Source organism: Paraburkholderia sp. J67, assembly GCF_905220265.1.
In the GTDB taxonomy this organism is placed as follows: domain Bacteria; phylum Pseudomonadota; class Gammaproteobacteria; order Burkholderiales; family Burkholderiaceae; genus Paraburkholderia.
This window is the reverse complement of the sequence record NZ_CAJMZK010000002.1, coordinates 115,344-171,781: the sequence shown is the minus strand read 5'-3', so window position 1 is coordinate 171,781 and position 56,438 is coordinate 115,344. Positions and strand designations below refer to the sequence as shown.

49 protein-coding genes and 1 pseudogene (2 of these 50 cut by a window edge) are annotated in these 56,438 nt (G+C 65.5%); 30 read left to right on the top strand and 20 right to left on the bottom strand.

The features are described 5' to 3' along the window. The 3 genes from xerD to queG all read right to left on the bottom strand — a co-directional run. Window positions 1-973, bottom strand: the 5' portion of a protein-coding gene (xerD, locus tag U5782_RS04775) for a site-specific tyrosine recombinase XerD (protein ID WP_415914259.1). The gene continues 17 nt to the left of window position 1, outside the view; the window shows 973 of its 990 coding nt (coding positions 1-973); it begins with the start codon at window positions 971-973; its stop codon lies off the left edge, out of view. An 88-nt stretch (window positions 974-1,061) separates the two neighbouring features. Next, a complete protein-coding gene (locus tag U5782_RS04770) occupies window positions 1,062-1,535 on the bottom strand; it encodes a methylated-DNA--[protein]-cysteine S-methyltransferase (protein WP_322043070.1) in 474 nt (157 codons plus the stop codon). A 185-nt stretch (window positions 1,536-1,720) separates the two neighbouring features. Beyond that, complete coding sequence (gene queG / locus U5782_RS04765) at window positions 1,721-2,947, bottom strand: tRNA epoxyqueuosine(34) reductase QueG (RefSeq protein ID WP_322043069.1); 1,227 nt, start codon at window positions 2,945-2,947, stop codon at window positions 1,721-1,723. Window positions 2,948-3,057: 110 nt separating this feature from the next. Here queG and tsaE point away from each other — a divergent pair, with 110 nt between their 5' ends. Both tsaE and U5782_RS04755 read left to right on the top strand, forming a co-directional pair. Beyond that, a complete protein-coding gene (gene tsaE / locus U5782_RS04760) occupies window positions 3,058-3,666 on the top strand; it encodes a tRNA (adenosine(37)-N6)-threonylcarbamoyltransferase complex ATPase subunit type 1 TsaE (RefSeq protein ID WP_322042678.1) in 609 nt (202 codons plus the stop codon). Further along, window positions 3,648-5,201: an N-acetylmuramoyl-L-alanine amidase gene (locus U5782_RS04755; RefSeq protein ID WP_322042677.1), complete on the top strand. Its 1,554-nt coding sequence runs from the start codon at window positions 3,648-3,650 to the stop codon at window positions 5,199-5,201. The genes tsaE and U5782_RS04755 overlap by 19 nt, the downstream gene beginning before the upstream one ends. 90 nt (window positions 5,202-5,291) lie before the next feature. On the opposite strand, the gene U5782_RS04750 is transcribed toward U5782_RS04755, so the two are convergent. Further along, window positions 5,292-6,197 (bottom strand): EamA family transporter, encoded by a 906-nt coding sequence (locus U5782_RS04750; RefSeq protein WP_322042676.1) that lies wholly within the window; start codon window positions 6,195-6,197, stop codon window positions 5,292-5,294. A gap of 197 nt (window positions 6,198-6,394) precedes the next feature. Here U5782_RS04750 and U5782_RS04745 point away from each other — a divergent pair, with 197 nt between their 5' ends. Beyond that, window positions 6,395-7,279, top strand: coding sequence for a pirin family protein (locus U5782_RS04745; RefSeq protein WP_322042675.1), 885 nt, complete (start codon window positions 6,395-6,397; stop codon window positions 7,277-7,279). A gap of 80 nt (window positions 7,280-7,359) precedes the next feature. After that, a complete protein-coding gene (trxA, locus tag U5782_RS04740) occupies window positions 7,360-8,208 on the top strand; it encodes a thioredoxin (protein ID WP_322042674.1) in 849 nt (282 codons plus the stop codon). A 146-nt stretch (window positions 8,209-8,354) separates the two neighbouring features. On the opposite strand, the gene U5782_RS04735 is transcribed toward trxA, so the two are convergent. After that, window positions 8,355-8,504 (bottom strand): hypothetical protein, encoded by a 150-nt coding sequence (locus U5782_RS04735; RefSeq protein WP_322042673.1) that lies wholly within the window; start codon window positions 8,502-8,504, stop codon window positions 8,355-8,357. Window positions 8,505-8,619: 115 nt separating this feature from the next. After that, window positions 8,620-9,846, bottom strand: a complete 1,227-nt coding sequence (locus tag U5782_RS04730; protein ID WP_322042672.1) for a transposase — start codon at window positions 9,844-9,846, stop codon at window positions 8,620-8,622. 79 nt (window positions 9,847-9,925) lie between these two features. On the opposite strand from U5782_RS04730, the gene U5782_RS04725 reads away from it, so the two are divergent. Next, window positions 9,926-10,093 (top strand): hypothetical protein, encoded by a 168-nt coding sequence (locus U5782_RS04725; protein ID WP_322042671.1) that lies wholly within the window; start codon window positions 9,926-9,928, stop codon window positions 10,091-10,093. 123 nt (window positions 10,094-10,216) lie between these two features. Here the strand turns inward: U5782_RS04725 and tcdA are convergent, their stop codons facing one another. Next, window positions 10,217-11,110, bottom strand: a complete 894-nt coding sequence (gene tcdA / locus U5782_RS04720) for a tRNA cyclic N6-threonylcarbamoyladenosine(37) synthase TcdA (RefSeq protein ID WP_322042670.1) — start codon at window positions 11,108-11,110, stop codon at window positions 10,217-10,219. Between the two features lie 198 nt (window positions 11,111-11,308). On the opposite strand from tcdA, the gene pdxH reads away from it, so the two are divergent. From pdxH to U5782_RS04705, 3 genes are all read left to right on the top strand, one after another. After that, a complete protein-coding gene (gene pdxH, locus U5782_RS04715; protein WP_322042669.1) occupies window positions 11,309-11,956 on the top strand; it encodes a pyridoxamine 5'-phosphate oxidase in 648 nt (215 codons plus the stop codon). 223 nt (window positions 11,957-12,179) lie between these two features. Continuing rightward, window positions 12,180-13,394, top strand: a complete 1,215-nt coding sequence (locus U5782_RS04710; RefSeq protein ID WP_322042668.1) for a cyclopropane-fatty-acyl-phospholipid synthase family protein — start codon at window positions 12,180-12,182, stop codon at window positions 13,392-13,394. Window positions 13,395-13,467: 73 nt separating this feature from the next. Further along, window positions 13,468-14,748, top strand: a complete 1,281-nt coding sequence (locus tag U5782_RS04705; protein WP_322042667.1) for a DUF72 domain-containing protein — start codon at window positions 13,468-13,470, stop codon at window positions 14,746-14,748. Between the two features lie 115 nt (window positions 14,749-14,863). Here the strand turns inward: U5782_RS04705 and msrA are convergent, their stop codons facing one another. Beyond that, entirely contained in the window at window positions 14,864-15,412 is a 549-nt protein-coding gene (gene msrA, locus U5782_RS04700) for a peptide-methionine (S)-S-oxide reductase MsrA (RefSeq protein ID WP_322042666.1), read from the bottom strand. Between the two features lie 183 nt (window positions 15,413-15,595). Here msrA and U5782_RS04695 point away from each other — a divergent pair, with 183 nt between their 5' ends. Beyond that, the gene (locus U5782_RS04695; protein WP_322042665.1) at window positions 15,596-16,108 is read left to right on the top strand and encodes a flavin reductase family protein; all 513 of its coding nucleotides are present in this window, start codon (window positions 15,596-15,598) and stop codon (window positions 16,106-16,108) included. A gap of 75 nt (window positions 16,109-16,183) precedes the next feature. Here the strand turns inward: U5782_RS04695 and U5782_RS04690 are convergent, their stop codons facing one another. Further along, window positions 16,184-16,687, bottom strand: a complete 504-nt coding sequence (locus U5782_RS04690; protein ID WP_322042664.1) for an Lrp/AsnC family transcriptional regulator — start codon at window positions 16,685-16,687, stop codon at window positions 16,184-16,186. A 132-nt stretch (window positions 16,688-16,819) separates the two neighbouring features. On the opposite strand from U5782_RS04690, the gene kynB reads away from it, so the two are divergent. From kynB to U5782_RS04670, 4 genes are all read left to right on the top strand, one after another. After that, a complete protein-coding gene (gene kynB / locus U5782_RS04685; protein WP_322042663.1) occupies window positions 16,820-17,452 on the top strand; it encodes an arylformamidase in 633 nt (210 codons plus the stop codon). 69 nt (window positions 17,453-17,521) lie between these two features. Beyond that, on the top strand, window positions 17,522-18,772 hold the full coding sequence (kynU, locus tag U5782_RS04680; protein ID WP_322042662.1) for a kynureninase: 1,251 nt from the start codon (window positions 17,522-17,524) through the stop codon (window positions 18,770-18,772). Window positions 18,773-18,784: 12 nt separating this feature from the next. Beyond that, window positions 18,785-19,759, top strand: coding sequence for a tryptophan 2,3-dioxygenase (gene kynA, locus U5782_RS04675; protein ID WP_322042661.1), 975 nt, complete (start codon window positions 18,785-18,787; stop codon window positions 19,757-19,759). Window positions 19,760-20,043: 284 nt separating this feature from the next. Then, complete coding sequence (locus U5782_RS04670) at window positions 20,044-20,874, top strand: GSU2403 family nucleotidyltransferase fold protein (RefSeq protein WP_322042660.1); 831 nt, start codon at window positions 20,044-20,046, stop codon at window positions 20,872-20,874. A 138-nt stretch (window positions 20,875-21,012) separates the two neighbouring features. Here the strand turns inward: U5782_RS04670 and purM are convergent, their stop codons facing one another. After that, a complete protein-coding gene (gene purM, locus U5782_RS04665; RefSeq protein ID WP_322042659.1) occupies window positions 21,013-22,074 on the bottom strand; it encodes a phosphoribosylformylglycinamidine cyclo-ligase in 1,062 nt (353 codons plus the stop codon). 181 nt (window positions 22,075-22,255) lie between these two features. Between purM and U5782_RS04660 the strand changes: the two genes are divergently transcribed. From U5782_RS04660 to panB, 7 genes and pseudogenes are all read left to right on the top strand, one after another. Next, a complete protein-coding gene (locus tag U5782_RS04660; protein ID WP_322042658.1) occupies window positions 22,256-23,335 on the top strand; it encodes an AI-2E family transporter in 1,080 nt (359 codons plus the stop codon). 60 nt (window positions 23,336-23,395) lie between these two features. Then, window positions 23,396-24,088: pseudogene (gene hda / locus U5782_RS04655) on the top strand (DnaA regulatory inactivator Hda); the annotation flags it as partial. Window positions 24,089-24,738: 650 nt separating this feature from the next. Continuing rightward, a complete protein-coding gene (locus U5782_RS04650) occupies window positions 24,739-25,425 on the top strand; it encodes an HAD family hydrolase (protein WP_322042657.1) in 687 nt (228 codons plus the stop codon). After that, window positions 25,422-27,047, top strand: coding sequence for a polynucleotide adenylyltransferase PcnB (gene pcnB, locus U5782_RS04645; protein WP_322042656.1), 1,626 nt, complete (start codon window positions 25,422-25,424; stop codon window positions 27,045-27,047). The genes U5782_RS04650 and pcnB overlap by 4 nt, the downstream gene beginning before the upstream one ends. 70 nt (window positions 27,048-27,117) lie before the next feature. Beyond that, window positions 27,118-27,714: a 2-amino-4-hydroxy-6-hydroxymethyldihydropteridine diphosphokinase gene (gene folK, locus U5782_RS04640; protein ID WP_322042655.1), complete on the top strand. Its 597-nt coding sequence runs from the start codon at window positions 27,118-27,120 to the stop codon at window positions 27,712-27,714. Then, a complete protein-coding gene (locus tag U5782_RS04635; protein WP_322042654.1) occupies window positions 27,711-28,391 on the top strand; it encodes a deoxynucleoside kinase in 681 nt (226 codons plus the stop codon). The genes folK and U5782_RS04635 overlap by 4 nt, the downstream gene beginning before the upstream one ends. 75 nt (window positions 28,392-28,466) lie before the next feature. Continuing rightward, the gene (panB, locus tag U5782_RS04630; RefSeq protein WP_322042653.1) at window positions 28,467-29,282 is read left to right on the top strand and encodes a 3-methyl-2-oxobutanoate hydroxymethyltransferase; all 816 of its coding nucleotides are present in this window, start codon (window positions 28,467-28,469) and stop codon (window positions 29,280-29,282) included. A 99-nt stretch (window positions 29,283-29,381) separates the two neighbouring features. Here panB and pabB read toward each other — a convergent pair whose 3' ends face one another. The 4 genes from pabB to grpE form a co-directional block, all read right to left on the bottom strand. Further along, complete coding sequence (gene pabB / locus U5782_RS04625) at window positions 29,382-31,268, bottom strand: aminodeoxychorismate synthase component I (RefSeq protein ID WP_322042652.1); 1,887 nt, start codon at window positions 31,266-31,268, stop codon at window positions 29,382-29,384. A 60-nt stretch (window positions 31,269-31,328) separates the two neighbouring features. Continuing rightward, window positions 31,329-32,465 (bottom strand): molecular chaperone DnaJ, encoded by a 1,137-nt coding sequence (gene dnaJ, locus U5782_RS04620; protein ID WP_322042651.1) that lies wholly within the window; start codon window positions 32,463-32,465, stop codon window positions 31,329-31,331. Window positions 32,466-32,736: 271 nt separating this feature from the next. Further along, entirely contained in the window at window positions 32,737-34,686 is a 1,950-nt protein-coding gene (gene dnaK / locus U5782_RS04615; protein WP_322042650.1) for a molecular chaperone DnaK, read from the bottom strand. Between the two features lie 299 nt (window positions 34,687-34,985). Further along, entirely contained in the window at window positions 34,986-35,546 is a 561-nt protein-coding gene (gene grpE / locus U5782_RS04610) for a nucleotide exchange factor GrpE (RefSeq protein ID WP_322042649.1), read from the bottom strand. 371 nt (window positions 35,547-35,917) lie between these two features. Between grpE and U5782_RS04605 the strand changes: the two genes are divergently transcribed. After that, window positions 35,918-36,079: a hypothetical protein gene (locus U5782_RS04605; RefSeq protein ID WP_165841772.1), complete on the top strand. Its 162-nt coding sequence runs from the start codon at window positions 35,918-35,920 to the stop codon at window positions 36,077-36,079. Here U5782_RS04605 and U5782_RS04600 read toward each other — a convergent pair. From U5782_RS04600 to hrcA, 3 genes are all read right to left on the bottom strand, one after another. After that, entirely contained in the window at window positions 36,051-36,458 is a 408-nt protein-coding gene (locus tag U5782_RS04600) for an RNA-binding S4 domain-containing protein (protein ID WP_322042648.1), read from the bottom strand. The genes U5782_RS04605 and U5782_RS04600 overlap by 29 nt on opposite strands. A gap of 34 nt (window positions 36,459-36,492) precedes the next feature. Further along, on the bottom strand, window positions 36,493-37,563 hold the full coding sequence (hemH, locus tag U5782_RS04595; RefSeq protein ID WP_322042647.1) for a ferrochelatase: 1,071 nt from the start codon (window positions 37,561-37,563) through the stop codon (window positions 36,493-36,495). A gap of 202 nt (window positions 37,564-37,765) precedes the next feature. Further along, window positions 37,766-38,785 carry a heat-inducible transcriptional repressor HrcA gene (hrcA, locus tag U5782_RS04590; RefSeq protein WP_322042646.1) on the bottom strand — a complete coding sequence of 340 codons (1,020 nt, stop codon included), beginning with the start codon at window positions 38,783-38,785 and terminating at the stop codon, window positions 37,766-37,768. A 266-nt stretch (window positions 38,786-39,051) separates the two neighbouring features. Between hrcA and U5782_RS04585 the strand changes: the two genes are divergently transcribed. The 4 genes from U5782_RS04585 (at window position 39,052) to U5782_RS04570 (ending at window position 42,487) form a co-directional block, all read left to right on the top strand. Further along, complete coding sequence (locus U5782_RS04585; RefSeq protein WP_322042645.1) at window positions 39,052-39,972, top strand: NAD kinase; 921 nt, start codon at window positions 39,052-39,054, stop codon at window positions 39,970-39,972. A 135-nt stretch (window positions 39,973-40,107) separates the two neighbouring features. Further along, window positions 40,108-41,790, top strand: coding sequence for a DNA repair protein RecN (gene recN / locus U5782_RS04580; protein WP_322042644.1), 1,683 nt, complete (start codon window positions 40,108-40,110; stop codon window positions 41,788-41,790). A gap of 98 nt (window positions 41,791-41,888) precedes the next feature. Next, window positions 41,889-42,227, top strand: coding sequence for a type II toxin-antitoxin system Phd/YefM family antitoxin (locus U5782_RS04575; protein ID WP_322042643.1), 339 nt, complete (start codon window positions 41,889-41,891; stop codon window positions 42,225-42,227). Continuing rightward, entirely contained in the window at window positions 42,212-42,487 is a 276-nt protein-coding gene (locus tag U5782_RS04570; RefSeq protein WP_322043068.1) for a type II toxin-antitoxin system RelE/ParE family toxin, read from the top strand. The genes U5782_RS04575 and U5782_RS04570 overlap by 16 nt, the downstream gene beginning before the upstream one ends. 10 nt (window positions 42,488-42,497) lie before the next feature. On the opposite strand, the gene glnE is transcribed toward U5782_RS04570, so the two are convergent. After that, window positions 42,498-45,320 carry a bifunctional [glutamate--ammonia ligase]-adenylyl-L-tyrosine phosphorylase/[glutamate--ammonia-ligase] adenylyltransferase gene (gene glnE, locus U5782_RS04565; protein ID WP_322042642.1) on the bottom strand — a complete coding sequence of 941 codons (2,823 nt, stop codon included), beginning with the start codon at window positions 45,318-45,320 and terminating at the stop codon, window positions 42,498-42,500. 268 nt (window positions 45,321-45,588) lie between these two features. On the opposite strand from glnE, the gene U5782_RS04560 reads away from it, so the two are divergent. The 4 genes from U5782_RS04560 (at window position 45,589) to aroG (ending at window position 54,029) form a co-directional block, all read left to right on the top strand. Beyond that, the gene (locus U5782_RS04560; protein ID WP_322042641.1) at window positions 45,589-49,986 is read left to right on the top strand and encodes a YhdP family protein; all 4,398 of its coding nucleotides are present in this window, start codon (window positions 45,589-45,591) and stop codon (window positions 49,984-49,986) included. Between the two features lie 96 nt (window positions 49,987-50,082). Next, window positions 50,083-50,943 (top strand): carbon-nitrogen hydrolase family protein, encoded by an 861-nt coding sequence (locus U5782_RS04555; RefSeq protein WP_322042640.1) that lies wholly within the window; start codon window positions 50,083-50,085, stop codon window positions 50,941-50,943. 94 nt (window positions 50,944-51,037) lie between these two features. Further along, complete coding sequence (gene tldD, locus U5782_RS04550; RefSeq protein WP_322042639.1) at window positions 51,038-52,504, top strand: metalloprotease TldD; 1,467 nt, start codon at window positions 51,038-51,040, stop codon at window positions 52,502-52,504. A gap of 451 nt (window positions 52,505-52,955) precedes the next feature. Next, window positions 52,956-54,029: a 3-deoxy-7-phosphoheptulonate synthase AroG gene (gene aroG, locus U5782_RS04545; RefSeq protein ID WP_322042638.1), complete on the top strand. Its 1,074-nt coding sequence runs from the start codon at window positions 52,956-52,958 to the stop codon at window positions 54,027-54,029. An 81-nt stretch (window positions 54,030-54,110) separates the two neighbouring features. On the opposite strand, the gene hmpA is transcribed toward aroG, so the two are convergent. Together hmpA and U5782_RS04535 are read right to left on the bottom strand one after the other, a co-directional pair. After that, window positions 54,111-55,316, bottom strand: coding sequence for an NO-inducible flavohemoprotein (gene hmpA / locus U5782_RS04540; protein WP_322042637.1), 1,206 nt, complete (start codon window positions 55,314-55,316; stop codon window positions 54,111-54,113). 146 nt (window positions 55,317-55,462) lie between these two features. Further along, window positions 55,463-56,050 (bottom strand): cob(I)yrinic acid a,c-diamide adenosyltransferase, encoded by a 588-nt coding sequence (locus U5782_RS04535; protein WP_322042636.1) that lies wholly within the window; start codon window positions 56,048-56,050, stop codon window positions 55,463-55,465. A 182-nt stretch (window positions 56,051-56,232) separates the two neighbouring features. Between U5782_RS04535 and U5782_RS04530 the strand changes: the two genes are divergently transcribed. After that, window positions 56,233-56,438 carry the start of an FAD-binding oxidoreductase gene (locus U5782_RS04530; protein ID WP_322042635.1) on the top strand. The gene runs 1,219 nt beyond the window's last position, so only the first 206 of its 1,425 coding nucleotides appear in the window; the start codon lies at window positions 56,233-56,235; the stop codon falls past the right edge of the window.

The following is a 56,438-nucleotide window of genomic DNA, read 5'->3' as shown; positions in this document are numbered from 1 at the left end:
GCTGCGCGTGCAGCAGACGCAGGCGTTCGCGCGCGACGTGCGTGTAGATCTGCGTCGTCGAAATGTCGCTGTGGCCGAGCAGCAATTGCACCACGCGCAGGTCCGCGCCGTGATTGAGCAGGTGCGTGGCGAACGCGTGACGCAGCGTGTGCGGCGAGAGCGGCGCATGCACGCCTGCCTGCAACGCGTGACGCTTGATGAGGTGCCAGAACTGCTGGCGCGTCATGCCTTCGGCGCGTGCGGTGACGAACAACGCGTCGCTCGCGCGCGGGCCAAGCAGCGCGGGCCGCGACTCGCTCAGATAGCGCGTGATCCACGCCGACGCTTCTTCGCCGAACGGAATCAGGCGCTCCTTCGAGCCCTTGCCGAGCACGCGCACGACGCCCTCGTTCAGCCCCACCTCGACCGTCTTGAGCGTGACGAGTTCGGTCACGCGCAGGCCGCTCGCGTACATCAATTCGAGCATCGTGCGGTCGCGCAGACCGAGTGGCGTAGTCACGTCGGGCGCGCCGAGCAGCGCCTCGACCTGTGCTTCGGTGAGCGTCGTGGGAAAGCGCGGCGCCTGTTTGGCCGAACGGATGCGCACGGTCGGGTCGGCGCTCACGCGTTGCTCACGCAACGCCCAGCCGTAGTAGCGACGGAACACCGAAAGACGGCGGTTCGCCGAGGTCGATTTATCGTCCTTGCGACGTGCGCTGTAGTCGTTCAGGTCCTTCTCGCTGACCACGTCGAGGCCGTGTTCACGCGCACGCGCAAGCCATTCGGCGAACAGGCGCAGATCGCGCCGATAGGCATCCAGCGTATTGCGCGACAGACCGTGTTCGAGCCACATGGCGTCGCAGAACGTGTCGATGGCGAGCTGGCTCGCGGCCAGCGCCTGAGTGGCGGCAGGCGTGAGCGCGGCATCATCGGCTTCCTGGTCGGCCCCGGTATCGAAACCGTCGTCGTGTTCGTCCGCGAATGCGTCGTCCATCGCCTCGTCTTCCGCGTTTTCTTCGTGCATCTCGTGCTGATCGTTCATGTCGTTCAAGTCTTGCGCCGCTGCTTGCGTGCCCGCGTGCTCATCGGATCGTGACGCCTTCGTGCGCGAGCAGCCAGCGCTTCACGTCGCGGAAAAAGCCGTCGCCGCCATGATGCGCGAAGCCGCCGATGCCGCTCGCCGAAACGACGCGATGGCACGGAACCACGATCGGAAAGTAATTCGAGCCGCACGCCTGCCCCACCGCGCGCGCGTTGATGCTGCCGATGCGCTTCGCCAGTTCGCCGTAGGTGAGCACGCCGCCCACCCCGATCGCACAGATGCCGTCCCACACGCGGCGCTGAAAGTCCGTGCCGATCGGCGCGAGCGGCAGGTCGAACGGCGCGGCCGCATCGCCCAGATAGCGCTCGATCTGCGCGGCGGCACGCTCGGCCAGTTCAGAATTGGGCGCGAAGCCCGGCGTCGAGCCCGGCAGATAGACGATATCGCGCACGCCGTCCTCAGCCGTGACGATGCCGACCTTGCCGAACGGCGCATCGATCACCGCATTGAACACGCGCGGCGCGATCTTGCGCACCGCTTGCCGGCTCAGCGCGCGCTCGGGCGGTTTGGCAGGCAGATGCGCGGCTTCGCGCATCGCTGCGTCTTCCGCGTCGTCCCACAGTGAATACGATGCCGACTCGCCCATCATCGCCGCTCTCCTTGAATTGCTGCCTTGCCTTGCGGCCAGCAGTGCTGGAATCAGGCCGCTTCCAGCGCCCATTGCACATGTTCCCGCACGATCGCCGACTCGTCGAGCGCACGCGCGCGCAGCGCCGCCACGATGGCTTCGCGCTGGCCGGAGCCATCGTCGGCGCCCGTTGCGCGCAGCGCATTGCCCATCGCCACGGCGATATTGCGCGACCAGCTCTCGTAACCGATGCGCCGGATCGCGCTGCCCTGCATACGCTCGTCGAACTGCGCCGCGCTCCAGCCGAACAGGTCGACCAGACTAGCGCGATCGAGCCCATGACGCACGTCGAAATCGGCCACAGGCGCAGCCTGCGCAAACTTGTTCCACGGACACACCAGTTGGCAGTCGTCGCAGCCATAAACGCGATTGCCGATCGGTTCGCGCATTTCCAGCGGAATGCTGCCTTTGAGCTCGATCGTCAGATACGAAATGCAGCGCCGCGCATCGACGCGATACGGCCCGGTGATCGCGCCCGTCGGGCAGGCGTCGATGCAGCGCGTGCAACTGCCGCAATGTGCGCCGGGCGTCTCGGGCGCGACTGGATTAGCTGAGGCGGGATCGTCCGCATCGGTCGGCAGCGGGATATCGACGTAGATTTCGCCGAGGAAAAAGAGCGAGCCCGCATCGCGCTGCAACAGCAGCGTATGCTTGCCGCGCCAGCCGATGCCGGCCTTCTGCGCGAGTTCCACTTCGAGCACGGGCGCGGAGTCGGTGAAGACGCGAAAACCGAAGGCGCCGATTTCCGCTTCGATGCGCTCGGCAAGCTGCTGCAGGCGCGCGCGCATGACCTTGTGATAGTCGCGTCCGCGCGCATAGATCGACACGACGCCCGCGTAAGGGTCGGCGAGGCGCGCGTGCTCGCGGCGACGCCAGTCTTGCGAAGCACTTTCGGCGTGCTTTCCCGGTGCATTCGCGCTCGCCTCGCCTGCGAGCGTGGCGGCCGGCAGATAGGCCATGCGGGCGGTAATCACACGTCGCGTACCGGCCACAAGCTCGGCGGGCCGCGCGCGTTTCATCCCATGTTTGGCCATATAATCCATCTCGCCGTGGCAGCCCGCTTCGAGCCATGCGGCGAGTCCCGCCTCGGCATGGGACAGGTCGGTGTCGCTGATACCGATCGCACCGAACCCCAGCTCCCGCCCCCATGCGCGGATGCGCGTCGCGAGCGCGGCCAGCGCCGCTTCGTCGAGCGCAGCAACCGGCTCCTGCGTGGCCGCACCAGCGTGCGACGCCATGTCTGGCGCTTCGTTCGCCACGTTCGATGGATTCGATACGATCGCCGCGTTCGACGTGCGCGCCTCGTTCGAGGGGGAAAGCAAGGGTTTCATCACGCCATTTTACGAGAATGCCCGACACGTCCGATCCACTCGATTCGCCCGGCCACGATCACGCGAGCTTGCCCGCTGCTCCCGTTCTGCTCGAACGCCGCTTCGAGCTCGCGGACGAGGCCGCCACCGATGCGTTCGGCGCACGCTTTGCGCACGCGCTCGACGCGCTGCGCACGCAAGACGCCAGCGCGCCTGCGTTCGCCGGCCTGCATGTGCAGTTGCTCGGCGACCTGGGCGCGGGCAAGACCTCGCTCGTGCGCGCCGCGCTGCGCGCGCTCGGCCACACGGGCCGTGTGCGCAGCCCCACCTATACGCTCGTCGAGCCTTACACGGTCGCGCGCCCGACGCCGAACCCGACAGGCACGGGCGATGCGGATGGGGAACTCCAGCTTTATCACTTCGATCTGTATCGTTTCAGCGACCCGGCCGAATGGGCCGACGCCGGCTTTCGCGAATATTTCGCGCAAGGGGCGGTCTGTCTCGTCGAATGGCCGCAACGCGCGGGCGGCCTGCTCGGCGTGCCGGACCTCGTGTTCCAGATCGAACCCGGTGAGCATGGCGAAGGCCGCGTGCTCACCGCGTACGCCTACAGCGCATCAGGAAAGGCATGTCTAGAAAGATGTTAATCAAACCGTTCCGCTCGATCGAGTCGGCCGCCACCGCCACGCACAACTGGCGGCGCCGGCAGATCCTGAAGGCGGGCGCGTCCTCGCTGGTGCTCGGTCTCGCCGCGGCGGCGCCGCGCCTCGCGTGGGCGAGTTCGGTGATGGGCGTGCGGGTCTGGCCGGCGCGCGATTACACGCGCGTCACCATCGAATCCGATCAGCCGCTCACGACCACGCAGACGCTGCTGCAAAACCCCGATCGCCTCGTCGTCGATCTGAGCGGGATCGACCTCGACGACGCGCTGAAGAACCTCGTCTCCAAGATCACGCCGAACGATCCGCAGATTCAGGCCGTGCGCGTCGGTCAATATCAGCCACATGTCGTGCGCATGGTGTTCGACCTCAAGGGGACGGTCAAACCGCAGGTGTTTACGCTGCAGCCGGTCGGCTCGTACAAGTACCGGCTCGTGTTCGACCTCTACCCCGCCGTCGCGCCCGATCCGCTCATGGACCTGCTCGCGCAGACCGAGCGCAAGCAGCAACAGCTCGACGCGCATCAGGCCATGCGTGACAGCGCGCCGCCGACGCCCTCCACGCTCGCCGGCCCCAACACGCCGCCGGCGCACGACAACAGCGAAGCCTTTTTCAATCGCTACGCGCAGAACGACGGCGCGCCCTCGCCTGCTTTGAGGCCCACGCCGTCGGTGCCGCCAGTGCCGCCCGTCATCGCGCGACCGAAGCCTGCGCCCAAGCCGCCTGTCGTCGCCCAGAACAACGACGACGATGGCGGCAAGGACGACGACAACTACGGCTTCACCGCGCCGAAGTCGGGCAAGGGCGGCACCACGCGTCTCTTGACCGTGGCGATCGACCCGGGCCATGGCGGCGAGGACCCGGGCGCGATCGGCAGCGGCGGCACGTATGAGAAGCACGTTGCGCTCGACATCGCCAAGAAGCTGCGCGCGAAGATCGACGCGCAGCCCAACATGCGCGCGATGATGACGCGCGACGCCGACTTCTTCGTGCCGCTCAACGTGCGCGTGCAGAAGGCGCGCCGCGTGGGCGCGGACCTGTTCGTGTCGATTCACGCCGACGCCTTCACGACGCCCGCCGCGCGCGGCTCGTCGGTGTTCGCTTTGTCGGAACACGGCGCATCGAGCGCGGCCGCGCGCTGGATGGCGAACAAGGAAAATTCGTCGGACCAGATCGGCGGCATCAGCGTGCAGACCGCCGACGCCGCCGTGAACCGCGCGCTCTTCGACATGTCCACCACGGCACAGATTCGCGATTCGCTGCGCTATGGCGGCTTCGTGCTCAACGAAGTCGGCGAGATCAACAAGCTGCATAAGGGCTCGGTCGAACAGGCGGGCTTCGCGGTGCTCAAGGCGCCCGACATTCCGTCGATCCTCGTGGAGACCGCTTTCATCAGCAATCCCGAGGAAGAGTCGAAGCTCAACGACGACGCCTATCGCGACAAGATGGCCAACGCCATCCTCAAGGGCATCAAGCGCTATTTCGCGGCCAATCCGCCGCTGGCGAAGAACCGTATGACGTAAGCGCGCGCCAGTCGCCTACGCAAAAAAACGCCGCGCATCCTCACGGATGCGCGGCGTTTTTCATGGTGGCATGCGTGACAGGCGTCAGCGTTAAGTGCGCGCCGCCGCGAGCCGTTGCGTCACCCAGCCGCCGAACACGTTCACGACAAGGCCCGCCATCACGAGCGCGGCGCCGCCCACCTGCGCGGCAGTGAGACGCTCGCCGAGCAGCAGCGCCGCCGAGGCCAGACCGACGATCGGCACGAGCAGCGAAAACGGCGCCACCTGGCTAGCCGGATACTTCGAAAGCAGGCGGCTCCAGAGGCTGTAGCCGAGAATCGTCGCGATGAACGCGAGATAGACGATGGCGCCGATCGACGGCATGCCAATGCCCGTGAGCGCGGTTTCGATGCGCTGCGGCCCTTCAATCACGTACGAGAGCGCGAAGAACGGCAGAGGCGGAATCACGCTCGCCCACACCACGAGGCCGACCAGATCGATCTTGCCCACTTTCTTCGTGACGATATTGCCGAGCGCCCACATGCAGGCCGCGCAGAGCGTGAGCACGAAACCCGCGATGGTCATGACCTGCGCGCTCGCCCCACCCACGCCCGTCGATTGCAGGCCGATCAGCGCGAGACCGCCCGCCGCGATCAGGAGGCCGATCACGTTCTGCGCGCGAAAACGCTCGCCAAGGAACACCGCCGCGAACACCAGCGTGAAAAACGCCTGCGCCTGCAGCACGACCGAGGCGAGACCCGCGGGCATGCCCACGTACATGGCCGTGAAAAGAAACGCGAACTGGCCGAACGAAATGGTCGCGCTGTAAGCGAGCAGCCAGCGCCACGGCAGCTTGGGGCGCTTGACGAACAGCACGGCGGGAAACGCCGCCAGCGTGAAACGCAGCGCGCCGAGCAGCAACGGCGGCACGCCGTGCAGGCCCACCTTGATCACGACGAAATTCACACCCCACGCGAGCACCACGACCAGCGCGAGCAACAGGTCCTTCGGCGACATTCCGGCTCCGGTTATTGTTCTGTCGAATCTGTAAGTTTAGCGGTTGCGCCGCTGCCGCGCCGGGCGCGACCCTTGCCGGCGCTTATCTGCCCTCATCTGCGCTTAGCCGCAATCTGACAGAGCGAGCGTTAGAATGAGCGCCTGTCCGCGCGCCAGCGCCCCACTTTCGTACCGTCCGGTTCATCAAGGAAGCGTCCATGTCCTCATCGATCAAAGCGGTCCTCAAGCCTCATCAGCGCGATATCGGCAATCTCTACGTGCGCCGCGTGCTGCCGGCGATGGCCGCGCGCCTCGTCGGCCCGTTCATCTTCTTCGATCACATGGGCCCGGCCACGCTTGCGCCCGGCGCGGGCGTGGACGTGCGCCCGCATCCGCATATCGGCCTTGCGACCGTGACCTATCTGTTCGACGGCGCGCTGATGCATCGCGACTCGCTCGGCTCGGAGCAAAAGATCCTGCCCGGCGACGTCAACTGGATGACGGCAGGACGCGGCATCGTCCATTCCGAGCGCACGCCTGACGAAAACCGCGCCACCGGCCTGACGATGCACGGCATCCAGACCTGGATCGCGCTGCCGCTCGAACACGAGGACACCGATCCCTCGTTCTTCCACCACGAAGCCGCCACGCTGCCGAAGGTCGAGCGCAACGGCGTCTCGCTGTGCGTGATCGCGGGCACGGCGTTCGGTGCGACGGCGCCCGTCAAGACCTTCTCCGGCACGCTCTATGTGGCCGCCGATTTCGCGCCCGGCAGTGCCTTTGCGCTCGACTCGGAGCATGAGGAACGCGGCGTCTATCTCGTCGAGGGCGACCTCGCGATCGACGGCACGCCGCTCGAACAGCACACGATGGCCGTGCTGGTGCCCAGCGAAACCGTCACGCTTTCGAGCACGAACGGCGCCCGTGTGATGCTGCTCGGCGGCGAAAAGCTCGAAGGCGAGCGCTTCATCGAATGGAACTTCGTGGCCAGCTCCCGCGAGAAGATCGAAGCCGCAAAGGGCGCGTGGACGCGCCAGGAAATGGGGCACGTCCCGGGCGAGACGGAATGGATTCCGTTGCCCGAGAAAAAGCCAGCGCACTGAGTCGCGCGCCGAGCCAGCATTGAAGCCCGGCGCTTCGCCCCCAACTTCTCGCAACACGGAATTTCCCCAAAGAGGACGCAATGGATACCACTCTGGCCACATTTGAAAAGGACGTGATCGAGGCGTCGGCGCTCGCGCCCGTGCTGGTCGACTTCTGGGCGCCGTGGTGCGGCCCGTGCAAGACGCTCGGCCCGATGCTCGAAAAGCTCGAAGCCGAATACGCGGGCAAATGGAAGCTCGTGAAAGTGAACGTTGATGAGAATCAAGAGCTGGCCGCACACTTCCAGGTGCGCAGCATTCCGCACGTCGTCGCCTTCGCGGATCGCCAGGCCGTGGACCAGTTCATCGGCGTGCTGCCCGAGAGCCAACTGCGCGAGTTTCTCGACCGCCTGATTCCTGATTCGGCTCAGGCCGCGCGCCAGGCCGCCCAGGAAGCGCTCGCCGAAGGTCGCCGCGAGGACGCCTACGAAGCTCTGCAAGCCGCGCTCGCTTACGACCCCGGTTTCGACGACGCGCGTATGGACCTGATCGAGCTACTGCTCGCCGACAACCGCGCCGACGAGGCGCAAAAGGAAGTCGAGCTGCTCTCGCCCAAGACCACGCAGGGTATCGACGCGCGCTTCAATGCGCTCAAGACGCGTCTGGATGCGCTGGACGCCGCCGCCGACCTGCCGCCGACCGACGCGCTGGAAGCCCAGGTCGCCGCCCATCCCGACGATCTCGAAGCGCGCTTCGATCTGGCGAGCGCGCTGATCGCGCGGCGCAAGTACGCGGGGGCGCTTGAACACCTGCTGGAAATCGTGAAGCGCGACCGCACGTTCCGCGACGATATCGGCCGTAAGACCATGCTGTCGGTGTTCGATCTGGCCGCGCATCAGCCGCCACTGGTGAGCGAATGGCGGCGCAAGCTGAGTGCGGTGTTGAACTGAACCTGGCTGAGTTGCTAAAAAGCCCGCGATTTTCGCGGGCTTTTTTTCTGGACGTACCGGAAGGTGCCAGCGATCGGGTCTAGCCGAGGCGGGTCTTGCGGCTGTGCCTCAGACTGCCGGCATAAGCGGCCGATTGCACCGCGTGATTAGCAGCGGCTGGGCGTCCCTTGAACTGCGTGCGTTGCCACATACCGCCGGAACACATGCGAGAGCGCCTGCACGATGCAAAAGGTGATGGCGGCCATGATCAGCACACCGTAGTTCTGCGGAAAGCTCTGAACAAGATTCGACATCATGTCGTCAATATGGGTTCAGCGCGGTATCTGATACTACATCGACCGCTAACGCATTCCGCTTTTCGCGCAGAAGCGCCAGGCATCAAACGCTCTACGAGTTGACATCCTCCCCGCCCTAATTGACGGGAATTCCTACGGGTGCTCGCGCACCTTCGGCAGGTTCCTGCTTCGCCGGGCGGCCCGACTGCGCCATCCCTCCACAAGCAATCACGGCATGTCCTGCCGCTAAAACATTGAGCGCGCCGACATGATCGGCGTTCGCCTCGTGTCCGCATTCGACGCACCTGAACAGCGCTTGCGTCTTGCGATTGTCCCTCGATACATTGCCGCAACATGGGCAAGTACGGCTCGTGTTGCGTGGATCAACGGCGACGAAAAAGCCGCCGCGCCATGCCGTCTTGTATTCGAGTTGGCGACGGAATTCGCCCCAACCCTGGTCGAGAATCGCCTTATTAAGTCCGGACTTCGCGTGGACATTGCGCCCAGGTACGCTTGCCGTGCCTTTCGCCGACTTCGACATGTTGCTGATTTTCAGGTCTTCGACCGCGATCATTGCGTGGCTTTTGCTGATTGCGTTCGATGCCTTGTGGAGAAAATCAGCGCGAGCGTCCGCGATACGCGCATGGATGCGCTGAATGCAGGACTTCGCTTTCTTCCAGTTGCTGCTGCCTTTGACCTTGCGGGCCATCCGGCGCTGATACTTCGCGAGTCGCTGTTCGTGCTTGCGGAACGACGCGAGCGGCGCGATGAAACTGCCGTCACTCATGGTTGCGAACCGGGCTACGCCCACGTCGATGCCAACGGCAGGACCATGCGGTACGGGTTGCTCGACCTCTCGGCGCGTGAGAATCGACACGTACCACTTGCCTGCGCGCAGTGACACGGTAGTCGAACGGACTTCGCCCAGCACGTCGCGGCTCTTACGGTAGCGCAGCCATCCCAGCTTCGGGACTTTGATGCGCCCGTTTCCGGAGTCGACCGTGATCTGATTTTTGTCGGGGAACCGGAACCTGTCACCCAAACCCTTGCGCTTGAATCGAGGGAAGTCCGCACGCATGGCGAAGAAGTTTTTGAATGCAGCGTCGAGATGCTTTAGTGCGTGCTGCTGTGTATGCACCGGGCCATCCTTCAGCCACGGAGTATCGGCGTCATTGCGCCACTCTGTCAGGCGCTTCGCCATGCCAACGTAGCTGACAAACTTCTCACCGGCAGCGTGATTCTCTTTCTGGAACGCCAGCGCCTTGTTATAGACGAAACGGCACGCGCCCGCGAACTGGCTCATCTTGCGCGCCTGCTCGCCGGTCGGCATGAGTTCGAACTTGAAGGCTTGAAGGCGTTCCATAATTGAGATATTGTGCCTCACAAACCATACTCATCACAAACAGTTTTTGTGCCTCAATTAGTGGGTATACGATCCTGGCATGGACAAGAAACCGAAACACCCTGGCGGTCGCCCGCCAAAGCCAGAGGGTGAGCGCCTTGTGTTGCGCTCGATTCGCCTGACGCCCGCTCAATGGGAAAAGATCGACCTGTACGGACGAGACTGGCTCAGAGCGCTGATAGACCGCGCCAAGCCGCCGAAGCCGTAGAAGGACGCTTTCAGCGTCCGCGCTATCATTCCTCCCCGTGAACGGGGAGGAATGACGCGCATTCCGATCAAACCTCGCGCACGGCGCGCGATCGTTAGTATCGATACGCGCGCCGCACCCGCCTCAGCGCGTATTAGCCTGATGCGCCAACGTCCGCAGCACATACGCAGCCGCGGCAAAACCAAAACTCGCGGTCACACACACGCTGGAGCCAAAGCCCGCGCAATTCAGGCCCACCGGCCCGTGATGGCCGGGCGAGGTCGTGACGTGTTCGGCTTCGCTATCGACGTCGCACACGGCGGCTTCCGGATAGATCAGCGGTTCGTCCGAATACACCGCGCTCACCTTGAAGCGCGCCTTCGGGCCGCGCGGAAAACCATGGTGCTTGCGCAGTTGCCCGCGCACCTTGGAGAGCAGCGGGTCCTGGATCGTGAGCGCGAGGTCGTCGATACGAATGCGCGTGGGGTCGAGCTGGCCGCCCGCGCCGCCCACGGTGATGAGCGGCACGCGATGCTCGACGCACCACGCGATCAGCGCAGTCTTGGTGCGCACGCTGTCGATCGCGTCCACCACGTAGTCGAAGCCGCCGCCCAGCAGCGCGTCGAAGTTCGACGGCTCGACGAAGTCCTCCACGAGCCGCACGTCGCAGGCCGGGTCGATGAGCTTGATGCGCTCGGCCATCGCTTCGACCTTGGGCTTGCCGTAGTTGCCGTCGAGCGCGTGGATCTGCCGATTGGTGTTGCTCTCGGCGACGTTGTCGAGGTCGATCAGCGTGAGCGTGCCGATCGCGCTGCGCGCGAGCGCCTCGGCGACCCACGACCCCACTCCGCCGATGCCGATCACGGCCACATGCGCGCGCTCGAACGCGTCGAGCGCGGGTGCGCCGTAAAGTCGCGCCACACCGCCGAAGCGGCGGGCCCGGTCGGCAACATCGGCCGCGCCGGGCGCGGTAAGATCGGCGGAATCGGCCGCGGGTGGGAACGAAGCGGTCGAAGCGGAAAGCGGTGTACTGGACATGGCGGTAGCGAATCGAAAGCGGACCGATCGCGTACTGTCACGGCCCAGGCAAGACCCGTATTTTGCCTGATCGCGCCCAATCGAGCTCGACCCGACCCGGCTGGCCTCTTTTCGCCTCTGGTCGCGCGCCGGGCCGCTCGCAGTATCCGGCCCCGCATTCTGGTTATACTTGTCCGCATTGAAGCGTCTGCATAAAAAATGACTTCCCTCGCCGATCTCCGCAAGAACTACTCGCTCGGCTCGCTCGACGCCGCCGATGTCGACGCCGATCCGATCCGCCAGTTCCAGACCTGGCTCGCGCAGGCGCTCGACGCGCAGCTGCCCGAGCCCAACGCCATGACCGTCGCCACCGTCGATGCCGAAGGCCGTCCGGCTGCGCGCATCCTGCTGATCAAGGGTGTGGACGAGCGCGGCTTCGTGTTCTTCACCAACTACGACAGCCGCAAAGGTCACGAACTGACGGCCAATCCGCACGCCGCGCTGCTGTTTCACTGGATCGAACTGGAGCGCCAGGTGCGTATCGAAGGTCGCGTCGAGAAGACCAGCGATGCGGAAAGCGATGCCTACTTTCAATCGCGCCCGCTCGGCTCGCGCATCGGCGCGTGGGCGTCGGAGCAAAGCGCGGTGATCGAGAGCCGCGCGCAGCTCGAAGCACGCGAGCGCGAAATCAGCGCACAGTATGGCGAGGCGCCGCCGCGGCCGCCGCATTGGGGCGGCTACCGTCTCGTGCCGAGCGCCATCGAATTCTGGCAAGGCCGTCCGTCGCGACTGCACGACCGCATCCGCTACACGCGCGACAGCGCACAGGCGGGCTCCGCGTGGCGCATCGAACGGCTCGCGCCCTGAACGGCGCGGCAGCGGCGCGTGCAGGCTAACGCGCGCCGCTGCGTTTCAGGCTTTATCCTCAGCCAGTCAGCCGTACCTGCCTTACCCGCATCACCCGATTCATGCGCGCCGCCCGCCTTTCCCGGCACGGCGGCGCCGCGCCAGTCAGTTTTGCCTCGTAGCACGCATCGCAATTCGCTTTGTCTTTCGGCGGGAGCCGTTCAATCGACACGGAGAGAAACGCATGTTCTGGGAGAAGAAACTCGCACAGTGGGTCGAAGACGTGCGCAACAAAGCCAACCTGCCCGCGCGGCTCGTGCTCTGGAGCGGCCAGCAGTACGACTTCGGCCACTTCGCCGCGCCGCAGGTCACGCTCAAGGTCAATAGCGCCTCGGCGCTGCCGCTCCTGCTCGAACCGAGCCTCGACAATCTCGGCGAGGCCTACGTGAAGGGCAAGATCGACATCGAGGGCAAGGTCGCCGACATCATCAACATCGGCTACTCGCTCGCGCGCAGCACCGTCACGAGCGCCAGCAAGCTCGCCCGCGTGCGCCGCTACTTCACGCACTCGAAAAACACCGACCGCAAAGCCATCCAGTATCACTACGACGTCTCGAACGAGTTCTACAAGCTGTGGCTCGACGAGAACATGGTCTATTCGTGTGCGTACTTCGAGAACGGCGACGAGGATCTCGCAACCGCCCAGATCAAGAAGATCGACCACATCCTCACCAAGATCCAGCTCCAGGAAGGCCAGACGCTGCTCGATATCGGCTGCGGCTGGGGGGCGCTCGTGCTGCGCGCGGCGCAGAAGTTCGGCGCGCGTTGCGTGGGCGTGACGCTCTCGCAGAACCAGTTCGATCTCGCCACGCAACGCGTGAAGGCCGCGGGGCTGGAAGACCGCATCGAGATCCGCCTGCAGGATTATCGCGACGTCCAGGGCCAGTTCGACCGCATCACGAGCGTGGGCATGTTCGAGCATGTCGGGCGCAAGAATCTGCCCGGCTACTTCAAGAAAGTCAGCGAACTGCTCGCCGATGACGGCATCGCCATGAACCACGGCATCACGTCGTCGGACGCCGATTCGGGCGAAACCGCGCTGGGCGGCGGCGAGTTCATCGACCGCTACGTGTTCCCCGACGGCGAGCTGCCGCACATCAGCCTCGCGCTGGAAGCGGCGCAGCGTGGCGGGCTGGAAGCGGTTGACGTGGAGAGCCTGCGCCGTCACTATGCGCACACGCTCGACCTCTGGGCCGATAACTTCGAGGCCCGCGCCGAGGAAGCGAAAAAGCTCGTCGATGACGAGAAGTTCCGCATCTGGCGCGTTTATCTGGCGGGCTGCGCCTACGCCTTCGAGCACGACGACGTCTCGATCTACCAGATCGTCTGCCGCAAGGCCGGGCGTAATGCGTCGACGCTGCCGTGGTCGCGCCGTTACATGTACGAGAAGCCGCTCTGACGCGCCTCTGGCGAGTGAGGCGGGCGGCTTCGTGATTCTTCCGACCGCCCTCGCCCGCCACCACGACACCTGCATGAACGAACGCGACGACGGACTATTCGGGGCACTGGACAACGACTCAAGCGCATCGGCGCCGCCAGCCAGACGCGGCGCGCCCCGCACTGCGGGGCGCCGCACTTCATCCGCCGAGCGCGCCGCTGAAGCCCAAGCGCAGACCGATCTGTTCGGCTTCGTGCCGCCGCAGCCTTCCCCCGAGCGTCCAAAGCGTGCCGCGTCTGACGACACCACCGCGCAAAGCGAGCTGGCGAAACCGCCCAAGGCAACCGACTCCCCCGCCCCGAAACGCCGCGCGCGTGGCGTGCTGCCCGCCGAACCCACACAAGACGTGCTCGACCTCGCCGCCGATCTGCCTGCGAGCGTGCGCCTCGGCACCTCATCGTGGTCGTTTCCGGGCTGGCGCGGCATCGTCTACGGCGAGGATTACAGCAATTCCAAGCTCGCCCGCGACGGCCTCACGGCCTATGGCGCGCATCCACTGCTGCGCTCGGTGAGCATCGACCGCTCGTTCTACGCGCCGCTTACCGTGACCGACTATCTGCGTTACGCGCAGCAGGTGCCGGACCACTTCCGCTTCATCGTGAAAGCGCCCGCGCTCATCACCGATGCCAGCGTGCGCGGCGATCGCGGCGAGCCGGTCTCGGCCAACCCGTGCTTCCTGAACCCCGAACTGGCCGCGCGTGATTTCGTCGAGCCGTGCCTCGCGGGCCTCGGCGCGAAAGCAGGCGCGCTCGTGTTCCAGTTTCCGCCGCTGCCGGATCAACTGCTGGCCGACCCGACGGTGTTCGTCGAGCGGCTTTCGGCCTTCCTCGCCGCGTTGCCGCCCCTGCCCGCGCCACCGCAAAATGCCGCGCCCGGCGACGCGACCTGCTACGCGGTCGAGATCCGCGACGGCATCCTGCTCACGCCGCGTTTCGTGCGCGCGCTGCGCGCGGCGGGCGTGCGCTATTGCGTCGGGCTGCACGCGCGCATGCCCGACCCGCTGCGTCAGGCGGCGGCGCTCGCGCTGATGGACGGCGAGGCGCCCGCCGGGCCGCTGATCGTGCGCTGGAGCCTGCATAGCGGCTTCAAGTACGAGCAGGCCAAGGCGCGCTACGAGCCGTTCGACAAACTCGTCGACGAAGACCCGCACACGCGCGACGCACTCGCCGAACTCGCCGCCCGCTATGCGATCGCGGGCCAGCCCGTGCTCATTACGACCAACAACAAGGCGGAAGGATCGGCGCCGCTCACCTGCCAGAAGCTCGCGCAGGCGATTGCCGAGGAAGTGTCGCGCCTGCGCTCGGAAGCGGCCTGACCCACGCCGCAAAGAAAAGCGGGCGTGGTTCGATGTGTCGAACCACGCCCGCCGTTTGCGATCAGCCGAACCGACTAGCGGCTATCGACTTTGCCGCTCAATCGGCTCAATCGACTCAATCGGCCTTGAGCCGATGTGCGAACTTCTGGCGGAATTTCGCCACCTTCGGCGCCACCACGAACGAGCAATAGCCCTGGTTCGGATGCTGGGCGAAGTAGTTCTGGTGATACGCCTCGGCGGGGAAGTAGTTGCCGTCGAGCGGCAGCACCTGCGTGACGATCTTGCCGTCGTAGACGCCTTCGGCCGCGAGTTCGCGGATCGCCTGCTCAGCGACGTCATGTTGCGCCGGCGAGTGCGTGAAGATCACCGAGCGATACTGCGTGCCGACGTCGTTGCCCTGGCGGTTCAGCTGGGTCGGATCGTGGATCGCGAAGAAAATGTCGAGGATCTCGCGATAGCTGATCTTCGCCGGATCGAAATCGACCTTCACGACCTCGGCGTGGCCCGTTTCGCCATCGCAGACCTGCTCGTAAGACGGATTGACCGTCTGGCCGCCCGCGTAACCCGATTCCACCGCTTCCACGCCTTCCACACGCAGATAGACCGCTTCGAGACACCAGAAACATCCGCCGCCCAGGGTGGCCGTTTCGATCGTCTGACTCATGCTCAACTCTCCTTTGATGAAAGCGGGCGCGCTGGTGCGCAATCCGCCGCTTATTTCACGGTAACCGCTGCGCGAGTGTGTCTAAGCCCAGCCGGGCGCCGCTTTTCGCTAAAATTGGGGCAATTCGCCGAAATTCCACATGACTTTCATTCCGACTTCCGCTTCGACCAAGGGCATGCAGCGATGACGCGCCGCGCCAGCCCGCCCAACTTCGACGTCGCCGCCTTCCGCCGCGCGCTCGGCCAATTCGCGACCGGCGTGACGGTCATCACGACGCGCGCGCCCGACGGCCAGTTGATCGGCATCACCGCGAGTTCGTTCAACTCGGTGTCGCTCGATCCGCCGCTCGTGCTCTGGAGCCTCGCAACGCGTTCGGCGTCCATGCCGGTGTTTCGCAGCAACAGCCATTATGTGGTGAATGTGCTCGCGGCGTCGCAGCTCGACCTCTGCAAGCGCTTCGCGACCGTCAAGGGCGACCGCTTCGAGGGCGTCTCGCACGCGGCCGGCGATTCGGGCATGCCGGTACTCGACGGCGCGATCGCCTGGTTCGAGTGCCACAACCGCAGCCGCTACGACGAGGGCGATCATGTGATCTTCGTCGGCGAAGTGGAGCGCTGCGGCGTGCGCGAGGATCTCGATCAGGCCTCGCCGCTCGTGTTCCACGGCGGCGGCTTTCATCGGATCGATCCGCTCTGAGCGGCGCTCCCGTTTAGTCCCTTCTTGTTCCTCACGCCCGGCGCAACCGCCGGGCGGCAGCCGCGCCCAAGTCGCTCAACTCGACTTCGGCTCGCCGCGCTGCGCGATCAGATCGACCGGCACGCCCGCTTCCGCCTTGAGCGTCGTGAGCACGATGTTCGAGCGGATATCCATCACGCCCGGCGCCTTGTACAGCTTGTTGAGCACGAAATCCGAGTAGTGCTTGAGGTTGTGCGCGAGCACGCGCAGCAGATAGTGCGTCTCGCCGGTCACCACGTACGCACCCACCACCTCCGGCCAGTCGCGCAGCGCCGTGACGAAGCGCTCGTGCCAGCTCTCCTGGTCGTTGCGCATCGAGACCTGCACGAAAGCCTCCATCTCGAAGCCGAGAATCTCCCGGTTCAGACTGGCGCGATAGCGCTCGACCACGCCCTGCTCTTCCAGCAGGCGCAGCCGTCGCAGACACGCGGACGGCGACAGCGAAATGCGTTCGGCCAGATCGAGGTTGCTGATGCGGCCCTCGTTCTGAAGTACGGCAAGAATCCGGCAATCGGTGGCATCAAGCGAGATAGCGTTCATATTTGGTCCCCTTTCCCGTTTTCTAACAAATTATGTGCCAAGAACTGTAGCTGACGGCGTTTTTTTCGCAAGCACATTTCGCGAGGGGTTGCCTATCATTCGAACAAGCACCGGCCCACCCCTGTCAATACGATGAACACCCTCTGGGACATTTCCCCACCGATCCATCCCGCCACGCCCGTCTGGCCCGGCGACACGACCGTGAACGTCGAGCGCGTCTGGCGCATGGAGGCCGGCTCCCCGGTCAATGTGGCTCGCGTGACGCTCTCGCCGCACACCGGCGCGCACACCGACGCGCCGCTGCACTACGACGCCGAAGGGGCTCCGATCGGCGCCGTGCCGCTCGATACGTATATCGGCACGTGCCGCGTGATTGATTGCGTGGGCGCGACTCCGCTCGTCTTGCCGGAACACGTCGAAGCCGCGCTCGACGGCATCCCGCCGCGCGTGCTGTTGCGCACTTACGCGCAAGCGCCGCAGGATCGCTGGGACAGCGCGTTTTGCGCTGTCGCGCCCGCAACGATCGACCTGCTGGCCGCGCATGGCGTGCGCCTGATCGGCATCGACACGCCGTCGCTCGACCCGCAGGAATCGAAGACGATGGACGCGCATCACCGTATCCGCGCACATCGCATGGCGATCCTCGAAGGCGTCGTGCTCGACGACATCGCGGCAGGCGACTACGAGTTGATCGCGCTGCCGCTGAAGTTCGCGACGCTCGACGCCAGCCCCGTGCGCGCCGTGCTGCGCGCCCTGCCGCAGTAAAAGACGCACCGAATAAATACACCGATTGCACGTCAATCGCCCGAGACACCTTCACCCATCCGCATCGACATGAACAACCGTAACGACGCCCTGGCAGCCGACCTCGCCGACCCGCTCGCGGCACTGCGCGAGCAATTCAACCTCGCGCCCGACACCATCTATCTCGACGGCAACTCGCTGGGCGTGCCGCCCAAGGCAAGCGCCACGCGCGCCCAGGCCGTGATCGGCGGCGAATGGGGCGAAGGCCTGATCCGCAGCTGGAATACGGCGGGCTGGTTCGCGCTGCCGAAGCGTCTGGGCAACAAGCTGGCCCCGCTGATCGGCGCGGGCGAGGACGAAGTGGTCGTCACCGACACCATCTCGATCAACCTCTTCAAGGCGCTCTCCGCCGCGCTGCGCGTGCAGGACGCGCGCGACCCGAAGCGCCGCGTGATCGTCTCGGAACGCTCGAACTTTCCGAGCGATCTGTACATCGCGCAAGGCCTGATCGAACAACTCGACCGCGGCTATGAACTGCGTCTCGTGGACGATCCGTCCGAGCTGCCCGCCGCGATCCGCGACGACGTGGCCGTGGCGATGATCACGCACGTGAACTACCGCACCGGCGAGATGCACGACATGCGCGCGCTCACCGAGCACATCCACGCGCAGGGCGCGCTCGCGCTCTGGGATCTCGCGCACTCGGCGGGTGCGGTGCCGGTCGACCTGAACGGCGTGAACGCCGATTACGCCGTCGGTTGTACGTACAAGTATCTGAACGGCGGCCCCGGCTCGCCGGGCTTCGTGTGGGTGCCCAGGCGCAACCAGAACACCTTCTCGCAGCCGCTCTCGGGCTGGTGGGGTCACAAGTCGCCGTTCGAGATGAACCCCGTCTATCGTCCGGACGACGGCATCGGGCGTTTCCTGTGCGGCACGCAGCCGATCGTGTCGATGGCGCTGGTCGAATGCGGCCTCGACGTGTTCCTGCAAACGGATATGCAGGCGATCCGCCGCAAATCGCTCGCGTTGACCGACCTCTTCATCGAACTGGTGGAGACGCGCTGCAAGGAATACGACCTCACGCTCGTCACGCCGCGCGAGCATGCAGTGCGCGGCTCGCACGTGAGCTTCGAGCACCCGCACGGCTATGAGGTCATGCAGGCGCTGATCGCGCGCGGCGTGATTGGCGACTACCGCGAGCCGCACGTCCTGCGCTTCGGCTTCACGCCGCTCTACGTGCGTTTCGTCGATGTCTGGGATGCGGTGGAGACGCTGCGCGACGTGCTCGCGACCGAGTACTGGCGCAAGCCCGAATTCGCCGCACGCGGCGCGGTGACCTGAGGAGCGCATGCCATGAACGACCACATGCAGATTCCAGGCGTGCCCGAGAACACGGGTGGGGCGCGCGAGGCGCATCAGGAAGCGCCGCGCGGCGGCTGTCCGTTCGGCCACGGCGCGACGGCGGCGACGGCGGCAACTGCGACGACGCCCGCCGCCGCGGAACAAGGCGAAGGCTGGCACGACGCCCAGCTCGACTTCTCGAAGTCGATGAGCTACGGCGATTACCTCGGGCTCGATTCGGTATTGAATGCGCAGCATCCGCTTTCGCCGGATCACAACGAGATGCTGTTCATCGTGCAGCATCAGACGAGCGAGTTGTGGATGAAGCTCGCGCTCTATGAATTGCGCGCGGCGCTCGCCAACGTGCATCGCGATGCACTGCCGCCCGCGTTCAAGCAACTCGCACGCGTCTCGCGGATCCTGGAGCAACTGGTGCAGGCATGGAGTGTCCTGTCGACGCTCACGCCTTCGGAATACACGGCGATGCGCCCGTATCTGGGCGCGTCGTCGGGCTTCCAGTCGTATCAGTACCGGATGATCGAGTTCCTGCTCGGCAACAAGAACGCTCAGATGCTCAAGCCGCACGAGCATCGGCCGGAAATCCACGCACAGGTGAAGGCGACGCTCGATGCGCCGTCGTTCTACGACGAAGTGATCCGCCTGCTCGCGCGGCGCGGCTTCGCAATCGCGCCGGAACGTCTCTCGCGAGACTGGTCCCATGCGACCGAGCATGACGCCACGGTCGAAGCGGCGTGGCTGGAGATTTATCGCAATCCCTCGAAGCACTGGGATCTGTACGAAATGGCCGAAGAACTCGTCGATCTGGAGGACGCGTTCCGTCAGTGGCGCTTCCGCCATGTCACGACGGTGGAGCGCATTATCGGCTTCAAGCAGGGTACGGGCGGCACCAATGGCGCGCCGTATCTGCGCAAGATGCTCGATGTCGTGCTGTTCCCCGAGCTTTGGCACGTGCGTACGGTGCTTTGACGGGCCCGCGAGCGACAAGGCAGCACCTCACGCCCCAGTCTTCGACCGGGGCGTTTTTCCATGCTCACCGACGGGGCACGGTGACGCTGATTCGTCGGCGCAACATGATATAAGTCATTGAATTATAACGATTGGCCGTTTATTATCGAAAAACACTTTTCATACGGCCAATGCTTAATTACCTACCTCTCCAGGACAACGCAGTTCGTCAGGCTATCGACTCGTCCACTGTGTTCGAGGAGTTCGGCCGAACGAAAGTCGAGGCATCGAAGTACGTCGGGGGCATGTACTGGAAGACTCAGGGCCCTTACGAATATCTGGTGAAAACGTACGCTGGTAATCGGCAAAAGCGTATCGGACCGCGCTCGCCCGAAACCGAGCAGATCTATGCAACCTTCACCTCAAAAAAGGCCGAAATCGAAGGTCGGTTGACTGACCTTAACGCCGCAGTCGTTGAAGCTGAGCGCTTGAATCGTGCGCTCAGGGTCGGCCGGGTGCCCGCTATCGTTGTGGATGTTCTGCGGGCTATCGAGAAAGCCGGACTCGCTTCGTACTTTACGGTGGTGGGTACGCACGCCCTTTACGCTTATGAGGCGGCTGCCGGCGTCCGCATCGTGCAAGGCGCATTGGCTACCCAGGATGTCGATATGCTTTGGGATGCCCAACGGCATGTTCGTTTTCTAACGGACATCGAACGGCTTGACGTTTCGATGCTGGGCATTTTGCAGCGTGTCGATAAAACCTTCCGACGCAAAGACAACCAGCTCGAGACAGCCATCAATAGCAAAGGTTTTGAGGTCGACTTCTTGCGACGACCGCCACAAGCCAATGATCCTCATCCGGTCCGATTGTCCGCTCACGAAGAAGACTTATGGCCCGTACAGGCCCGGCGTGCGCAGATATTGGCTTCGGCGCCAAAATTCGAGCAGGTCGTGGTGGCCGTAACCGGAAAAATGGCGATGATGTCGACCATTGACCCGGAAGTGTTCATCGATTTCAAGACCTGGATGGCAAAAGAAGCCCCGGATCGAGACCCGCGCAAGCGCCGACGGGACCAACTCCAGGCAGACATAGTCTGGACTTTGATGGACGAAGGCTTATTGATGTCGCGCTAGACCAAAAATCTGGATTGCTTGATATCGCTGCTCGGCGATTTCGAAGACGATTTGTCCTCAGATGTGAAAACGCCCCAGTCAAAGACTGGGGCGCTCAGACGCGGTCGGCTAGAAGCGGTCGGCCTGGACGCAGTCGTCTTAAACCACCACGGTCTGCGCTTCGCCTTCCTTGCTTTCGCGCACGTGGCCGATCTTCCAGACCTGCTCGCCAGCCGCTGCCAGCAGCGCCGCTGCCGCGTCGGCCTGATCCGCCGCCACGACCACAGCCATGCCGATGCCGCAATTGAACACGCGGTGCATTTCCGCATCGGCAACGCCGCCTTCCTTCTGCAGCCACGAGAACAGCGGAGGCAGCGGCCATGCGCTGTGATCCAGCTCAGCCGTGAGGCCTTCGCGCAGCACGCGCGGGATGTTTTCGACCAGACCGCCGCCGGTGATGTGCGCCATGCCCTTCACGGTGATGGTTTCCATCAGCTTGAGCAGCGGCTTCACATAGATGCGCGTGGGCGCCATCAGCGCGTCGCCCAGCGAGCGGCCGTCGAAGTCGGCGTTCATGTCCGGGTTCGCGCGCTCGATGATCTTGCGCACCAGCGAGAAGCCGTTCGAGTGGATGCCGCTGGAAGCCAGGCCCAGCACCACGTCGCCCGGGGTGATCGTGCTGCCGTCGATGATCTTGCTCTTTTCCACGGCGCCGACGGCGAAGCCCGCGAGGTCGTATTCGCCGTCCGGGTACATGCCCGGCATTTCCGCCGTTTCGCCGCCGATCAGCGCGCAGCCCGACAGCTCGCAGCCCAGGGCGATGCCCTGCACGACCGTGGCCGCCGTATCGACGTCCAGTTTGCCGCAGGCGAAGTAGTCGAGGAAGAACAGCGGCTCGGCGCCTTGCACGAGGATGTCGTTGACGCTCATCGCGACGAGATCCTGGCCAACCGTGTCGTGTTTGTTCAGATGAAACGCGAGGCGCAGCTTGGTGCCCACGCCGTCGGTGCCGGAGACCAGCACGGGTTCCTTGTAGCGCTTCGGCACTTCGAAGAGCGCGCCGAATCCGCCAATGCCGCCCATCACGCCTTCGCGCAGGGTCTTCTTCGCAAAGGGCTTGATGCGGTCGACGAGCGCGTCACCCGCGACCATGTCCACGCCCGCGTCGGCGTAAGAGAGGCCTTGGGGCTGATTAGCGGGGCCGGATTTCGGTTGATTCATGGGGAAGCGCCAGAAGGTCGGTAAAATGCGATTTTAACCGATTGACGGCGCCCCGCCGCCGCGCCCAGGGTGAGTATTTGGGCGCGCGCGGAGCAAAAACCGCTGAGCGGTGCGCCAGAACGGGCAGGAGACGGCCCACACAGGGGCTGGCCGGCCTGCCCAACAACCGGAAAACAACGTTTTGCCGCAGAACACCTCGATTTTCACGCCGTATCAGCGTCAGGCCTTCATCTGGGCCGCGCTTGCGCTCGCCTTCGGCATCGTGCTGTGGCTGCTGCGTCCGGTGCTCACGCCCTTTCTGCTGGGCGGCCTGCTTGCCTACGTGCTGCAACCGGGCGTGGCGTGGCTCGTGCGCCGGCGCGTGCCGCGCGGCCTCGCCGCGCTCACCATGATGCTGCTGTTCGCGCTGGTCGTGACCTTGCTGGTCGTGCTGCTGCTCGCCGTGATCCAGAAGGAAGGGCCGCAGCTCAAGCAGCAGGTGCCCGCGATGATCACGCATCTGCACGACTGGCTGCAGCCCAAGCTCGCGTTTCTCGGCGTGAGCGACGATGCGCTCGACTTCCAGAGCCTGCGCGACCTGATCACGAGCCGCATCGAAGGCAGCGCGCAGACCATCGCGCTCTACGCGTGGACGTCGATCCGCACCAGCAGCAACGTGGCGATCGAAGTCGTCTCGAACGCGGTGCTGGTGCCGCTCGTGCTGTTCTATCTGCTCTACGACTGGAACGCGATGCTCGCGCGCGTGCAGACCTTCGTGCCGCGCCGCTGGTTTGCGCGCACTATGGAACTGGCGGGCGAGATGGACCGCATGCTCGCGCAATATCTGCGCGGCCAGTTGCTGGTGATGGCGATCCTCGCGGCCTTCTACGCGATCACACTCGCCATCGCAGGCTTCGAAGTGGCGCTGCCGGTGGGCGTGTTCACGGGCCTCGCGGTACTGATTCCGTATCTGGGCTACGCAACGGGCCTCGTGCTCGCGCTGGTCGCCGCCCTGTTGCAGTTCGGCAGCTGGTATGGTTTCGGCGCGGTTGCGGTGATCTATGGCGTGGGCCAGGTGCTCGAAGGCTTCATCCTCACGCCACGGCTCGTGGGCGAACGCATCGGCCTGCATCCGCTTGCGGTGATTTTCGCCTTGCTCGCCTTCGGGCAACTGTTCGGGTTCTTCGGCGTGCTGCTCGCGCTGCCGGCCAGCGCGATCCTCTCGATTGCGCTGCGCGAGTTGCGCCGCAGCTATCTCGCCAGCGCCCTCTACCGTAACTGAGCACATCGGCCTGAACACCACGCAGACACTGAGAGACCCGGAACTTCGGCCAGACATAACGTGCAGCGACAGTTAACGCTCGATCTCGGCACCCCGCCGCCATCGACCTTCGACAACTTCCACACCGGCGCCAATGCGGAGCTGGTCGCACGCCTGCGCGAGCTCGACGCCGCGCTCGCCGCGGGCGTGGACCCGAAGGCCGACCGCACGTTCTACGTCTGGGGCGAACCGGGCAACGGGCGCTCGCATCTGCTGCACGCGCTCGCCTACGAAGCGCCGCCGGGCCACGTGCGCTATCTCGGGCCGCAGAGCGCGCTGGCCGCCTTCACGTTCGACGCGCGCGTCACGATCTACGCCGTGGACGACTGCGACTCGCTCTCCGGTGCGCAGCAGATTGCCCTCTTCAACCTCTTCAACGAGGTGCGCTCGCATCCGGCTACGGCGCTCGTCGCCACCGGCAATGCGCCGCCGATGGGCCTCGCGGTGCGCGAGGATCTGCGCACACGGCTCGGCTGGGGGCTCGTGTTCCATCTCGCGCCGCTCTCCGACGCGGGCAAGGCCGCCGTGCTCAAGCACGCGGCGCGCGAGCGCGGCATCAATCTCGCCGACGATGTACCGGCCTATCTGCTCACGCACTTCCGCCGCGACATGCCGAGCCTGATGCGCCTGCTCGACGCGCTCGACCGCTTCTCGCTGGAGCAAAAGCGCGCGGTGACGTTGCCGCTGTTGCGCACGATGCTCGCCAAGGGCGAAGGCGCATTGAGCCCCGAAGCACTGGCGGGCGGCGACGAAACCCTGTTCGCGATGCCGCCCGATGTGACGGACATCATCGAAGAAGGCACCGAGGCCGACGCGCCTGAAACTCCCGACGCAGCCCAGCCGTCCGCGCAGGCGCCAGGCGGCGTCGAACTCGAATTGTTCCCGCTCCAGGACGCGCCGGAGCACGCTTCGTCCGACCCTGACTACGAAGCGCCCAAACCCCCGGCCTTGCAGCCGCGCGAGTCGCTCGGCGAAGCGCCGTTCCAGCCACCCACTGACAATGTCGATGGCGAACTCGGGGTCAGATTCCGTCACGTCGTTCACCGCGAACTCGGCACCGACCTGCAAGGCGAAGTGGAAGCCGACGTTAGCAATGAAATGAGCGGCGAGCTGAACGGCGATCTCGATCCTCCCGCCGTGCCCGTCGATCCCAGCGATCCCAACGCCGTGACGCTGCCGCCAGCCGCTACGCAGGAGCCCGCCGACACCGCGCCCACGCAGGTGCAGTCAGATCCATCCGCCTCGCCGACCGAACCGGACGCCGCAGCGCCCGGTGACAGCGACGCCCCGAATACGCAGCCCGCCCCGCCGGCCCAAGCCGGCAGCGGCAACGGCTTCACCCGCTTCAAGTAAAATGAGCGCCCATGGCTAATCTTGCACTTTTCGATCTCGATCACACGCTGATCCCCACCGACAGCGACCACGAATGGGGCCGCTTCATGGTGAAGCTCGGCCTCGTGGACGCCGAGCGCTTCACCGAGCAGAACGACTACTTCTACGGCCAGTACAAGGCCGGCACGCTCGATATCAACGCGTACCTCGTCGCCGCCCTCACGCCGCTCGCGAAACATTCGCGCGCCCAGCTCAAGGCCTGGCACGACCAGTACATGCACGAAGTCATCAAGCCGGCCATCCTGCCGGTCGCGATCGAGCTCGTGCGCGAGCACAAGGACGCGGGCGACCTCGTCTGCATGGTCACGGCCACCAACGAGTTCGTCACGGCGCCCATCGGCGAGGCCTTCGGCGTGGACAAGCTGATCGCGTGCGAAGTCGAAACCGTGGACGGCCATCCGGCTTCGGCCTTCACCGGCCGCCCGACGGGCACGCCGAGCTTCCGCGAAGGCAAGATCACGCGGGTCGAGGCGTGGCTCGCCTCGCTCGGCAAGACCTGGTCCGATTTCGAGCACAGCTATTTTTATAGCGACTCGCACAACGACATTCCGCTGCTCGAGAAGGTCACCGACCCGATCGCGACGAACCCCGACGACACCCTGCGCGCTCACGCGCAAAAAGCGGGCTGGCGCATCCTCGATTTGTTCCAAGCCTCGTGATCAAGAAACTCATCCGCAAGCTGTTCGGCCAGGACGAAGCCGACGCCCTCGAAGGCGCTCAAGGCCCGCACGGCGACGACGCCCAGACGGCGCCCGCTGACAGCGACGCTGCCGTTGGCACCGCCACCCGTCCCCGCCGCAAGACCGTCACCGTCAAGAAGGAAGGCAAGCCCGGCGCGAAGTCGCGCGCAGGCAAAGGCGCCAACGACCCGACGACGCCCGTGATTCTTTCCGCCGACGTCCATGGCATCAACCCGGCGCTGATTTCCCGCAACGCCGTGCGCGTGACCGAAGGCCTGCAACAAGCCGGTTTTCGCGCCTTCATCGTTGGCGGCGCGGTGCGCGACCTGTTGCTCGGCGTCGCGCCCAAGGACTTCGACGTCGCCACCGACGCCACGCCCGACCAGGTGCAGAAGCTGTTCCGCCGCGCGCGCATCATCGGCCGGCGTTTCCAGATCGTGCACGTGCAGTTCGGCCAGGAAATCATCGAAGTGTCGACGTTCCGCGCCCTTGTGGACGCGCCGCCCGCTGAAGCCGCGCCGCCCAAGCGCATGCGCCGCGACGAACTCGACCGCAAGACGCACGCCGTGGACGCGAGCGGCCGCGTGCTGCGCGACAACGTTTGGGGCGAGCAGCACGAAGACGCCACGCGCCGCGACTTCACCATCAACGCGATGTACTACGATCCGGCCACGCAGACCGTGCTGGACTACCACAACGGCATGGCCGACATGCGCGCCCGTCTGCTGCGCATGATTGGCGACCCGGCCACGCGTTATCGCGAAGATCCGGTGCGCATGATGCGTGTGGTGCGTTTCGCGGCCAAGCTCGGCTTCGAGATCGAGGACAACACGCGCACGCCCATCAAGGAACTCGCGGACCTCATCAACAACGTGCCGGCGGCGCGTCTGTTCGACGAGATGCTCAAGCTGCTGCTCTCGGGCCACGCGCTCGAATGCCTGCGGTGGCTGCGCAAGGAAGGCCTGCATCACGGCCTGCTGCCGCTGCTGGACGTGGTGCTCGAACAGCCGCAGGGCGAGCGCTTTATCACGCTCGCGCTCTCCAACACCGATGCACGCGTGCGCGCGGGCAAAACGGTCTCGCCGGGCTTCCTGTTCGCCACGCTGCTCTGGCACGACGTGCAGCAACGCATGCAACAGTTCGTCGCAGAGGGCGAGTTGCCGGTGCCGGCCCTGCATCGCGCGATGGACGACGTGATCGACTTGCAGACGGAGAAGTTGGCAATCCATCGTCGCTTCTCGTCGGATATGCGCGAAATCTGGGGCTTGCAGTTGCGCCTCGAAAAGCGCGGCCGTAGCGCGATCAAGCTGCTGGAACACCCGCGATTCAGAGCGGGGTATGATTTCCTCCTGCTGCGCTGCGAGTCGGGCGAACTCGACGCCGAAGTGGGTCAATGGTGGACCGACTTCATCGGCGGCGATTCGTCCGCACGCGAAACGCTGCTCGCCTCGGGCGGCACCAAGGAGCGCTCGCCGCGCAAACGCCGCCGCCGCGGTGGCGCGAAGGGCCGGAAAACGGGCGAAGCCGCAACCGGTGCCGAAGGCGCCGATACGGATTCGGCGCACCACGACCAGGGCGACGACGGCCCTTACGAGGACTGACGCCATGCCGGCGCAGCGAAGTACGCTCGCCGGCAGCGCCTTTGCAACGATAGCCGCAGGAAGTGAAGCCATGACGGTTGCCTGGCTGGGAATTGGCGCGAATCTGGGGGATGCGCGCCAGACCCTCAAAGACGCGGTGGTGTGTCTCGCTCAACAGCACACGCTCACCGTAGTCGCCAAATCGAGTCTGTACCGCACCGCGCCAATCGACGCGGGCGGCGACGACTATTTCAACTGCGTCGTGAAGCTCGAAACGTGCCTCACGGCGCGCGATCTGCTGGGTCTGTGCCAGCGCATCGAGCATCACTTCGGCCGCGAACGCCCCTTTCGCAACGCGCCGCGCACGCTCGACATCGACATCCTGCTTTACGGCGACGCCGTGATCGACGAACCCGACCTGATCGTGCCGCATCCGCGCATGACGGGCCGCGCGTTCGCGCTCGCGCCGCTCGCCGAGATCGATGCGGCGCTCGTGATTCCCGGTCAAGGCGTGGTGAGCACGTTCCTGCCCGGCGTCGCCGATCAGCGCATCCAGAAGATGAATCCGCTGTGCCAGTGTCTGGGCGCTGCACTCGATGGCGCGAAGAATCCCGCCGATAACGCTGGAAAAAGCACTGAAAACAGCGCGGCAAGCGACTCCGGCGAAAAGGCCGGCGGCTGCCGATGAGCACACCCCTGCCGATCGTGACGGCGCGCGCCGCCCGGCCCGCGCTTGACTACATCGTGATAGAAGGGCCGATCGGCGCGGGCAAGACGGCGCTCGCCACGCGCCTCGCCGAGCGCTGGTCGATGCACACGCTGATCGAATCGCACGCCGACAACCCGTTTCTCGAACGCTTTTACCGCGACGCCTCGCGTCACGCGCTGGCCGCGCAACTGAGCGTAGCCTTGCAGCGCGAGCGTCTGTCGCACGAAGTCGCCGCACGCCGCGGCGCGGGCACGCCGCTCATCACCAACTTCCTCGCCGAGCGCAACGACGTGTTCGCGCGCCTCACGCTGCCCGAGGACGAGTTGCCGCTCTATCACGCGCTCGCGGCGCGCCTGCCTGTGCAGGCCCCGCCGCCCGATCTGGTGGTGTATCTCCAGGCGAGCCCCGAGGCGCTCTTCGCGCGCATCCAGAAACGCGCGGTGCCGGTGGAGCAAAACCTCTCCGACGTCTTCCTGCGTGGGTTGTGCGACAGCTACAACGAATTTTTCTATCATTACGACCGTGCGCCGGTTTTGACGGTCGGCGTTGAAAATCTGAATCCGCTCGACTCCGACGAGGACCTTGCGTTGATCGCCGAACGTATCGAAACGATGCGCGGCCGCAAGGAATCGTTCGTCAAGGGCACGTCGCTCTAAGTCGCGTCCAGGCGTCGACGAGGCGGCGGCCCGTCCGGCTTCTCCCTTCCTATCGGATCATCCCAGGATTTCCCCATGACTTACCTGCAGGAAACGAGCCGCAGCGCGGTCACCGTGCCCAAGCTCCAGACGATGCGCGACGCGGGCGAAAAGATCGCCATGCTGACGTGCTACGACGCCAGCTTCTCCGCGCTGTGCGACCGCGCGGGCGTCGATACCGTGCTGATCGGCGACTCGCTCGGCAACGTGCTCCAGGGCCATACGACGACGCTGCCCGTCACCATCGACGACATCGCCTATCACACGGCCTCGGTGGCGCGCGCGCAAACCAGCGCGCTGATTGTCGCCGACCTGCCCTTCGGCACCTTCGGCACGCCCGAGGACGCCTTCGCCAATTCGGTGAAGCTCATGCGCGCGGGCGCGCAGATGGTGAAGATCGAGGGCGGCGAATGGCTCGCGCCCACCGTGAAGATGCTGGTCGAGCGCGCGGTGCCGGTGTGCGCGCACATTGGCCTCACGCCCCAGTCGGTGCACGCGTTCGGCGGCTTCAAGGTGCAGGGCAAGACCGACGCGGCCGCGGCCCAGCTCGTGCGCGACGCGCTCGCGCTGCAGGATGCGGGCGCGCAACTCGTGGTGATCGAAGCGGTGCCTTCGGCGCTCGGCACGGAAGTCACGAAGCAGCTGCGCATTCCGACCATCGGCATTGGCGCGGGCGTGGATTGCTCGGGCCAGGTGCTGGTGCTGCACGACATGCTGGGCATTTTCCCCGGCAAGCGTCCGCGCTTCGTGAAGGATTTCATGGAAGGCCAGCCGAATATCGAAGCGGCCGTGCGCGCCTATGTGAAGGCAGTGAAGGACGGCACGTTCCCGGGGCCCGAGCATCGGTTCTGAGGCGCGTCGCGGCCTTGCCTGACGATGTAAAAAAAGCGCGTGCCGATCGGTGGCACGCGCTTTTTTGTTGGGCGCAGCGATGGAGTGCCGATCAGGCGCTCAGCGCATCAGCTTTGCAGGTACAGCGCCGCGCAACGCATTGGTGAGCAGCAGCGCTTCTGCTTCGAGCACGTCATTGCGGGTCAGCACGCGCTCCTGCGCGCCGAACGCTTCATCGTCGAGCAGCACGCCGCGCATCACGCCCGGCAAGACGCCACAAGCGAGCGGCGGCGTCCACCACCGCCCGCCGAGCTTCACGAACACGTTCGAGCGCCCGCCTTCGGTCAGCTCGCCGCGCTCATTGAAGAACAGCATGTCGAAGCCGCCCTGCGCTTCGGCCGCGCGCCATGCGCGGTCGAACTCGGCGCGGCGCGTGGATTTACGCAGCAGCAGCGCGTCGGCGGAGGCAACCGGCGCGTAACCGTGATCAGGCGCCAGCAGCACGCCAACCGTGTCCTGCGCGAGCGGCGCGAGCGGCGCCGAAGTCAGCGCGATCTCACCGCTTTTCGCGAGCGCGACGCGCATGCGATGCGGCGCATCGTCCTCAGGGAAGGCTGCGCAGGTTTGCGCGAGGCGCTCACGCAGCGCGTCGACGTCGCACGGAAAACCGAACCACGCCGCGCTCGATGCGAGGCGCACGAGATGGCGTTCGAGGTGCCGCACGCCTTGCGCGCGCGTGGCGTACATCGTCTCGAACAGTTCGATGCCGGGATCGGCTCCGGTCAGGAAACGGGCTTTCAAACGCATCTCCTCATATTCGTCGGCGGCCACGCTGTCGAGCACGATGCCTGCGCCCACACCCATCTCGCCACGGCGCAGCGCGCCCTTTGCCGCGTCGGCGGCACCGAGCGTCAGCGTGCGAATGACGACCGAGAGGCAGAAGTCGCCGCACGATTCGCCTGGCTTTGCAGCGTCCAGCCAGCCGATGGTGCCCGTGTACAGCCCGCGCGGACCATGTTCCAGCGCCTCGATCAGTTCCATCGTCCGGTGCTTGGGCGCACCCGTGATCGAGCCGCAGGGAAAGAGCGCGCGCATCGCATCGGCGAAAGTCGTGCCTTCGCGCAGCTTCGCTTCGACCGTCGACGTCATCTGCCACACCGACGCGTACGACTCGACGCTAAAGAGCGCCGGCACGCGCACCGTGCCCGTTCGCGCCACGCGCGAGACGTCGTTGCGCAGCAGGTCGACGATCATCACGTTTTCGGCGCGATTCTTGGGGTCGTTGGCGAGAAAGCGCGCGGCGGCGGCATCCTCGGCCGGATCGGTTGCGCGCGCCGCCGTGCCCTTCATCGGTTTCGCGCGCAACGTTTCGCCCTGCTTCTCGACGAACAACTCCGGCGAGCACGACAGCACCCAGCGGTCGTCTGGCAGCGCGATCAGCGCGCCATAGCGCACGCGCTGACGCTCGCGCAGACGGCGATAGAGCGCGACAGGCGCGCCAAACGCCTCGAAACCGAGCCGGTAGGTGTAGTTGATCTGATACGAGTCGCCAATGCGCAGGGCGTGCTGCACGGCGTCGATATCGCGCTCGAAGCGCTCGCGATCGACGCCCATCGTCACGCCCGCGATGCCCGCGGACTGCGGCGTCTCGCTGCCTTCCTGCGCGGCGAGCCACGCATCGGCTTCATCGCGCGAGAGCTTGTCGCAGCGTTCGAACAATAAAAAACGCAGCGCGGCGTGGCCGTGCTGCGTTTCAGTGACGGATGTGGCGGCGCTGTGCTTTTCCAGCACGAGCGCGCGCCCGAAGTCGTAATCGCCAAGCACGAGGACATGCAGCCCCGCGCTCTGCGCGGCGTGTGCCTGCGCGCACACCGCGTCGAGATCCGCCGCGCGCTCGCAGGCAAGCTCGCGCGCGAACCCCGTGTACAGGCGGCTCGAACGGCTCACCGCCGTCGAGTCGCCATCGTCGAGCAGCGCGAACACCGCGCCGCCTGGATTGACTGCCATTGTCTGACTACCTGTACTGCCTGCGGGCCTGGAGGCCACGAGGGCCTCGGAGGCCGCGCATCAATCGAAGAAGCTCTTCACGCGGTCGAACCAGCTCTTGCTCTGCGGGCTGTGACGCGGGCCGCCTTCCACCAGCGACTTCTCGAACTGCTGGAGCAGATCGCGTTGCTGGTCGGTGAGCTTGACCGGCGTTTCCACCTGCACGTGCACGTAGAGGTCGCCCGCAATGCTCGAACGCAGGCCCTTGATGCCCTTGCCGCGCAGACGGAACGTCTTGCCCGACTGCGTGCCTTCGGGAACCGGGAAGGTCGCGCGGCCCGCGAGCGTGGGCACTTCGATCTCGCCGCCAAGCGCCGCCGTGGTGAACGGAATCGGCATCTGGCAGTGGAGGTCGTCGCCGTCGCGCTCGAACACCGCATGCTGCTTGATGTGGATATCGACGTACAGATCGCCAGACGGGCCGCCATTGATGCCCGGCTCGCCGTTGCCGGCCGAGCGAATGCGCATGCCGTCGTCGATGCCCGCCGGAATCTTCACTTCCAGCGTCTTCGTTTCCTTTACCTTGCCCGCGCCGTGGCAGGACGTGCAGGGCTCGGGAATATAGGAACCGGTGCCGTGGCACTTCGGGCAGGTCTGCTGGATGCTGAAGAAGCCCTGCGACATGCGCACCGAACCCGAACCGTGACAGGTCGGGCAGGTTTCAGGCTTGGTACCGGGCTTCGCGCCCGAACCGTGACAGATTTCGCAGCTGCTCCAGCCCGGGACGCGAATCTGCGTCTCGTAGCCGTGCGCCGCCTGCTCCAGCGTGATTTCCATGCTGTAGCGCAGGTCCGCGCCGCGGTACACCTGCGGGCCGCCGCGCTGGCCGCCGCGGCCGCCGCCGGCCGCCTGACCGAAGATATCGCCGAAGATGTCGCCGAAAGCGTCCGCGAAACCGCCGAAGCCCTGTGCGCCCGCGCCGCCCATATTGGGATCGACGCCCGCATGGCCGTACTGGTCGTAGGCAGCGCGCTTTTGCGAGTCCGACAGCATTTCATAGGCCTCTTTGACCTCCTTGAAATGCTCTTCCGCATCCTTGTTGTCCGGATTGCGGTCGGGGTGATACTTCATCGCCAGCTTGCGATACGCCTTCTTGATTTCGTCGTCGCCCGCGTTCTTCGCGACGCCCAGAACCTCGTAGTAATCCCGTTTCGCCATATCGGTTCAACGCCGGCCGCACGCTGCGCGCACGCCGGCTCCTCTTGAATGCTGGATCTCGTGACCCGTTAGCCGTCCTTTTTGAACCCCGCGCGCGCGTCTTTCACGCCCTTGCGGCCCCTGAAAAAGAACAGCCTCCATAAAACAAATGTGCCCGGAGAGCCGTGAAGGCCCGCCAGGCGCTGCAATGCAGTGCGCATCGTAACCGATGCGGCCACTGCTGTCCCGTCCGCTGCGGCTGCAACCGGGGTTGCAGCCGTCGCGTCTGGACTTAGTCCTTCTTGACTTCCTTGAACTCGGCGTCGACCACGTCGTCGGCCTGGTTCTGCGCGCCTTGTTCGGCACCGGCTGCGCCCGCACCTGCTGCGCCCGCTGCACCGGCTTGCTGCGCCTGCATGTCGGCGTACATCTTTTCGCCGAGCTTTTGCGACGCCGTCGACAGTGCCTCGACCTTCGCTTCGATCGTCGCCTTGTCGGCCGACGAGTCCTTCAGCGTGTCTTCGAGGTCCTTCAGTGCCGCTTCGATCTTGTCCTTTTCGGACGCGTCGATCTTGTCGCCGTACTCGGCCACGGCCTTCTTCGTGCTGTGAACCAGCGCATCGCCCTGGTTACGCGCATCGGCCAGCTCGCGCAGACGGTGATCTTCTTCCGCGTTCGCTTCGGCGTCCTTCACCATCTTTTCGATTTCGGCTTCCGACAGGCCCGAGTTCGCCTTGATGGTGATGCGGTTTTCCTTGCCCGTCGCCTTGTCCTTCGCGCCGACGTGCAGAATGCCGTTCGCGTCGATGTCGAAGCTCACTTCGATCTGCGGCACGCCACGCGGTGCGGGCGGGATGCCTTCGAGGTTGAACTCGCCCAGCAGCTTGTTGCCCGCTGCCATTTCGCGCTCGCCCTGGAACACCTTGATCGTCACGGCCGACTGGCTGTCGTCCGCCGTCGAGTAGACCTGTGCGTGCTTGGTCGGGATCGTGGTGTTCTTGTTGATCATCTTCGTCATCACGCCGCCGAGCGTCTCGATACCGAGCGAGAGCGGGGTCACGTCGAGAAGCAGCACGTCCTTGCGGTCGCCCGACAGAACCTGACCTTGAATCGCGGCGCCAACAGCCACGGCTTCGTCCGGGTTCACGTCACGGCGCGGATCCTTGCCGAAGAACTCCTTCACCTTTTCCTGCACCTTCGGCATACGCGTCTGGCCGCCGACGAGGATGACGTCGTCGATTTCGCCGACCTTCACGCCTGCGTCCTTGATCGCCACGCGGCACGGTTCCATGGTGCGCTCGATCAGGTCTTCGACCAGCGCTTCCAGCTTGGCGCGCGTGATCTTCAGGTTCAAGTGCTTCGGACCCGATGCGTCCGCCGTGATGTACGGCAGGTTGATTTCGGTCTGCTGACCCGACGACAGTTCGATCTTGGCCTTTTCAGCGGCTTCCTTCAGGCGTTGCAGCGCGAGCACGTCCTTCGACAGGTCGACGCCCTGCTCCTTCTTGAACTCGCCGATGATGTAATCGATGATGCGCTGGTCGAAGTCTTCGCCGCCGAGGAACGTGTCGCCGTTGGTCGAGAGCACTTCGAATTGCATTTCGCCGTCAACGTCGGCGATTTCGATGATCGAGATGTCGAACGTGCCGCCACCCAGGTCGAACACGGCGATCTTGCGGTCGCCCTTTTCGGCCTTGTCCAGACCGAATGCCAGTGCGGCTGCGGTCGGCTCGTTGATGATGCGCTTGACTTCCAGACCGGCGATGCGGCCGGCGTCCTTGGTTGCCTGACGCTGGCTGTCGTTGAAGTACGCGGGAACCGTGATCACAGCTTCCGTGACCGGCTCGCCGAGGTAGTCTTCAGCGGTCTTCTTCATCTTGCGCAGCACTTCTGCCGAAACCTGCGACGGTGCGAGGTTCTGGCCGTGCGCAGCAACCCATGCGTCGCCGTTGTCGTGCTTGACGATCTGGTAAGGCATCAGGTTGATGTCCTTCTGCACTTCCTTCTCGTCGAAGCGGCGGCCGATCAGGCGCTTGACGGCGTACAGCGTGTTGCGCGGGTTCGTGACCGACTGACGCTTGGCCGGTGCGCCGACCAGCACTTCGTTGTCGTCCATGTAGGCGATGATCGACGGCGTCGTGCGGGCGCCTTCCGAGTTCTCGATCACTTTGACCTGATTGCCTTCCATCAGCGCCACGCACGAGTTCGTGGTGCCGAGGTCGATACCGATGATTTTGCCCATTTTTCTCAATTCTCCAATTTGATCCGCTGTGCGTCCGCCGCTCGATCGCCGGGACCGCTGGCTGGCGTGACGCTCAATAAATTCAGAACTGCTGCCCAAATAAGTGCCGAGACGGCGTTTTCAAGAGCTTTGGGCTATGCGTTCGTTAGTTTTTTTCAATTTTTTTTGAATCGGCGGCGCATTGTCGCGAGGTTCGGGAAAATGCGCCACCCTTCGCTTTCGAATGCCTTTCATGAAGGCCGTTTGAAGCGATATTCGATGCCTGGCGGTTACGGCAGTTATCGGCCGTGACGGGCCGCTTATTTAGGCGCGGACACCGTGACGAGGGCCGGGCGCAGCACGCGCTCGGCGATCACGTAACCCTTTTGCAGCACGGACACGACGGTATTGGCGTCCTGCTCGGACGGCACCATCGAGATCGCCTGGTGGCGATGCGGGTCGAATTTTTCGCCGACCGGGTTGATCGCGACGACCTTGCCCTTCTCGAGCGCGCCGGAGAGCTGCTTGAGCGTGAGCTCGACGCCTTCGTTGACCTTGGCCAGATCGTCCGAACCGTGCGCGAGCGCGGCTTCGAGGCTGTCCACCACCGGCAGCAGGTGCTCGGCGAAGCTTTCGATCGCGAACTTGTGCGCCTTGGTGACGTCTTCCTGGGCGCGGCGGCGGACGTTTTCCGTCTCGGCCTTGGCACGCATGAAGGCGTCCTGCAGCTCGGCGATCTTTGCTTGCGCTTCGGCCAGCGCGGCGTCCGCGCCTTCGGGCGCTTGCGCTGCGGCTTCAGCCTGCGGCTGGGCAGCGGCTTGCGACGCCTCGTCCGCGGGCGTGGGGTTCTGGCTCGTCGGGTTCTCTTGCGTGTTTTCCATGTCGCTGAACGTCGTTGAATAGTAAAAAGGGAACGAAGCGTGGACCCTCAAGTCCGCCATCCCGGCGCGCGTTGCGCAGCCGCGACAGATGCTTCGTACATTGCGACAGCACATGGGTGCCGGATCGCTTGTTTCAAGGGCTTTGCGGCGCTTTTTTAGACAATCGTCAAAGTGCCGAAACCGCCGGTTACAACCATTACTGCAGCGCGGAAAAAATGAAATTGAGTGCGCCGCGCGGCTGACCTACACTCAGGAACAGGTGCTGCTCACGGCGCGTTTACCCTGAGGTTTGGCACCCCACCGAACCGGCCCGCGCTGAACACCACGGGCCATGTGACTGGCCGTTTTGCAGCGATCCCCTGGGGAGTACCGTGAAACTGACCTTTGCCATCTCGGTGGTCGCTCTGGTACTCATCGCCGGAACCACCACCATCTGCATGTCGGGCGCCGTGAACGAGAACACCACGGAATATGGTGGCGTTCACGCCACGATGGAAGCGCTCTTCAACCCTCACGCGAAAGTTTGTCGATAGTGCGGCGGTCGCGCTTGGTCGGCCTGCCGTGCATCGCGGAGGCCGGCTCACGAAAGAGCTTGCGCCGCTCCTGTTCCGCCGCGCGCCGCGCGCGGCCTTCCTCGGTTTCCGCATAAAGCGACTGCGCGATGCTCGCGGGGCCGCGAACTTCGCAAATCCCCAGCACGTCGATTTCCCAGCGCACGTGATCGATCTCGATTTCGACGCGGTCGCCCACGCGCACGTCTTTCGACGCCTTCACCGCCTCGCCGCCAATGCGCACATGCCCTTTGTTGACGGCGTCCGTCGCGAGCGAACGCGTCTTGAAGAAGCGCGCCGCCCAGAGCCACTTGTCGATGCGCAGCCGCGCGCCGGGTTCTGTCGAAATCTTGTAGTTCATACGTGACGTCCTGCTGACAATCTTCCGGCGACGCTCAGGCGGCCGCCGCGCCCGCGTGGGCGGGCGGTTGCACCGGCCAGCCCTGCAAGTGCTGCGCGACGATTTCACCCAACGCCGCGATCCACGCGGGCGAGTTGTTCAGGCACGGAATACGGTGGAACTCCTTGCCGCCGCCGTGCAGAAACTCGTCGCGCACTTCCATGCCGATTTCCTCGATGGTTTCGAGGCAGTCCGCCGTGAAACCGGGACAGAACACATCGGCACGACGCACACCGCCCTGGCCAAGCTCCTTGAGCGTGGGCGCCGTATACGGCTGCAACCACTGCGCGCGTCCGAAACGCGACTGGAAGGTCACGCGGCACTCGACCGGCGTGAGGCCCAGCGCGTGCGTGAGCAACGACGCGGTCTGCTGGCACTGATCGTGGTACGGGTCGCCCAGGTCGAGCGTACGGCTAGGCACACCGTGGAAGCTCAGCACAAGCCGGTCGCCCGCAGCGAAGTCCGGGCGGCCGTGGGTATGCCAGTACTGCTGCACTTGCGCCGCGAGCGCCCCGATATAGGCCGGGTGGTCGTGGTACGCCCGCACGGTGCGGATTTCGGGCTGATTGCGCATGCGCCGCAGCGCAGCAAAAGCGGCGTCGAAGGCAGTGGCCGTGGTCGAGGCCGAGTACTGCGGATACATCGGCACAAGCAGAATGCGCTCGGCGCCCGCCAGCTTGAGCTGATTGAGCATCGCGGGGATGTCGGGCGTGCCGTAGCGCATCGCGTAGTCGACGAGCACCGTGTAGTCGTTGATCTGCAACAGATGACGCAGGCCGTCGGCCTGCTTCTGCGTGTGCACGCGCAGCGGCGAGCCCTCGGGCGTCCAGACCGCCGCGTACTTCTTCGCCGACGAACGCCCGCGCAGCGGCAAGATCAGCGTGCGCAGGATCACCTGCCAGATGGGCGCGGGAATCTCGACCACACGCGGATCGGAAAGAAATTGCGCGAGATAGCGGCGCACGGCACGCGGCGTGGGCGCGTCAGGCGTACCCAGATTGATGAGCAGCACCGCGACACGATGCGCGACGGCGGACTGCAAGGGCCGCTCGAGGTCGAAACGCATAGGCGATCAGGGACGCCACGCGCGGGGCGCGGCAACGGTTGCACGAGAGCGCATTATAGCGGGCGGCCTTGGGGTGGCCCTCTACTCCCCTCTACTCCCCTCTACTCAGCCACGCTGGCCATTCGGCCAATGGCGCGACGCGCCGCAGCGGGCGAAGATACAGCCAGGCGGGTGTGCGCGAAAACGCACGCAGTGTAGGCGCTCAGTTCTGGCTGAGCGTGAGCGAAAGCAGACGCGCGGTGATGTCGACGATCGGAATCACGCGGTTGTAGGCCATGCGCGTCGGGCCGATCACGCCCAGCGTGCCGACGATCTTGCCGTTGACCTCATATGGCGCGGTCACCACGCTCATTTCCTCGATCGGCACGAGTTGCGACTCGCCGCCAATGAAGATCTGCACGCCCTGGGCGTGGCTCGACACGTCCAGCAGTTGCAGCAGGCTGGTTTTCTGGTCGAACACGTCGAAGAGCTTGCGCAGGCGCGCCATGTCGGAGGACAGGTCGGCCACCTCCAGCAGATTGCGCTCGCCCGAGATGAGCACGGTCTCGCCGGTATCGGATTCTTCGGTGGTCGCGGTCACGGCCGCGTGCATGAGCGAGGTCATGTCACCGCGCAGGGCGTCGATTTCCTCGCGCAGACGGCGGCGCACCTCGTCGAAGGAGAGGCCAGCGAAGTGTGCGTTGATGTAATTGGAGGCTTCGATCAGCTCGGACAGCGTGAAGTCGCGCTGGGTCGCCATGATGCGGTTCTGCACGTCGCCTTCGGGCGTCACGATGATAAGCAGGATGCGCTTGTCCGACAGGCGCATGAACTCGATCTGCTTGAACACGTGGCTGCGCCGCGGCGTGAGCACCACGCCGGCGAACTGCGAGAGATTCGAGAGCACGCTCGCCGCCGCCGCCACCACCTTCTGCGGCTCGCCGGGACGCAGCGTGGTCTTGACCGCGCGCGTGAGGGCGTCCTCGTCGGCGGACGGCTCGACGGTGAGCATGGTGTCGACGAACAGACGATAGCCGCGCGGCGTGGGCACGCGCCCCGCCGAGGTATGCGGGCTGGAGACGAGCCCCAGCTCCTCCAGGTCCGACATCACGTTGCGGATCGTCGCCGGGCTCAGTTCGAGCCCGGAGTATCGCGACAGCGTGCGCGAGCCGACCGGCTGACCTTCGGCGATGTAGCGCTCGATCAGCGTTTTGAGGAGGGTTTGTGCGCGGGGATCTAGCATGACTGAAAATTCTAGCCTAATGCCGGGTTGGCGGCGAGTACGCACGGCGGCACGGGCAGCGCCAGCGGCTCGCAAAGCAGGTTTTAGCACACGGGAACCGCTACCCGTCGCCCCCTGGCTGATCGCGCGCGCCGTCACCCGCGCGTCACATGGATGTCAACGCCACGTCACCGGCATCTGTGCAGACAGCGCCCTTGCCGCGCCCATTGGGCATGAGCGGGTGGCGACAGGTTCTTTTCGCGCACTGACTATGGTGTAATGCCGGCATGCAGATCCAGAAGATCCAGAGCCAGTTCAAGACCGTTGCGCTCGTCGGGCGCAGCAATACGCAAGGCATCGGCGAGCCGCTGACGGCGCTCGCCCAGACCATCTCGCAGCGTGGCTTCGACGTCGTGTTCGAAGCGCAGACCGCCCAGGAGATCAGCGTAAGCGGCTATCCCACGCTGCAGATCGCCGAAATCGGTGCGCGTGCGGACGTGGCCGTGGTGCTCGGCGGCGACGGCACGATGCTCGGCATCGGCCGCCAGCTCGCGCCCTATCGCACGCCGCTCATCGGCATCAACCACGGGCGGCTGGGCTTCATCACCGACATCCCGTTCTCCGACATGCAGGAGATCGTGCCGCAACTGCTCGCGGGCAGCTTCGAGCGCGAGGAGCGCTCGCTGCTCGAATCGCGCATCATGCGCGACGGCGATCCGATCTATCACGCGCTTGCTTTCAACGACGTGGTCGTGAACCGTAGCGGCTTCTCGGGCATGGCGGAGCTGCGCGTGCACGTGGACGGCCGCTTCATGTACAACCAGCGCTCGGACGGCCTGATCGTTGCGACGCCCACCGGCTCGACCGCCTACGCGCTCTCGTCGCAGGGGCCGATCCTGCATCCGCAGTTGCAAGGCATCGTGCTCGTGCCGATCGCGCCGCACGCGCTTTCGAACCGCCCGATCGTGCTGCCCGACGACTGCAAGGTGAGCATCCAGATCATCGCGGGCCGCGACGTCAACGTGAACTTCGACATGCAGTCGTTCACAGCGGTGGAGCTCAACGACGTGATCGAAGTGCGCCGCTCGCGCCACACCGTGCCCTTCCTGCATCCGGTCGGCTACAGCTATTACCGGACATTGCGTCAGAAGCTGCACTGGAACGAGCCGCCCGCGCTGCAGAATCTGCCGGCCGATCCCCACGACTGACGCACGCTGGGATGGGCTGAGCGTGCGACGACGGCGATCCGGACCCGGCCGCATCCCGTCCATGCCCAGCCCGCCAGGCATCGACAACGAACCAACGAACCGGCGCCCGCCGCCATCCGCCAGATTCAAGACGCCATGCTCCGTCACCTCTCGATTCGCGACTTCGTGATCGTCGCCGCGCTCGATCTCGAATTCGACAGCGGCTTCACCGTGTTTTCCGGTGAAACCGGCGCGGGCAAGTCGATCCTGATCGACGCCCTCGCGCTCGCCCTCGGCGCCCGCGCCGATGCGGGCGTAATTCGCACAGGCGAGAGCCGCGCCGACATCACCGCCGAATTCGACGCGCCGCCGCATGTGGCCGCGTGGCTCGAAGAACAGGCGCTCGCGAACAGCGACGCCGAGAACGGCGTGATCCTGCGCCGTGTGGTGGACAGTAATGGCCGCTCGCGCGCCTTCATCAACGGCACGCCCGCGACGCTCGCCCAGTTGCGCGACATCGGCGAGCGTCTCGTCGACATTCATGGCCAGCATGCGCATCAACTGCTGATGCGCCCGGACGCCCAGCGCGAACTGTTCGACACGCATGCCGGCCTGCTCGAACTGGCCGCCCGCGTCACGCGCGCCTGGCGCGACGCCCGCGATGCGCGCTACGCCGTGCAGACCGCGCAGTCGCGCGATCGTGAACTGCAACTCGAACGCGAACGGCTCGCCTGGCAGCTCGCCGAGCTGGACAAACTCGCGCCGCAACCCGGCGAATGGGAGGAAGTGAGCGCGGAGCACACGCGGCTGTCGAATTCGGTCAATCTGATCGAAGGGGTGCAAGGTGCGCTCACCGCGCTATCGGAATCCGACGAGGCGATGATTTCGCAACTGAACTCGATCGTCTCGAAGCTGCGCGATCTGGCCGAGGTCGATGGTGCGCTCGGCGACGCGCTCGCCGCGCTCGAACCGGCAGCGATCCAGCTTCAGGAAGCAGCCTACTCGCTCTCGCATTATGCGCAGCGGCTCGACCTCGACCCGCAACGACTCGCGCAGATCGAAAAACGCCTCGATGCGCTGCATTCGGCCTCGCGCAAATTCCGCCTGCAACCGGAGTCGCTGCCCACGGAACACGCTTCGCGCCGCCAGCAACTCGCGCTGCTCGACGCCGCCTCCGATCTCGACGCACTGCGCGCCGCCGCCGAGAAGGCGCACGAGGCTTACCTCGTGGAAGCCCGCCAGCTTTCGACCGCGCGCGCGGGCGCCGCGCAGGCGCTGGGCGCCGCGGTCACGCAGGGCATGCAGGAGTTGTCGATGGCGGGCGGCAGCTTCGAAATCGCGCTGGTGCCGCTCGGCGGCAACAGCGGCAATGGCGAGCCGATCGGCGGCGCGCACGGTCTGGAGCAGATCGAATTCCGCGTCGCGGGTCACGCGGGCGTGCCGCTGCGCCCGCTCGCAAAGATCGCCTCGGGCGGCGAACTTGCACGTATCAGCCTTGCGCTCGCGGTGATCGCAAGCGCCGCGAGCCCCACGCCCACACTGATCTTCGACGAAGTGGACACCGGCATTGGCGGCGGCGTCGCGGAAGTGGTCGGACGCCTGCTGCATCAGCTCGGACGCGCGCGCCAGGTGCTGTGCGTGACCCACCTGCCGCAAGTAGCGGCGCGCGGCGATCACCACCTCCAGGTGGCGAAAGCGGGCGACGGCAACGGCGGCACGGTGTCGGCGGTCACGCCGCTCGACAAACCGGGGCGCGTGGAGGAAGTCGCGCGCATGCTCGGCGGCCTGGAGATCACCGCGACCACGCGCCGGCATGCGAAGGAGATGCTGGCCGCGTAAAAGCGGGCGGTTTGACATTTGGCGAAAGCGCCGTGGATACCGCGCACTACCCGTCCGAATCCGGGTCTATATTGCACTTGCCGCCCCGTGGAGCCGACATGAAACCGAGCCAGGTCAAACCCATCAGCTATCTGAAGAGCCACGCCAAAGCGATCGTCCGCGAAATCACCGAGAGCGGTGAACCGATGCTGATCACGCAGAACGGCGAAGCCAAAGTTGTGGTGCAGGACGCCCAAAGCTATGAGGACACGCAGCAGACCCTCGCGCTGCTAAAACTTCTGACATTGGGGCGTAAGGACATTGAAGCCGGCCGCGGAACGCCCGCGAGCGAGGTCTTCGCAGAACTGGAGCAAATGGACAAGGACGACGGCCTCGCATTAAGGCCGTTTTTCTACCCCAGGCGCGCGCCGATTTGCAGAACGTGCGGCGCTATGTGATCGCGCGTTTCGGCGGCGAGACCTGGCGCGAAACGTTCGCGCGAATCCAGCGCGACATCGCGCAACTCGAAGCCTTTCCCTTCAGCGGCCAGATTCCCGCCGAACTCACCGAAATCGGCGTGCCGCACTATCGGCAGGTGGTGAGCGGCATGAACCGCATCATCTACGAGATCGACGACCCGAAGATTTACATCCACGTGATCGTCGATACACGCCGGGATTTGAAAGACGTCCTGGAAAAGAGGCTTTTGCAACCCTAAAGCCTGAACCTCAAGCCTCCTCCCCTCCCCCAAACACCCGCGTCCACAATCCCAGCACGACCTCGCGCTCATGCTCCACGCGCGCCGGATCGACGCGTGCGGTCTCCATCCCATCGAGCCGCAATTGATGTTGCAGCTTGCGATAGAGCCGGTAAGCCGAGCCGATAGTGTCGGCCTCCTGCTCGCTCATCAAGCCGAAGCGCGAGACCTCGCGCAGCAGCGCGATATTGCCGGTGTTGCGGATCAGCTCCGGGTCCTGCGCCGCGTGCAGCAACACCCAGTACTGCACCGTGAACTCGATATCGACCATGCCGCCACGGTCGTGCTTGAGGTCGAAGAGCGCCGTGCGGTTCGGGTGACCGTCCTCGACGCGCTGGCGCATCTCGACGATCTCCTGCGCAAGCGGCGCGGCATCGCGCGGCGTCGTGAGCACCTGCACGCGGATCGCCTCGAAGGCATTGCCGATGGCCGCATCACCGGCCGAAAACCGCGCACGCGTGAGCGCCTGGTGCTCCCAGACCCACGCCGTGTTGGCCGCATCGCCCTCGCGCAGCTGGTAGCGCCGGAACGAATCGAGATCGGTCACGAGCAGCCCCGACTCGCCATTGGGCCGCAGACGCAGATCCACGTCGAAAAGCGTCCCCGCACCCGTCGCCGTCGTGAGCCAGGTAATGAGCCGGCGCGCGAACGCCGCGTAGATCTCGGCAGCGCGTTCGTCCTCGTCGTCATAGAGAAAAATGATGTCGAGATCCGACGCGTAGCCCAGTTCCTTGCCGCCCAGCTTGCCGTAGGCAATCGCCGCAAATCGCGGCACCTCGCGATGGCGTTTCGCGAAGTGCTTCCAGACGATTTCGATGGTGACGTCGAGCACCGCGTCGGCGAGTTCGGAGAGCCGGTCGCTCACATGCTCCACCGAAAGCCGCCCGGCCAGGTCGTTGAGCAGGATGCGGAACACTTCGGCCTGGTGCGCGTGGCGCAGCAGATCCATCTGCTGTTCGACGTCGGCGGCCGCGGCGAGGCGCGCGCGCAGGAGGCGCGAAAACTCGGGCCAGTCGAACGGCGAGGAGATCGCTTCGTCGTCGAGCAGTTCGTCGAGCAGTTGCGGATGGCGGATCAGATAGCCCGCCGCCCAGCGCGAGGCACCCAACACCTTGAGCACGCGGTTGAGCGCGTCCGGGTATTCGGTGAGCAGCGCGAGGTAGGCGCCGCGCCGGATCACCGCTTCGAGCAGGTCGAACATGCGCGCGAGCGTGTCGCCGCGCCGCTCGCGCGGCTCCAGCGTGCGCGCGGCTTCGAGGGCGCGCTGCGCGACACTGTCGAAACGTTGGCGGCTGCGCTCGGGCAGGCCTGTGTAGCGCGACGACTGCCACAGCCCGCGCAGACGCGCGAGCAGCGGCGCGGGATCGTCGATGCCGAGTTCCGCGAGGCGCGCGAGCAGGTCGCCATCGGCGCTCTCTTCCGCGAGCGCACCGCTCCAGATCCACGCCGCCACGCCGTCTTCGGGCGCGCCGCAGCCGCTCTCGCCGCCCACCTTGTCGGAGAATATCTGGGCGAACTGCTGCTCCACCTTATCGCGGTGCGCTTCGAGCACGGCCATCAGCGCGGGGTAGTCCGCATAGCCCATCGCGTGCGCGAGCGCCGCACGTTCGGTCTCGTCGACGGGCATGGCGTGGGTCTGCGCATCGTCGCGGTATTGCAGGCGGTGTTCGAGTTCACGCAGGAAGTTGTAGGCAAGCGTGAGGTCATTGCAGACCTCGGGCGCAATCAACCCGCGCGCGGCCGCGTAGCCGAGCACGGCGAGGGTCGGGCGCACGCGAAAGCCGGCGTCCTGACCGCCGCGAATCAGCTGGAACACCTGGGCGCTGAATTCGATCTCGCGGATGCCGCCGCGTCCGAGCTTGATGTCGTCGGCCTTGTCGGGGCGCATCATGGCGCGGCGCTGCGCCTCCTGGCGAATCTGCAGATGCAGCGAGCGGATCGCGCTGATCACGCCGAAGTCCAGATAGCGCCGATAGACGAAAGGCTTCACCAGCGCGTCGAGCTGCGTGGCGAGACGCTGCGCGCTTTCGCTCTCGCGCTCGGACACGAGCCGCCCCTTGATCCAGGCGTAGCGCTCCCACTCACGGCCTTGCACGTAAAAGTATTCTTCGAGCATGCCGAGGCTGCACACGAGCGGCCCCGAATCGCCGTTCGGACGCAGGCGCATGTCGACGCGAAACACAAAACCGTCCGCGGTCACGTCCGAGAGCGCGCCGATCAGGCGCTTGCCCACGCGCGTGAAAAAGTCCTGAGTGGCGATAGGCGAGCGCTGGCCGCCCGTCGTTTCGCCATCGTCCTCGTAGACAAAGATCAGGTCGATATCCGAAGAGACGTTCAGCTCGCGCCCGCCCAGCTTGCCCATGCCGACCACGCCGAGCGTCAGGCGCTCGCCGTTCGGGCCGCGCGGCTCGCCGAACAGCGCTTCGAGATCGGCGCTCACGACTGCGAGCGCGCGCTGGATACCGACTTCGGCCAGATCGGTCATGGTGCCGGTGACTTCGGCCACATCGGCGACGCGGCCGAGGTCGCGCTCCATCACCGCGCAGATCACTTCGGCGCGCAACTGGCGCAGCGCCTTCTTCAACTGCTCGTCAGTGAGCGTGAGCGGCGCGCTGGACCCGGCGGGCGTGCCGCTTGCTTGCAGACACAACGCGTCGAGACGCGCGACGATGCGCTCGCGTGTGATCGGCGCGGCGGCGAGGGTTTCGACCTCGTTTGCCAGCCCTGCTCGGGCGGCATAGACGCGCGCCGCGTAGCGCGAATAACTGGAACTCAGGAGAGGAATGTCAGTCATGAAGGCTCTGGCCAGGCTGGTAGCGCGAAAGCGTGGAAGGCGAGGATGGGAGACAAGCGGGCACGCACTGGAGCAGGCATGTCGATGACGGACATCGCCGCCTCGCCCCCTGCCGTGTTATCGGCGCCGTGCAGGATTTCCGTGTGTGCGACGCGCTATATCGCCCCGCCGCAAGCCAACCCGGGTTCCCCGGATGGCCGGTCCCACGGCCCCGTGTGATACATTTCGTCGTCAGAACGCAACGCTACCATACCCCACCCGCCGCAGCATGTCCGAGCGTAACGATCCCGCCGGCCCGCCTCACACCGGACAAGCCAGCCGGGTAAGCGCAGACGCGGGCCCGCAACATCATCACCCGGTCCTGCGCCACACGCTGCGCGTGCTGGCGTGCATCGCGCTCGCCTTTTACTTCGTCGTCGGCGTGCTGCTGCTCGGGCTGCGCTACGTTGTGCTGCCCTACGTGGACGATTTCCGCCCGCGCATCGAAAAGCTCGTCTCCGACAAGATTCACGCCGACTTCCGCATCGGCAAGCTCTCGCCGCACTGGTCCGGTTTTCAGCCAGGCATCGACGTTGCCGGCCTCACGATTCGCGACCGTCACGGCAATCTCGCGCTCAACGTGCCGCACGCCACGGCCTCGGTCGCCTGGCGCTCGCTCGTGATCTTCGAGCCGCTGCTCTCGAGCGTCGTGGTCGAAAATCCCGATGTGTCGATCGCGCGCGAGGACGACGGCACGCTCACCGTCGCGGGCGTGCCCGTGCCGAGCGCCCACACCGGCAACGCCACCTTCACCACCTGGCTGATGCGCCAGCAGGCCATCGTGCTGCGCGGCGGCACGCTGCGCTGGCGCGACGCCACACGCGACGCGCCCGAACTGCGCCTGTCGAATATCCGCCTCGCGATTCTCAACGACGGCTACGACCACCATGTCGCGCTCCAGGCGCCCGCCGAGGGCACCGTGCTGCACGGCCCGCTCGACTTCCGCGCGCAGTTCAAGCATGCGCGCTCCGCGCAGGCCGGCAAGCCGATCGGCTGGACCGGCAGCGCCTATATCTCGACCGGCCCTGTCGATCTGCCTACGCTTGCGCGCTACATCAATCTGCCGATCACGACTTATGCAGGGCGCATCGACAACGCGATCTGGGCGAACTTCGACGCGGGGCGCATCGTGTCCGCCGACGGCGCGCTCAGCGGCGACAACATCGCGCTGCGCGTAAAGCCGACCCAGCCGCGCCTCGACCTCCCAATCGCGAAGTTCGACTGGCGCATGGGCATCTCGCCCGGCGACTACACGCTGCAACTGCGCGACCTGCGCGCCGAACTCGGCCAGCCGCCGCTCGACGACGGCACGCCGCTCACGCGCACACTCGCGCTCACCAAGCTCGACGCGCAGTTTCGCCAGCAATCCCTGCAAAACGGCCAGTTGTTCTCGGTGAGCGGCGATCGCATCGACCTCGGCATCCTCGCCGAATTCATGCGTGCGCTGCCGCTGCCGAGCCGCGTGCAGAACGCGCTCGTGCGCTTCAATCCGCGCGGCCTTGTGGCCAACTACGATCTGGCGATGGAGCGGGCCAAGCCCGAATCGGGTGAAGCCGCCGCCGAACAACGCAGCGCCAGCGCGGAACCGCTGCTTCACTACCGCTTCAAGGGCGATCTGCAAGGTTTCAGCGTCGCGGCCCAGGAGCCGGGGCCGGGCCTCACGCCGCGCAATCACCCGCGCGCGGGTCTGCCCGGAGTCGACAATCTCTGGGGGCGCATCGACGCCGACGAATCGCACGGCACGATCAAGTTCGATACCGCCGACGCCGCCATCACGCTGCCCGGCGTATTCGACGATCCGCGCCTGCGCTTCGACCGCCTGTGGGGCGCGGCGAAGTGGACCGTGGCCGCGCAGCGCCAGCCGGGCGACAAACTCAAGGCGTTCGACGTCGACGTGACGGAGCTGGGCGTACAGAACGCCGACGCGCGCGCGAAGATGACCGCGCACTATCGCAACCCCGGTCACGGGCGCGGCGCGCTCGACCTCGTGGCCCATTTCGACGAGGCGCAGGTCAAGGCGATTCCGCGCTATCTGCCGACCAGCCTCAGCGAAAAGACCCGCACCTATCTGGGCCACGGCCTGCAGGCCGGGCTCTCGAAGGGCGCAACGATCGAGATTCACGGCGATCTCGCTCAGTTCCCCTACTCGCGCGACCCGAGCGCGGGCCAGTTCCGCATCGTCGCGCCGTTCGCCAACGGACGCTTCGACCCGTCGCCGTTCCCGCCCAAGAACATGCGCAACGGCGTGCCCAATGTCTGGCCCGCGTTCGACGGCATCAACGGCGTGTTCCGTCTCGCGGAGAACAAGCTGCGCTTCGACGTGGCGCGCGGCCACTACCGCAACTTCGTGCTGCACGACGTGAGCGGTCGTATCGACGAGCTGGGCATCAAGGGTTCCGATCTCGTGATCGAGGGTGCGGGGCGCGGGCCGCTCGCCGATCTGCTCGATTACGCCGACAACAGCTCGCTCGGCGCGATCTCGAAGCACGCCACGGCGAAGGTGCAGGCGCAAGGGCCGGCCACGCTCGCGCTCAAGCTCACGATTCCACGCAAGCCGATGCCCAAGGTGGCGGTGGCCGGGGCGATCGGCTTCGAGAACAACACGCTCACCGCGCACAACGCGCCGCCGCTCTCGAACCTCAACGGCCGGGTGCGCTTCACGAATCACAGCGCCCAGGTCGAGCGGCTGACCGGTCATTTCCTTGGCGGCGATCTGCGCGCCAACGGCGGCATGCGCGAGGACGGCCGCTACGACGTCAACGTGGCGGGCAACGTGGCCGTGGATGCCGCGCGCGGACTGAACCTGCACGGCACGGCGGCGGCGGTGCTCGGGCGCTTCTCGGGTGCGGCGCCCTATTCGCTGTCGGTGACGGGCGCGCGCGGCCATCTGCCGGACGTGAAGGCCAGTTCCGACCTGACCGATCTGGCCATCGACCTGCCCGCGCCTTTCGGCAAGACGGCGGGCACGCAGATGCCGCTGCGCTTCGCCTTGCAGCCCGGTCCTGGCGACGACTCGGGAACCCCATCGGCTGCGCTTTCTGCCAGCGACGCCGCAGCGTTCCAGCACGCCGAACTCACGCTCGGGCCGCTGGCGGCGCGTTACGTGCTACGCCGCAACCCCGGTCATGTGCCGGAAGTGGTGCGCGGCGCGATCGGCATGAACAAGCCCGCAGACCTGCCCTCGGAAGGCGTGACCGCGGCCGTCGATCTGCCGTCGTTCGACGCGGACGCGTGGCGGCGCGTGGTGCAGGAACTGCGCGGCACGGCGGCGGCGAATCCGGCTACGCCAGTCAGTGCCGCTAGCGCGCCTGCCGCCATCGCGAGCGCGCCAGCCAATTCAGTGCAAGCCAACACCGTGCAAGCCGCTTCGCAGACGAACGCCACCGCCAGCGCACCTCAAGCCGCCTCGCAAACGATAGCGCCCAACGCCTCGCTGCTCGCGCCGGGCGGCGCCTTTGCGTCCTACGTGCCGTCACGCTTCGCGGTTCACGTCGGCACGCTCACGCTGCTCAAGCGCCATTGGGAAAACGTGATCGTCGGCGCGTCGCGCGACGCAAACCAGTGGCAGGCCAATGTCGCGTCGAACCAGGTCTCGGGCCACGTCTCGTGGAAACCAGGCGCGGTGCCGGGCTCGCCCGGTACGCTCGAAGCGCGCCTCGCGCGCCTCGTGGTACCCGCCGCGACGGAAAACGACCTGCTCGGCCAGGCGGTCTCACAGCCTGCGCAGAACATGCCGTCGATCGACCTTGTCGTGAATGAGTTGATCGTGCGCGGACGCGACTTCGGCCGGCTCCAGATCAACGCCCACAACTTCGACGAAAACGGCGTGCCGGTCTGGCAGCTCGACACGCTCGACATCGTCAATCCGGCCGGTCACTTCACCGCCACCGAGAACTGGCGCGCGATGGGCGACGAGTCCGCGCCCGCCGACACCGCCAGCGGCGCCACCCAGACGCCACGCCGCACCGCGCTCGACTTCCATCTCGACATCAAGGATGCGGGCGACCTGCTCGAGCGCGCTGGCGTCGCGCATGCGATCAAGGGCGGCACGGGTACGCTGAGCGGCAATCTCGTCTGGCGCGGCGGGCCGACGAAGCTCGACTATCCGACGCTCAACGGCAGCCTCGCGCTCGACCTGCATCACGGCGAAATCCTCAAGATCAAACCGGGCGTAGCGACGCTGCTGGGCGTGCTGAGCCTGCAAAGCCTCGCGCGCTACGCGAGCATGGACTTCCGCGACGTGATCGGCGAAGGCCTGCCCTTTACGAGCGTCACGGGCAGCGCGCAGATCCAGAACGGCATCGGCCGCACCGACAACTTCAAACTGCTGACCGCGCCGGGCCGCGCCCAGATGATGGGCAGCGTCGACCTCGCCCATGAGACGCAGGACCTGCGCGTGCACGTCGTGCCGACGGTGAGCGCGGGCGCGGGCGTGATCGTGGCGGCCATCATCAATCCGCTGCTGGGCCTCGGCGCGCTGATCGGCGACTTCGCGCTCTCGCACACGCTCGAGTCGACCCTTGCGCGCGACTACGCCATCACGGGCTCCTGGGCCAAACCGCACGTTGAGCGACTGCACGGCGATCAGGGTAAGATGGACGCGCAGGTTCCGGCGGTGGCGCATTGAGTTCCACATCGCCTGGCTGGCGTGGGCGGATAGCCCCCATGCAGTGTCCAGCTCTGCCGCTCCGGGCCACCTCCTTCGTCCAATCAAGAGCCGTCGATGAGCGAATCTTCTTCTAGCGCAGCGCCCGCCGTCCTGGCTCCGCCGTTCAGGGCCGCAGCGTTACAGATGGTCAGCACGCCAGACGTCGCGCGCAATCTGGCCGACGCCGAGCGCCTGATCGCCGATGCCGCCGCGCAGGGCGCGCGCCTCGTGCTGCTGCCCGAATACTTCTGCTTCATGGGCCACAAGGACAGCGACAAGCTGGCCGTGCGCGAAGCGTACGGCGACGGCCCGATCCAGCGCTTTCTCGCCGATGCCGCGAAGCGCCACGGCGTGTGGATCATCGGCGGTACGCTGCCCCTGAAAGCGCCCGAAGAAAACCGCGTGCTCAACACCACGCTGGTGTTCGATCCGAGCGGCGCCGAGCGCGCGCGCTACGACAAGATCCACCTGTTCAGCTTCGAAAAAGGCGCCGAATCGTTCGACGAAGCGCGCACCATCCGCCCCGGCACCGACGTGCGCACCTTCGACGCGCCGCTCGGCCGCGTGGGGCTATCGGTCTGCTACGATCTTCGCTTTCCCGAGCTGTACCGGCGCATGGGAGACTGCGCGCTGATGGTCGTGCCGTCCGCCTTCACCTACACCACGGGCCGTGCGCACTGGCAGATCCTGCTGCGCGCCCGGGCCGTCGAGAACCAGTGCTATGTGCTCGCCGCGGCGCAGGGCGGCACGCACGAGAACGGCCGCCGCACCTGGGGCCACAGCATGCTGATCGATCCCTGGGGCGAGATTGTCGATGTGCTCGACGAGAACCCCGGCATCGTGATCGGCGATATCGACCTCGACCGCATCGCCGCTGTGCGCGCGAGTCTGCCAGCATGGCGGCATCGCGTGCTCGACTGTGCCGACGAGAGCTGAAGCCGAACCCCATTCCTGCAACCCATCGATCCAGGCGTCTTGATTTCGCCGTACCGCGCCCGAATCTGCTATCCGAAACTTCCATATTGAGCGCATGAACATCATCGAACCCGGCATCCGCAATCTGGCGACCGCGAAGGACGTGCTCCTCGCGCCCTACGGCCTCGACGAAGCGCTGCTCACGCGCACGCTCGGCGAGATCTTCACGCACCGTGTCGACTACGCCGATCTCTACTTCCAGGCCACGCGCAGCGAGGCATGGAGCCTGGAGGAAGGCATCGTCAAGTCGGGCAGCTTCAGCATCGACCAGGGCGTGGGCGTGCGCGCGGTCTCGGGCGAGCGCACGGCGTTCGCCTACTCCGACGACCTCTCGCCCGAGGCGATCCGCCAGGCGGCCATCGCCACGCGCTCGATCGCCAAGGCCGGCGGCGGCAAGCAGAAAATCCAGGTGGCCACCTCGCTCAAGGGCATCGCGGGCCGCGATCTCTACCTGCCGTCCGATCCGCTCACCTCGCTCGACGCCACCGAAAAGGTCAAGCTGCTGGAGCGCGTCGAGCAGATGGCGCGCAGCCGCGACCCGCGCGTCACCCAGGTGATGGCGGGGCTCGCGGGCGAATACGACGTCGTGCTGGTGGCGCGCAGCGACGGCGCGCTGGCCGCCGACATCCGCCCGCTCGTGCGCGTGTCGGTCACGGTGATCGCCGAGCAGAACGGCCGCCGCGAAGTCGGTAGCGGCGGCGGCGGCGGGCGTTTCGACTACGGCTACTTCACCGACGAGGTGCTCTCGAAGTACGTCGACGACGCGGTCCATGCGGCGCTGGTGAACCTCGAAGCGCGCCCGGCTCCGGCCGGCGCCATGACCGTGGTGCTCGGCCCGGGCTGGCCGGGCGTGCTGCTGCACGAGGCGATCGGCCACGGTCTGGAAGGCGACTTCAACCGCAAAGGTTCGTCGGCGTTCGCGGGCCAGATCGGCCAGCGCGTCGCCGCCAAGGGCGTCACCGTGGTGGACGACGGCACGCTGCCGAACCGCCGCGGCTCGCTCAATATCGACGATGAAGGCAATCCGACCCAGTGCACGACGCTGATCGAGGACGGCATTCTCAAGGGCTACATCCAGGACTCGCTCAATGCGCGCCTGATGAAGATGCCCGTGACGGGCAATGCGCGCCGCGAGTCCTACGCCGCGCTGCCGATGCCGCGCATGACCAACACCTACATGCTCAACGGCGACAAGGATCCGCAGGAGATCATCGCGTCGGTGAAGAACGGCCTCTACGCCGTGAACTTCGGCGGCGGCCAGGTCGACATCACCAACGGCAAGTTCGTGTTCTCGGCCTCCGAGGCCTACATGATCGAAGACGGCAAGATCACCTACCCCGTCAAGGGCGCGACGCTGATCGGCAGCGGCCCGGAATCGCTCAAGTACGTGAGCATGATCGGCAACGACATGCGTCTGGATTCGGGCGTGGGCGTGTGCGGCAAGGAGGGCCAAAGCGTGCCGGTGGGCGTGGGCCAGCCGACCCTGCGCATCGACCGCATGACGGTGGGTGGCACGGTCTGATCGCAAGAGCGCGGTAAGGGACAGATACGGGTCTCATGCATGGCGATGCGGAAATTCCGCATCGCCATGCGGATTTCCTGCACTGAAACGTAGATTTTTGCAAATCATCCGCTTTTTCGCCGCAACCCGCTTGCCAGCCTGAAGAACGCCGGGTTATAAAGGCAATCAACCTTTTCGACGTACGAACCTTCGTCAACCGAAGTTCAACTGAAGCCGACACTGCACACCGCCATGTTCGCCACGAAGTTTTATTTTTACTTCTTTTGGTATCTCAGACCGCTGGCGGATCGAGAGGGTTAGCAGTACGCGCAGGACCCCGAATACACGAAAACCGCCAGCCAAGTCTGGCGGTTTTTTTTTGTCCTTGAACAACACGAGCCTCACTTTCATCTAGCCGATTGCCGCCGTTTCGCCTCGCGAAGCACGCTACACAGGATCAGGAGAAAACAACATGCCCCCGCACAACACCGACGATGTCCGCATCCGCGAACTCAAGGAACTCACGCCGCCCGCTCACCTGATCCGCGAATTCCCGTGCTCGGAAGCCGCCTCCACGCTGATCTTCGAATCGCGCCGCGCCCTGCACCGCATCCTGCACGGCATGGACGACCGCCTCGTCGTGGTGATCGGCCCCTGCTCGATCCACGATACGAAGGCCGCGATCGACTACGCGAAGAAGCTCGTGGAGCAGCGCAAGCGCTTCAGCAACGAGCTGGAAATCGTGATGCGCGTGTACTTCGAAAAGCCGCGCACGACGGTGGGCTGGAAGGGTCTCATCAACGACCCGTTCATGGACAACAGCTTCAAGATCAACGACGGCCTGCGCACCGCGCGCGAGCTGCTGGTCTCGATCAACGAACTCGGCCTGCCCGCGGGCACCGAATACCTCGACATGATCAGCCCGCAGTACATCGCCGATCTGATCTCGTGGGGCGCAATCGGCGCGCGTACGACCGAGTCGCAGGTGCACCGCGAGCTGGCTTCGGGCCTCTCCTGCCCGGTCGGCTTCAAGAACGGCACGGACGGCAACGTGAAGATCGCCGTCGACGCGATCAAGGCCGCTTCGCAGCCGCACCATTTCCTCTCGGTGACGAAGGGTGGCCATTCGGCCATCGTATCGACGGCCGGCAATGAGGACTGCCACGTGATCCTGCGCGGCGGCAAGACGCCGAACTACGATGCCGAGAGCGTCAACGTGGCATGCAGCGACATCGGCAAGGCGGGTCTCGCCGCCCGCCTGATGATCGATGCGAGCCACGCCAACAGCTCGAAGAAGCATGAGAACCAGATCCCGGTCTGCGCCGATATCGGCCGCCAGATCGCTGGCGGCGACGAACGCATCGTCGGCGTGATGGTGGAGTCGCACCTCGTGGCGGGCCGCCAGGATCTCAAGGAAGGCTGCGAGCTGACCTACGGCCAGAGCGTGACCGATGCGTGCATCGGCTGGGACGAAAGCATCGGCGTGCTCGAAGGGCTCGCCGAAGCCGTCAAGCAGCGCCGTATCGCGCGCGGCAGCGGCAACTGAAGCGCGCTTCGCGCATGACAAAAGCCCGGCCAGTTTCGCAACTGGCCGGGCTTTTTTGCAGGCTCGCGCCTGCGGCGAACCTTAGTCGAGCATGCCCGAGCCGAAGATCTCGGTATGGATGCGCGCCGGATCCACACCACGCGCGACCAGCGCCTCACGCTGCGCGCGCATGAAGGCGACCGGGCCGCAGAGGTAGTAATCGGCATCCGGCAACATCACGTCCGCCTCGATGCGCGAGAGGTCCATGCGGCCTTCGAAGTCGTAATCGGTGCCTGCGCGGTCGTCTGCGCTCACGTCCTCGTAAAACACTGCACGCTTGAGATTCGGATGTTCGGCGGCGCTGCGGCGCAGCCAGTCGCGGAACGCATGCACGCGGCCGTTGCGGCAGGCGTGCACGAACGTCACCTGGCGCTCGCTGCGGCTGGCAAGCAGCGTCGCGAGCATCGACGCCATCGGCGTGATGCCCACGCCGCCGCTCATCAGCACGACCGGCGTCGTCTTGTTGCGGTCGAGTTTGAATTCGCCCATCGGCGCGCTCACGTGGACGATGGCGCCCTGCTCCACGCCGTCGTGCATCAGGTTCGAGATGTGACCCGGTTGCACGTCGCCGGCTCCGGCTTCGCGCTTCACCGAAATACGCAGCCACTGGCCGTGCGGCGCGTCCGAGAGGCTGTACTGGCGCGGCTGATCGACGCCGAGTTCATCCACGAAGCGCTTCACGCTCACGTACTGGCCAGGCTCGAAGCCGCCAGCGGGCGCGCCGTCGGCGGGCGCGAGATAGAACGAGGTGATCTCGTCGCTTTCCACCTGCTTGCGCACCACACGGAACGGGCGGAAACCGCTCCACGGCGCCGCTTCATAAAGCTTCGCCTCCACACCGATCATGATCTGCGCGAGTTGCTCGTAAGCCACGGTCCAGGCGTCGAGCGTGGCCTGATCGACCGCATCGCCAAGTACGTCCACCACCGCCCCCAGCAGATGACGCCCGACGATCGGATAGTGCTCCGGGCGGATGTTCAGGCTCGCATGCTTGTGCGCGATATGCGTGACCGCACCGCCCAGCGCGCCCAGATTGTCGATGTTTGCGGCGTAGGCGTAGACCGCGCGGGCCAGCGTCTCGGGCTGGCTGCCGCTCTTCTGGTGCGTCTGGTTGAAGAGGTTCTTCAACTCCGGATGCGCGTTGAACATGCGCTGGTAGAAGTGCTTCGTGATGGTCGTGCCATGCTCGGCGAATACAGGCGCGGTGGCCTTGACGCGGGCGATCTGGTCGGCGGTGAGCGCGGTCATTGCGGCTTCTCCTCGTTAAAGATGTACGTACGATACATCTTTAACGATTCCCCCCACCCCAGGCATTTTGTCGCACCCCGGCAAAGGTCCTGATGCGGCGCGGGTGCGGGCCGTCCTGCCACGCACCGGCCTTCATTCAGCCCGTCTTATTCGTTGCTGGAAGCGCCCCCCGCCGGGCCACGATCGTGATGCCAGAATACGTCGCTCCCGCCCGCCGCGCGGTTAAGCACGCGCGAAAGTACGAACAGCAGATCGGAAAGCCGGTTCACATAGCGCCGCGGCGTCTGTGCGAGCGGCGCACTGCCTTCCTGCGCGACGCCAAGCGCAACGATTGCGCGCTCCGCGCGCCGGCACACGGTTCGGCAGACATGCGCGAGCGCCGCTGCGCGCGAGCCGCCGGGCAGGATGAACTCCTTGAGCGGCGGCAGCGTGTCGTTGTAATCGGCGAGCCACCCGTCGAGCCGCGCGAGATGCTGGTCGGTCACGATGGTGTGGCCTGGCATGCAGAGCTCGCCGCCCAAGTCGAACAGATCGTGCTGGATCGCCGTGAGCGCGGCGCGCACGTCGTCGGACAGCGTCTCGCACAGCAGCACACCAATGTGCGAATTCAGTTCGTCGACTTCGCCGATCGCAGCGATACGCGCATCGTCCTTGCGCACGCGGCTGCCGTCGCCCAGGCCCGTGGTGCCGTCGTCGCCGGTGCGTGTGGCGATCTTGCTCAGGCGATTGCCCATAGTATGACTCTCCAGAAACGTGAACATGCAGGAAAGCGCGATTGTCTCTCGCGCGGGCACGGCGTGGATCATGCAGTGCAACATTGCGGCACCGCATCCGGGCGAGCCCCGCCTCAAAGCCCGAAGCGTTGAGCGTAGAATGAAACGCGCCAAAGATCATGTCCAACAATGGAGACCCCCGCGTGAATCATCCCGCGCCGCCGGCCGTTGCCAATCCTGCACGCCGTCCGTTCCCCGCCGCTCTCCTCGACAGCCTGCGCGACGCCTTCGGCGAGCGCGTCTCCACGTCCGAAGCCGTCCGCGCCCATCATGGCCGCGACGAATCCCGCTTCGATCCGCAACTGCCCGATGCCGTCGTCTACGCGCACAACACCGGGGAAGTCCAGAC

What these genes read in the sequence shown, in the direction of transcription:
- queG (WP_322043069.1), bottom strand. Translation starts at nt 2,947, where the DNA reads ATGGCGTCGCACGCTGGTGCGGCCACGCAGGAGCCGGTTGCTGCGCTC.
- tsaE (WP_322042678.1), top strand. Translation starts at nt 3,058, where the DNA reads ATGCCCGACACGTCCGATCCACTCGATTCGCCCGGCCACGATCACGCG.
- U5782_RS04755 (WP_322042677.1), top strand. Translation starts at nt 3,648, where the DNA reads ATGTCTAGAAAGATGTTAATCAAACCGTTCCGCTCGATCGAGTCGGCC.
- U5782_RS04750 (WP_322042676.1), bottom strand. Translation starts at nt 6,197, where the DNA reads ATGTCGCCGAAGGACCTGTTGCTCGCGCTGGTCGTGGTGCTCGCGTGG.
- U5782_RS04745 (WP_322042675.1), top strand. Translation starts at nt 6,395, where the DNA reads ATGTCCTCATCGATCAAAGCGGTCCTCAAGCCTCATCAGCGCGATATC.
- trxA (WP_322042674.1), top strand. Translation starts at nt 7,360, where the DNA reads ATGGATACCACTCTGGCCACATTTGAAAAGGACGTGATCGAGGCGTCG.
- U5782_RS04735 (WP_322042673.1), bottom strand. Translation starts at nt 8,504, where the DNA reads ATGATGTCGAATCTTGTTCAGAGCTTTCCGCAGAACTACGGTGTGCTG.
- U5782_RS04730 (WP_322042672.1), bottom strand. Translation starts at nt 9,846, where the DNA reads ATGGAACGCCTTCAAGCCTTCAAGTTCGAACTCATGCCGACCGGCGAG.
- U5782_RS04725 (WP_322042671.1), top strand. Translation starts at nt 9,926, where the DNA reads ATGGACAAGAAACCGAAACACCCTGGCGGTCGCCCGCCAAAGCCAGAG.
- tcdA (WP_322042670.1), bottom strand. Translation starts at nt 11,110, where the DNA reads ATGTCCAGTACACCGCTTTCCGCTTCGACCGCTTCGTTCCCACCCGCG.
- pdxH (WP_322042669.1), top strand. Translation starts at nt 11,309, where the DNA reads ATGACTTCCCTCGCCGATCTCCGCAAGAACTACTCGCTCGGCTCGCTC.
- U5782_RS04710 (WP_322042668.1), top strand. Translation starts at nt 12,180, where the DNA reads ATGTTCTGGGAGAAGAAACTCGCACAGTGGGTCGAAGACGTGCGCAAC.
- U5782_RS04705 (WP_322042667.1), top strand. Translation starts at nt 13,468, where the DNA reads ATGAACGAACGCGACGACGGACTATTCGGGGCACTGGACAACGACTCA.
- msrA (WP_322042666.1), bottom strand. Translation starts at nt 15,412, where the DNA reads ATGAGTCAGACGATCGAAACGGCCACCCTGGGCGGCGGATGTTTCTGG.
- U5782_RS04695 (WP_322042665.1), top strand. Translation starts at nt 15,596, where the DNA reads ATGACGCGCCGCGCCAGCCCGCCCAACTTCGACGTCGCCGCCTTCCGC.
- U5782_RS04690 (WP_322042664.1), bottom strand. Translation starts at nt 16,687, where the DNA reads ATGAACGCTATCTCGCTTGATGCCACCGATTGCCGGATTCTTGCCGTA.
- kynB (WP_322042663.1), top strand. Translation starts at nt 16,820, where the DNA reads ATGAACACCCTCTGGGACATTTCCCCACCGATCCATCCCGCCACGCCC.
- kynU (WP_322042662.1), top strand. Translation starts at nt 17,522, where the DNA reads ATGAACAACCGTAACGACGCCCTGGCAGCCGACCTCGCCGACCCGCTC.
- kynA (WP_322042661.1), top strand. Translation starts at nt 18,785, where the DNA reads ATGAACGACCACATGCAGATTCCAGGCGTGCCCGAGAACACGGGTGGG.
- U5782_RS04670 (WP_322042660.1), top strand. Translation starts at nt 20,044, where the DNA reads ATGTACTGGAAGACTCAGGGCCCTTACGAATATCTGGTGAAAACGTAC.
- purM (WP_322042659.1), bottom strand. Translation starts at nt 22,074, where the DNA reads ATGAATCAACCGAAATCCGGCCCCGCTAATCAGCCCCAAGGCCTCTCT.
- U5782_RS04650 (WP_322042657.1), top strand. Translation starts at nt 24,739, where the DNA reads ATGGCTAATCTTGCACTTTTCGATCTCGATCACACGCTGATCCCCACC.
- folK (WP_322042655.1), top strand. Translation starts at nt 27,118, where the DNA reads ATGACGGTTGCCTGGCTGGGAATTGGCGCGAATCTGGGGGATGCGCGC.
- U5782_RS04635 (WP_322042654.1), top strand. Translation starts at nt 27,711, where the DNA reads ATGAGCACACCCCTGCCGATCGTGACGGCGCGCGCCGCCCGGCCCGCG.
- panB (WP_322042653.1), top strand. Translation starts at nt 28,467, where the DNA reads ATGACTTACCTGCAGGAAACGAGCCGCAGCGCGGTCACCGTGCCCAAG.
- pabB (WP_322042652.1), bottom strand. Translation starts at nt 31,268, where the DNA reads ATGGCAGTCAATCCAGGCGGCGCGGTGTTCGCGCTGCTCGACGATGGC.
- dnaJ (WP_322042651.1), bottom strand. Translation starts at nt 32,465, where the DNA reads ATGGCGAAACGGGATTACTACGAGGTTCTGGGCGTCGCGAAGAACGCG.
- dnaK (WP_322042650.1), bottom strand. Translation starts at nt 34,686, where the DNA reads ATGGGCAAAATCATCGGTATCGACCTCGGCACCACGAACTCGTGCGTG.
- grpE (WP_322042649.1), bottom strand. Translation starts at nt 35,546, where the DNA reads ATGGAAAACACGCAAGAGAACCCGACGAGCCAGAACCCCACGCCCGCG.
- U5782_RS04600 (WP_322042648.1), bottom strand. Translation starts at nt 36,458, where the DNA reads ATGAACTACAAGATTTCGACAGAACCCGGCGCGCGGCTGCGCATCGAC.
- hemH (WP_322042647.1), bottom strand. Translation starts at nt 37,563, where the DNA reads ATGCGTTTCGACCTCGAGCGGCCCTTGCAGTCCGCCGTCGCGCATCGT.
- hrcA (WP_322042646.1), bottom strand. Translation starts at nt 38,785, where the DNA reads ATGCTAGATCCCCGCGCACAAACCCTCCTCAAAACGCTGATCGAGCGC.
- U5782_RS04585 (WP_322042645.1), top strand. Translation starts at nt 39,052, where the DNA reads ATGCAGATCCAGAAGATCCAGAGCCAGTTCAAGACCGTTGCGCTCGTC.
- recN (WP_322042644.1), top strand. Translation starts at nt 40,108, where the DNA reads ATGCTCCGTCACCTCTCGATTCGCGACTTCGTGATCGTCGCCGCGCTC.
- U5782_RS04575 (WP_322042643.1), top strand. Translation starts at nt 41,889, where the DNA reads ATGAAACCGAGCCAGGTCAAACCCATCAGCTATCTGAAGAGCCACGCC.
- glnE (WP_322042642.1), bottom strand. Translation starts at nt 45,320, where the DNA reads ATGACTGACATTCCTCTCCTGAGTTCCAGTTATTCGCGCTACGCGGCG.
- U5782_RS04560 (WP_322042641.1), top strand. Translation starts at nt 45,589, where the DNA reads ATGTCCGAGCGTAACGATCCCGCCGGCCCGCCTCACACCGGACAAGCC.
- U5782_RS04555 (WP_322042640.1), top strand. Translation starts at nt 50,083, where the DNA reads ATGAGCGAATCTTCTTCTAGCGCAGCGCCCGCCGTCCTGGCTCCGCCG.
- tldD (WP_322042639.1), top strand. Translation starts at nt 51,038, where the DNA reads ATGAACATCATCGAACCCGGCATCCGCAATCTGGCGACCGCGAAGGAC.
- aroG (WP_322042638.1), top strand. Translation starts at nt 52,956, where the DNA reads ATGCCCCCGCACAACACCGACGATGTCCGCATCCGCGAACTCAAGGAA.
- hmpA (WP_322042637.1), bottom strand. Translation starts at nt 55,316, where the DNA reads ATGACCGCGCTCACCGCCGACCAGATCGCCCGCGTCAAGGCCACCGCG.
- U5782_RS04535 (WP_322042636.1), bottom strand. Translation starts at nt 56,050, where the DNA reads ATGGGCAATCGCCTGAGCAAGATCGCCACACGCACCGGCGACGACGGC.